At 62.1% G+C, this 57443-nt stretch carries 50 protein-coding genes (2 of these 50 cut by a window edge); 33 read left to right on the plus strand and 17 right to left on the minus strand.

The annotated features are described in order from the left end of the window. The 3 genes in view from BVH74_RS05950 to BVH74_RS05960 are tightly spaced (at most 32 nt apart) and all read left to right on the plus strand, a layout consistent with a single transcriptional unit that may run on beyond the window. Positions 1-4006, plus strand: partial view of an Hpt domain-containing protein gene (locus BVH74_RS05950; protein ID WP_080049175.1) — the 3' portion only. It extends 2009 nt beyond the left edge of the window; only the last 4006 of its 6015 coding nucleotides appear in the window; the start codon falls outside the window, past its left edge; its stop codon occupies positions 4004-4006. After that, positions 3999-4964, plus strand: coding sequence for a chemotaxis protein CheB (locus BVH74_RS05955; protein ID WP_231705574.1), 966 nt, complete (start codon positions 3999-4001; stop codon positions 4962-4964). The genes BVH74_RS05950 and BVH74_RS05955 overlap by 8 nt, the downstream gene beginning before the upstream one ends. Positions 4965-4996: 32 nt before the next feature. Further along, on the plus strand, positions 4997-5473 hold the full coding sequence (locus tag BVH74_RS05960) for a chemotaxis protein CheW (protein WP_165443798.1): 477 nt from the start codon (positions 4997-4999) through the stop codon (positions 5471-5473). A gap of 9 nt (positions 5474-5482) precedes the next feature. On the opposite strand, the gene BVH74_RS05965 is transcribed toward BVH74_RS05960, so the two are convergent. Both BVH74_RS05965 and ompR read right to left on the minus strand, forming a co-directional pair. After that, positions 5483-6787 carry an ATP-binding protein gene (locus tag BVH74_RS05965; RefSeq protein ID WP_231705575.1) on the minus strand — a complete coding sequence of 435 codons (1305 nt, stop codon included), beginning with the start codon at positions 6785-6787 and terminating at the stop codon, positions 5483-5485. Beyond that, positions 6784-7506, minus strand: a complete 723-nt coding sequence (gene ompR / locus BVH74_RS05970; protein WP_080049178.1) for an osmolarity response regulator transcription factor OmpR — start codon at positions 7504-7506, stop codon at positions 6784-6786. The genes BVH74_RS05965 and ompR overlap by 4 nt, the downstream gene beginning before the upstream one ends. A gap of 184 nt (positions 7507-7690) precedes the next feature. On the opposite strand from ompR, the gene BVH74_RS05975 reads away from it, so the two are divergent. From BVH74_RS05975 to gshA, 3 genes are all read left to right on the plus strand, one after another. After that, the gene (locus tag BVH74_RS05975) at positions 7691-10027 is read left to right on the plus strand and encodes a Tex family protein (protein ID WP_080049179.1); all 2337 of its coding nucleotides are present in this window, start codon (positions 7691-7693) and stop codon (positions 10025-10027) included. A 2-nt stretch (positions 10028-10029) separates the two neighbouring features. After that, entirely contained in the window at positions 10030-10431 is a 402-nt protein-coding gene (locus tag BVH74_RS05980) for a PaaI family thioesterase (protein ID WP_080049180.1), read from the plus strand. Between the two features lie 74 nt (positions 10432-10505). After that, entirely contained in the window at positions 10506-12104 is a 1599-nt protein-coding gene (gshA, locus tag BVH74_RS05985) for a glutamate--cysteine ligase (protein ID WP_080049181.1), read from the plus strand. Positions 12105-12127: 23 nt separating this feature from the next. Here the strand turns inward: gshA and BVH74_RS05990 are convergent, their stop codons facing one another. Beyond that, positions 12128-12511, minus strand: a complete 384-nt coding sequence (locus BVH74_RS05990) for a flagellar basal body-associated FliL family protein (protein ID WP_080049182.1) — start codon at positions 12509-12511, stop codon at positions 12128-12130. Between the two features lie 168 nt (positions 12512-12679). On the opposite strand from BVH74_RS05990, the gene BVH74_RS05995 reads away from it, so the two are divergent. Then, positions 12680-13657 (plus strand): NADPH:quinone oxidoreductase family protein, encoded by a 978-nt coding sequence (locus BVH74_RS05995; RefSeq protein WP_080049183.1) that lies wholly within the window; start codon positions 12680-12682, stop codon positions 13655-13657. Positions 13658-13718: 61 nt separating this feature from the next. Here the strand turns inward: BVH74_RS05995 and trmL are convergent, their stop codons facing one another. Beyond that, positions 13719-14183 (minus strand): tRNA (uridine(34)/cytosine(34)/5-carboxymethylaminomethyluridine(34)-2'-O)-methyltransferase TrmL, encoded by a 465-nt coding sequence (gene trmL, locus BVH74_RS06000; protein WP_080049184.1) that lies wholly within the window; start codon positions 14181-14183, stop codon positions 13719-13721. Between the two features lie 208 nt (positions 14184-14391). On the opposite strand from trmL, the gene gabD reads away from it, so the two are divergent. Next, positions 14392-15852, plus strand: coding sequence for an NADP-dependent succinate-semialdehyde dehydrogenase (gene gabD, locus BVH74_RS06005; protein ID WP_080049185.1), 1461 nt, complete (start codon positions 14392-14394; stop codon positions 15850-15852). A gap of 208 nt (positions 15853-16060) precedes the next feature. Beyond that, positions 16061-17332: a 4-aminobutyrate--2-oxoglutarate transaminase gene (gene gabT, locus BVH74_RS06010; protein ID WP_080049186.1), complete on the plus strand. Its 1272-nt coding sequence runs from the start codon at positions 16061-16063 to the stop codon at positions 17330-17332. A 2-nt stretch (positions 17333-17334) separates the two neighbouring features. Here gabT and BVH74_RS06015 read toward each other — a convergent pair whose 3' ends face one another. Then, on the minus strand, positions 17335-18777 hold the full coding sequence (locus tag BVH74_RS06015; protein ID WP_080049187.1) for a phospholipase D-like domain-containing protein: 1443 nt from the start codon (positions 18775-18777) through the stop codon (positions 17335-17337). Between the two features lie 69 nt (positions 18778-18846). Here BVH74_RS06015 and BVH74_RS06020 point away from each other — a divergent pair, with 69 nt between their 5' ends. From BVH74_RS06020 to BVH74_RS06030, 3 genes are read left to right on the plus strand one after another with little or no spacing between them, the layout of a single operon-like run. Beyond that, positions 18847-21429, plus strand: coding sequence for an intermembrane phospholipid transport YdbH family protein (locus BVH74_RS06020; protein WP_080049188.1), 2583 nt, complete (start codon positions 18847-18849; stop codon positions 21427-21429). A gap of 16 nt (positions 21430-21445) precedes the next feature. Then, entirely contained in the window at positions 21446-21637 is a 192-nt protein-coding gene (locus BVH74_RS06025; RefSeq protein ID WP_080049189.1) for a YnbE family lipoprotein, read from the plus strand. Positions 21638-21647: 10 nt separating this feature from the next. Next, on the plus strand, positions 21648-21992 hold the full coding sequence (locus BVH74_RS06030) for a YdbL family probable chaperone protein (RefSeq protein ID WP_080049190.1): 345 nt from the start codon (positions 21648-21650) through the stop codon (positions 21990-21992). Here the strand turns inward: BVH74_RS06030 and BVH74_RS06035 are convergent. From BVH74_RS06035 to BVH74_RS06045, 3 genes are all read right to left on the minus strand, one after another. After that, positions 21967-22608, minus strand: coding sequence for a DUF3047 domain-containing protein (locus BVH74_RS06035; protein ID WP_218189168.1), 642 nt, complete (start codon positions 22606-22608; stop codon positions 21967-21969). The genes BVH74_RS06030 and BVH74_RS06035 overlap by 26 nt on opposite strands. A gap of 79 nt (positions 22609-22687) precedes the next feature. Further along, complete coding sequence (locus BVH74_RS06040; protein WP_080049191.1) at positions 22688-23695, minus strand: lipase secretion chaperone; 1008 nt, start codon at positions 23693-23695, stop codon at positions 22688-22690. Positions 23696-23757: 62 nt separating this feature from the next. Next, positions 23758-24705: a triacylglycerol lipase gene (locus tag BVH74_RS06045; RefSeq protein WP_080049192.1), complete on the minus strand. Its 948-nt coding sequence runs from the start codon at positions 24703-24705 to the stop codon at positions 23758-23760. Positions 24706-25035: 330 nt separating this feature from the next. On the opposite strand from BVH74_RS06045, the gene BVH74_RS06050 reads away from it, so the two are divergent. The 3 genes from BVH74_RS06050 (at position 25036) to BVH74_RS06060 (ending at position 26844) form a co-directional block, all read left to right on the plus strand. Further along, positions 25036-25515 carry an NfeD family protein gene (locus BVH74_RS06050; RefSeq protein ID WP_080049193.1) on the plus strand — a complete coding sequence of 160 codons (480 nt, stop codon included), beginning with the start codon at positions 25036-25038 and terminating at the stop codon, positions 25513-25515. Positions 25516-25535: 20 nt separating this feature from the next. Continuing rightward, positions 25536-26459, plus strand: coding sequence for an SPFH domain-containing protein (locus BVH74_RS06055; protein WP_080049194.1), 924 nt, complete (start codon positions 25536-25538; stop codon positions 26457-26459). A 100-nt stretch (positions 26460-26559) separates the two neighbouring features. Continuing rightward, entirely contained in the window at positions 26560-26844 is a 285-nt protein-coding gene (locus BVH74_RS06060) for a metal-sensing transcriptional repressor (RefSeq protein WP_080049195.1), read from the plus strand. 25 nt (positions 26845-26869) lie between these two features. Here BVH74_RS06060 and BVH74_RS06065 read toward each other — a convergent pair whose 3' ends face one another. The 8 genes from BVH74_RS06065 to BVH74_RS06100 form a co-directional block, all read right to left on the minus strand. Beyond that, positions 26870-30019 carry an efflux RND transporter permease subunit gene (locus BVH74_RS06065; RefSeq protein ID WP_080049196.1) on the minus strand — a complete coding sequence of 1050 codons (3150 nt, stop codon included), beginning with the start codon at positions 30017-30019 and terminating at the stop codon, positions 26870-26872. Next, positions 30016-31260 carry an efflux RND transporter periplasmic adaptor subunit gene (locus BVH74_RS06070; protein WP_080049197.1) on the minus strand — a complete coding sequence of 415 codons (1245 nt, stop codon included), beginning with the start codon at positions 31258-31260 and terminating at the stop codon, positions 30016-30018. The genes BVH74_RS06065 and BVH74_RS06070 overlap by 4 nt, the downstream gene beginning before the upstream one ends. A 129-nt stretch (positions 31261-31389) precedes the next feature. Then, positions 31390-32955: a methyl-accepting chemotaxis protein gene (locus BVH74_RS06075; RefSeq protein WP_080049198.1), complete on the minus strand. Its 1566-nt coding sequence runs from the start codon at positions 32953-32955 to the stop codon at positions 31390-31392. A 147-nt stretch (positions 32956-33102) separates the two neighbouring features. Next, positions 33103-34419, minus strand: coding sequence for a DUF1329 domain-containing protein (locus BVH74_RS06080; RefSeq protein WP_080049199.1), 1317 nt, complete (start codon positions 34417-34419; stop codon positions 33103-33105). A 14-nt stretch (positions 34420-34433) separates the two neighbouring features. Further along, positions 34434-36323 carry a DUF1302 family protein gene (locus BVH74_RS06085; protein WP_080049200.1) on the minus strand — a complete coding sequence of 630 codons (1890 nt, stop codon included), beginning with the start codon at positions 36321-36323 and terminating at the stop codon, positions 34434-34436. 45 nt (positions 36324-36368) lie between these two features. Then, the gene (locus BVH74_RS06090) at positions 36369-38816 is read right to left on the minus strand and encodes an efflux RND transporter permease subunit (protein ID WP_080049201.1); all 2448 of its coding nucleotides are present in this window, start codon (positions 38814-38816) and stop codon (positions 36369-36371) included. Positions 38817-38826: 10 nt separating this feature from the next. Continuing rightward, positions 38827-39825 carry a WD40/YVTN/BNR-like repeat-containing protein gene (locus tag BVH74_RS06095; RefSeq protein WP_080049202.1) on the minus strand — a complete coding sequence of 333 codons (999 nt, stop codon included), beginning with the start codon at positions 39823-39825 and terminating at the stop codon, positions 38827-38829. A gap of 261 nt (positions 39826-40086) precedes the next feature. Continuing rightward, positions 40087-41796 (minus strand): sigma-54-dependent Fis family transcriptional regulator, encoded by a 1710-nt coding sequence (locus BVH74_RS06100; protein ID WP_080049203.1) that lies wholly within the window; start codon positions 41794-41796, stop codon positions 40087-40089. Between the two features lie 383 nt (positions 41797-42179). Between BVH74_RS06100 and BVH74_RS06105 the strand changes: the two genes are divergently transcribed. From BVH74_RS06105 to BVH74_RS06190, 18 genes are all read left to right on the plus strand, one after another. Then, positions 42180-42431 carry a phenol hydroxylase subunit gene (locus BVH74_RS06105; RefSeq protein ID WP_080049204.1) on the plus strand — a complete coding sequence of 84 codons (252 nt, stop codon included), beginning with the start codon at positions 42180-42182 and terminating at the stop codon, positions 42429-42431. 47 nt (positions 42432-42478) lie between these two features. Further along, complete coding sequence (locus BVH74_RS06110; protein WP_080049205.1) at positions 42479-43480, plus strand: aromatic/alkene monooxygenase hydroxylase subunit beta; 1002 nt, start codon at positions 42479-42481, stop codon at positions 43478-43480. After that, positions 43477-43749 (plus strand): MmoB/DmpM family protein, encoded by a 273-nt coding sequence (locus BVH74_RS06115; RefSeq protein ID WP_080049206.1) that lies wholly within the window; start codon positions 43477-43479, stop codon positions 43747-43749. The genes BVH74_RS06110 and BVH74_RS06115 overlap by 4 nt, the downstream gene beginning before the upstream one ends. Before the next feature lie 10 nt (positions 43750-43759). Further along, complete coding sequence (locus tag BVH74_RS06120) at positions 43760-45301, plus strand: aromatic/alkene/methane monooxygenase hydroxylase/oxygenase subunit alpha (RefSeq protein WP_080049207.1); 1542 nt, start codon at positions 43760-43762, stop codon at positions 45299-45301. Positions 45302-45366: 65 nt separating this feature from the next. Further along, on the plus strand, positions 45367-45726 hold the full coding sequence (locus BVH74_RS06125) for a phenol hydroxylase subunit P4 (RefSeq protein ID WP_080049208.1): 360 nt from the start codon (positions 45367-45369) through the stop codon (positions 45724-45726). 10 nt (positions 45727-45736) lie between these two features. After that, entirely contained in the window at positions 45737-46798 is a 1062-nt protein-coding gene (locus tag BVH74_RS06130) for an NADH:ubiquinone reductase (Na(+)-transporting) subunit F (RefSeq protein ID WP_080049209.1), read from the plus strand. A gap of 111 nt (positions 46799-46909) precedes the next feature. Beyond that, positions 46910-47230: a 2Fe-2S iron-sulfur cluster-binding protein gene (locus BVH74_RS06135; protein ID WP_080049210.1), complete on the plus strand. Its 321-nt coding sequence runs from the start codon at positions 46910-46912 to the stop codon at positions 47228-47230. 9 nt (positions 47231-47239) lie between these two features. After that, on the plus strand, positions 47240-48163 hold the full coding sequence (locus tag BVH74_RS06140; protein ID WP_080049211.1) for a catechol 2,3-dioxygenase: 924 nt from the start codon (positions 47240-47242) through the stop codon (positions 48161-48163). A gap of 31 nt (positions 48164-48194) precedes the next feature. Further along, positions 48195-49655 carry a 2-hydroxymuconic semialdehyde dehydrogenase gene (locus BVH74_RS06145; RefSeq protein ID WP_080049212.1) on the plus strand — a complete coding sequence of 487 codons (1461 nt, stop codon included), beginning with the start codon at positions 48195-48197 and terminating at the stop codon, positions 49653-49655. 7 nt (positions 49656-49662) lie between these two features. Next, positions 49663-50517 (plus strand): alpha/beta fold hydrolase, encoded by an 855-nt coding sequence (locus tag BVH74_RS06150; protein WP_080049213.1) that lies wholly within the window; start codon positions 49663-49665, stop codon positions 50515-50517. 2 nt (positions 50518-50519) lie between these two features. Beyond that, the gene (gene dmpE, locus BVH74_RS06155; protein ID WP_080049214.1) at positions 50520-51305 is read left to right on the plus strand and encodes a 2-oxopent-4-enoate hydratase; all 786 of its coding nucleotides are present in this window, start codon (positions 50520-50522) and stop codon (positions 51303-51305) included. 149 nt (positions 51306-51454) lie between these two features. Beyond that, the gene (locus BVH74_RS06160; protein ID WP_080049215.1) at positions 51455-52393 is read left to right on the plus strand and encodes an acetaldehyde dehydrogenase (acetylating); all 939 of its coding nucleotides are present in this window, start codon (positions 51455-51457) and stop codon (positions 52391-52393) included. Between the two features lie 10 nt (positions 52394-52403). Next, positions 52404-53438: a 4-hydroxy-2-oxovalerate aldolase gene (dmpG, locus tag BVH74_RS06165; protein ID WP_080049216.1), complete on the plus strand. Its 1035-nt coding sequence runs from the start codon at positions 52404-52406 to the stop codon at positions 53436-53438. After that, complete coding sequence (gene dmpH / locus BVH74_RS06170) at positions 53435-54238, plus strand: 2-oxo-3-hexenedioate decarboxylase (RefSeq protein ID WP_080049217.1); 804 nt, start codon at positions 53435-53437, stop codon at positions 54236-54238. Before dmpG ends, dmpH begins: the two co-directional genes overlap by 4 nt. A 10-nt stretch (positions 54239-54248) precedes the next feature. Further along, a complete protein-coding gene (thmT, locus tag BVH74_RS06175; RefSeq protein ID WP_080049218.1) occupies positions 54249-54440 on the plus strand; it encodes a 2-hydroxymuconate tautomerase in 192 nt (63 codons plus the stop codon). A gap of 20 nt (positions 54441-54460) precedes the next feature. Then, entirely contained in the window at positions 54461-55159 is a 699-nt protein-coding gene (locus BVH74_RS06180) for a hypothetical protein (protein ID WP_080049219.1), read from the plus strand. Between the two features lie 10 nt (positions 55160-55169). Continuing rightward, positions 55170-55601, plus strand: a complete 432-nt coding sequence (locus BVH74_RS06185) for a GlcG/HbpS family heme-binding protein (protein WP_080049220.1) — start codon at positions 55170-55172, stop codon at positions 55599-55601. A 106-nt stretch (positions 55602-55707) separates the two neighbouring features. Further along, a complete protein-coding gene (locus BVH74_RS06190; RefSeq protein ID WP_080049221.1) occupies positions 55708-56679 on the plus strand; it encodes an AraC family transcriptional regulator in 972 nt (323 codons plus the stop codon). A 228-nt stretch (positions 56680-56907) separates the two neighbouring features. On the opposite strand, the gene BVH74_RS06195 is transcribed toward BVH74_RS06190, so the two are convergent. Next, positions 56908-57443, minus strand: partial view of an arylsulfatase gene (locus tag BVH74_RS06195; protein WP_080049222.1) — the 3' portion only. The gene runs 1132 nt beyond the window's last position; the window shows 536 of its 1668 coding nt (coding positions 1133-1668); its start codon lies beyond the right edge, outside the window; its stop codon occupies positions 56908-56910.

The raw sequence follows: 57443 nt of genomic DNA on the forward strand, positions 1-57443 counted from the left end.
GCTCAACCGGGTGATCGACCGCAGTATCGAACTCGGCGATGAGGTCTTCCAGGTAGTTAACGCCGTGCGCGCATTGATGCCGCAACTGGTCGAGGACTTCGCTGGCGGCGTTCAGCAGGCGCTTCCTGAGGTAAGCCGCTTGAGCGCCTGGGCCGATGCCTTGTCGCAAGGCGAAACCGGGGTTGAACTGTACTCATCTGAGTCCATGGCGGCGGTTGAGTCTGAGCCGCAGGCTGAAATGCTCACAGAGTCGCTGCCTGATCCGTTGCCAGTGATTGAGAGCGAAGAGCTTGAGCTGACCGACAGGGTGGAGACAGCCGGTGATGGGGATGAGCTGCCGGTTATCGAGTTTGACAGCGAGCCCGAGCCCGAAGCTGAGTCCGCTGTGGCGCAACTGCCCGCGGATGAGTCGTCGGGCATGGACCCGATCCTGCTGGAAATCTTTCGCAACGAGGCGCTGGCCCACCTGGAGCAGGTCGAGAGCTTTGTCGCTCAGTGCGCCCAAGGCTTGCCGCGTCCGGCCAGTGATGCCCTGCAGCGCGCCCTGCACACCCTCAAGGGCAGCGCTCATATGGCGGGTATCCAGCCGATTGCCCAATTGGCGACTCCGCTGGAAAAACTGATCAAGGACTTCAAGGCCAATCTGGTTCCGGTTGAACAGCCGCTGGTGGAACTGTTGTGTGATGCGCTGGCGCTGATCCGGGTCGGTATTGCGCAACTGGATCACGCCCCGCAACAGCCGATTGCCGGCACCGAGGCGTTGCTGGTCCGGGTCAGGGAGCTACACGAACAGGGCATGAAAGCCCGCGACGCCAGCCGCGCCGACCTGGAAAGTGGCCGGGCCGATGCTGGTCTGCTGTCAATTTTCCTCACCGAAGGGGTTGAGTTGCTGCTGGATGCCGGTGACCAGTTGCAGGCCGATCCGCACAGCATCGACAGTCAGGCCCTGGTCGGCAGCCTCCGGGCGTTGGGTGAGGTGGCCGGAGAGGTCGATCTGGAAGCGATCGAGCAGCTATGTCAGGCGCTTGAGGATGTACATGGGGCGCTGTATAGCGGGCAACTGACGCAAGAGCAGGTTGACTGGCCGGTGCTGGCCGAGGCGCACGAGCGCTTGATCACCATGATGGATCAGGTCGCCGCGCATCAGCACGTGGCCTCGGCGCAGGCCGAGATCGAAGCCTTGCAGGGGCTGCTGCGTTCGGCGCGCCCGGAGCCGGCGATGCCCCTGGGGAATGCCTGGCACCCGGAGCAGGCCGGTACTGATCCGGAGCTGGTCGAGATCTTCCTTGAGGAAGCGCAGGAAATCATCGACAGCGCCGCTGCCAGCTTGCAGCAGTGGCTGGCCGACACTGACAACACCCTGGCGGTGGAAGCCCTGCAGCGTGATCTGCACACGCTCAAGGGTGGTGCGCGCATGGCCGAAATTCGCCCGGTGGGTGATCTGGCGCACGAACTGGAGTATCTCTACGAGGGGTTGGGTAACCAGCGTTACCAGCCTAGTGCCGGGCTGGCCGATCTGCTGCACGCCTGCCATGACAGTCTGGCGGAAATGGTTGAAGGCGTGGTTGCCAATCGGGCGATTGACGATGGTCAGGCGCTGATTGCCTGCATTCGTGCGTTCCGCGTTGACCCGGAGCAGCCGCCCAGACTGCCCGAACAATCGCGTGCAGCTGCGCCGTCGGCCAAACCCAGCGAGCCGGTGCCAGTTGCGCCAGCCCCGGCACCGAGCTTGCCGGGCATGTTGCAGATGTTCCTCGAGGAAGGCCGCGATCTGTTGCTGCCGTGCGATGAACTGTTGGCCCGGCGCGACGAATCGGCAGCCAGTCAGGAGCTGTCGCACCGACTGCAAACCTTCAAGGGCAGTGCCCGTCTGGCCGGCCAGCATACTCTGGCCGAGCAGGCTAAGGGCCTGGAGCAGGCTTTGAGTGGCGGCGCCAGTGACGAGTCGCTGTATCAGGCGCTGGCGCAATTGCAAAATGGCCTGGAACTGCTGGCCGGACAGGACGAAGAGCCGGCACCGGTGGTATGGACTCCGATGCCTGTCGAGCCTGCACCGGCTGCGGCGTTGCCGACGGTCGCTGAGCCCGAACAGCCAACCCTGGCCGAGGTCAAGGCACTGCTGCGCCAGGCCATGGAGGCCGGTGAGCCGGCTCAGAGTAACGGCAGTCGTGGCGGCGCCCAGGAAAGTGTCAAGGTCTCGGCCAGCCTGCTTGAGGAGTTGGTCAACCTGGCCGGTGAAACCTCGATCTTTCGTGGCCGGATCGAACAGCAGGTCAATGACCTGAGCCAGACCTTGGGCGATGTGGAAAGTACCATCGAGCGGGTACGTGACCAGCTCCGGCGTCTGGACATGGAAACCCAGGCGCAGATTCTATCCCGTCACCATGAGGAAACCGGCCAGGATTACGATGAATTCGACCCGCTGGAGATGGACCGTTACTCGCAGCTCCAGCAATTGTCGCGCTCGTTGTTCGAGTCGGCTTCCGACTTGCTCGACCTGAAGGAAACTCTGGCTAGCCGTGCGCGAGATGCCGAAACCCTGCTGATGCAGCAGGCCCGGGTCAATACCGAGCTGCAGGAAGGCCTCATGCGTACTCGCATGGTGCCATTCGACCGGCTGCTGCCGCGTTTGCGCAGGGTTGTGCGCCAGGTGTCCTCTGAGCTGGGCAAGCAGGTCGAGCTGCAGGTCGACAATGCCGAAGGCGAAATGGATCGCAGCGTTCTGGAACGGATGATTGGTCCGCTTGAGCACATGCTGCGCAACGCCATCGACCACGGCATTGAGTTGCCCGGCAAGCGTCTGGAGAGCGGCAAGCCCGAACAGGGGCAGATCGCCCTGGATTTGCGCCGCGAGGGTGGTGATATCGTCCTGACCCTGGCTGATGATGGTGCCGGTATCCGGCTTGAGGCGGTGCGCCAGAAAGCCATTGAGCGCGGTCTGATGGATGCCGATGCCGACCTCAGCGATCAGGAAGTGCTGCAGTTTATTCTGGAGGCGGGCTTTTCGACTGCCGAGCAGGTGACCCAGATTTCCGGCCGCGGGGTCGGCATGGATGTGGTCAATGCCGAGGTCAAGCAACTGGGTGGCAGCATGCTGCTGGCAACCGAGCCGGGCCAGGGCACGACCTTTACCATTCGTCTGCCGTTTACCGTATCGGTCAACCGTGCGCTGATGGTGTATTCGGGTGAAGACCTGTATGCCATTCCGCTTAACACTGTAGAGGGTATCGTGCGGGTCTCCGGCTATGAACTGGAGGCCTATTACGCTCCGGATGCGCCGCCGTTCGAATATGCCGGCAAGCGCTATGACCTGCGCTACCTGGGGGATCTGCTGGTAACCGGCCAGCAACCCAAATTGAGCGGCCACAGCCTGCCGTTGCCGGTGATCCTGGTACGCAGTGCCGAGCACAGTGTGGCGGTTCAGGTCGACGCGCTGGCTGGCTCGCGCGAGATCGTGGTAAAGGGGCTGGGCAAACAGTTCGCCGTGGTGCCAGGGATCTCCGGCGCCACCATTCTGGGTGACGGCCGGGTCGTGGTGATTCTTGACCTGTTGGCGGTGATCCGTGCCCAGCAGGCCCACTCTCAACTGCATCCGCTTGTTGCGCAGGACGCCGATGAACTGATTGAGGAGCGTCCAACGCTGGTCATGGTGGTAGATGACTCGATCACCGTGCGCAAAGTTACTTCGCGTCTGCTGGAGCGGCACGGAATGGAGGCGGTAACCGCCAAGGACGGGGTCGAGGCCATCGCCAAATTGCAGGAAATTCAACCGGATTTGGTGCTGTTGGATATCGAGATGCCGCGTATGGATGGCTTTGAGGTTGCTACTTTGATCCGCCACGACGAGCGCCTGCGGGACCTGCCGATCATTATGATCACCTCGCGTACCGGGGAGAAACACCGCGAGCGGGCACTGTCGATCGGGGTCAATGATTATCTCGGCAAACCCTATCAGGAAGCGCAATTGCTCGAACGGATCGAAGCGCTGGTCGCCGAACGTGGCTGATAGCGCCGGGCGCATTGCTCTGCTGGTCAGCCAGGAGCGACGGCGTCAGCATTTGTACCAGAGCCTGAGCAGTTTCGGCTATCAGGTGGTGTTTGCCGAACCGCCGGCCCAGCTCGCACGGCGGGCGTTGCAGCAGGTGGCGACCGATGCCTGGCTGGTCGAGCTGGCCGACGAGTCGCCCTTGGCAGACTGGTTGCTGGAGTACAGCCAGGTGCCGGTGCTGTTTGGCGCTGGCGAGATCCCCGAATCTGACAGTGACGATTATCGGCGCTGGCTACGCCGCCTGTATGGCAAGCTGTTGCCGCTGCTGGGGCCACCGCCAGGCGGAACGCCGGCCTGCCTCAGCATGTTGCCCACGGCTCCGGTTGGAGACAATGCCCGCTGCGTCTGGGTGTTGGGGGCTTCGCTCGGCGGGCCGGCGGCGGTCAAGAGCTTCCTTGATGCCTTGCCGGCTGACCTGCCGATCGCTTTCATCTATGCCCAGCATATTGACCCGGCGTTTGAGCAGCAGTTGCCGCAAATCCTTGGCCGGCATAATCGCTGGCGGATTATCAACTGTCGCCAGGGTGCCCGGTTGCATGATGGCGAGGTCTTGGTGGCACCGATTGGCCGGCGTCTGCGTTTTGGCCCGGGAGGGCATCTGCGTCTGCTCGATGAACCCTGGCCTGGCCCCTATCAGCCCTCGATTGAGGCCCTGCTGGATGAGGTGGCGGCCAGTTTTTCTCCCGCCTGTGGAGCGATCATCTTCAGTGGCATGGGTGAAGATGGCGTAGCCGCTTGCGGTCGTCTGCGTCAGCAAGGCGTCGAGGTTTGGACCCAAAGTGCCGAGACGGCAGCTTGCGCGACCATGCCCGGAGCGGTTCAGCAGGCGGGTTTCAGTCATTTTCACGGCTCCCCGGTGGAGCTGGCCAGTGCATTGCAGCGCTGGTTGCAACAGGAATGGCCGCTGGCCCTGTAGCCGGCGCTCACCAACCCAGGAGGACAGTCCGCATGGCGGATGCGCTGGAAAGTCTCAATGGTTTGATCGTGCCGCTGGCCGAACAACCTCTGCTGTTACCCAACGTTGCCGTGGCCGAACTGGTCGGCTATCGGCTTACCCAGCCTGCCGAACAGGGGCCTGACTGGTTTCTTGGCTGGACTCGCTGGCGTGAGCAGCAGGTACCGCTGATCGATCCGGAGCGGCTGCTGCAGCAGAAGCCGCTGACAACCGAGCGCCCAGCTCCCCGGGTGCTGGTGCTCAACGCCCTGGGTCGCCATGCCGGGCTGGGTTTCATCGGCCTGCGAGTGTACGGTATCCCCCGCTCGCGCAAGGTTCTGCGCGGCGAGATTGAAACTGCCGGGCCGGCCAGCACCTATGTCCAGCAGCCAGTCCATCTGGCCGAAGAAAGTCAGGCGTTGTTAATTCCTGACCTGCTGGCCATCGAGCAGTCGTTGGTCGAGGCCGGGCTGGTCAACGCGCGGGCCTGAGCCCGCGCCTTATAGCGGGAAGCTCAGGCGTGCCTCGGTGCCGCCGCCGCTGCGGTTGAGCAACTGTACAGTGGCGCCATGGTTGTCGGCGATGCGCTTGACGATGGCTAGCCCTAGGCCGGTGCCGGTGGTCGAGCGCGCCCGGTCGCCGCGAATGAAGGGCGTAAACAACGCCTCGCTCTCGCTCGGATCGATCCCCGGCCCGCGGTCGAGCACACTGACCACCAGATAGGGCTGGGCGGCGGCTCGGGTCACGTAGGTACAGATTTCCACGCCACTGCCGGCACCATGATTGAGCGCGTTTTCGATCAGGTTGGTCATGACCCGCTTGATCGACAGACGTCGGAAGTTGAACTCCGGCACTGGCTCCAGGCACAGGCGTACTCGTTCCTCGCCAGTGTTCAGCGGAGCTACCACCTCACGGATTACTTCATTGATGTCGCCGGGCTCGAGAGCTTCGTCACTGCCGTCGCGGATATAGGCCATGAACTGGTCAAGAATTGCGTCCATGTCCTCGATGTCGCGGATCATTCCGTCGGTCAGTTCCGGCTCGGCACTGGACAGCAATTCGGTAGACAGGCGCATGCGGGTCAGGGGCGTGCGCAGGTCATGGGAGACCCCGGCCAGCAGCAGGGCGCGGTCGCGGTTGGCCTGTTCGACGTCCTGGGCCATCTGGTTGAAGGCGCGGTAGACCTCGGCCATTTCTGCCGGTCCACCGGTATCGAGCAGTCGCACGCTGTGACCCTGGCCGATGCGCCGGGCGGCGAACTCCAGAGCTTTGAGCGGCTGGTTGAGCTGGCGGACGAAAATCCAGGCGGCAGCGGTCGACAGCATGCCGATCAGCAGCAACCAGGTGACCACCAGCCAGACGCGTTGTCCACGTAGCGGATGGGCATACAGCGGCAGGCGTAGCCATTGTTCTTCGTAGCCGGGCTGATGAACCCAGATCGCCGGATCATCCTGAATCCGCACCCGGACCTCGGTACGGTCGCCCAGCTCATCGCGCAGCTGGTTGGTGAAAATGCCGGAGTAGGGCCAGTGAACCTCGCCGCGTGGGACCTGGTCCTGGTGCACCAGACGAATGCCGGTCAGCTCCTGGATATCTGCCCGGGCCTGTGGGTCGCAGCTCCAGTAGGCGCGCACCAGCATGGCCGCGCCATGGCTGTACTGGCGGTCGACCAGCAGGTCTTCGTTGCTCAGCAGGTAGACCATGGTCAGCACCTTGGAAAACAGGGTGACCAGCAGAACCAGCAAAATAGTGCGGGCAAAGAAACTGCGCGGCAGCAGGGGGTGCCAGCCCGGGCCGCCTTTCACGAATGCTTGCCGTCCGGTACGAATACGTAGCCGACACCCCAGACCGTCTGGATATAGCGCGGCTTGGAAGGATCGGGTTCGAGCATGCGCCGCAGGCGCGAGATCTGCACGTCGATCGAGCGCTCCAGTGCATCCCATTCGCGGCCGCGGGCCAGTTGCATCAGCTTGTCGCGGGTCAACGGCTCACGCGGGTGCTGGACCAGCGCCTTGAGCACGGCGAACTCACCGGTGGTCAGCATGTGCACTTCATTGCCGCGTTTGAGTTCGCGGGTTGCCAGGCTGAGGATGAATTCGCCGAAGGTTACTTCGTCATCCTCGGTGCCCGGGGCACCTGGCACCTGTGGGGCCTGACGGCGCAGCACGGCCTTGATCCGGGCCACCAGTTCGCGCGGATTGAAAGGCTTGGGCAGGTAGTCGTCGGCACCCATTTCCAGGCCCTGAATACGGCTGGTCTCATCACCTTTGGCGGTCAGCATGATGATCGGGGTGGTGTTCTCCTGATCGCGCAGGCGCTTGCAGGCGCTCAGGCCGTCCTCGCCGGGCAGCATCAGGTCGAGCACAATCAGCGCATAGATCTCGCGGGCCAGCAGGCGGTCCATTTGCTCGGTGTTTTCCACTGCCCGGACTCGGTAGCCCTGCTCGGAAAGGTAACGTTCGAGCAGGCGCCGCAGGCGCACATCGTCATCGACAATCAGTATCTTTTCGCCTTCGCTGGTCATGATCTCTTGCCCTGGTTGAAATGCCCTTATTGTGGCTGAAGCCCAACAATGGCGGTGTTCAGCCATTGTTACAAGAGGTTTCTCCTGTGCTTTCAGCGGCTTGCCGATCCCGGCAGGCTGGCGTCGCAAGCGGCGCTGACTCGGTTATACTGCGCGGCTTGTAATACACCAAGTGGATTTGCCCATGGATAGTATCGCCTCGCGGATTGCCGCGGAATTGACGGTTCGCCCGGAACAGGTGGCGGCCACCGTCGCGCTGATCGACGAGGGCGCCAGTGTGCCCTTCATCGCCCGTTACCGGAAAGAGGTTACCGGTAGCCTGGATGACACCCAGTTGCGTTATCTGGAAGAGCGCCTGCGTTATCTGCGAGAGATGGAAGACCGGCGCCAGAGTATCCTTGCCAGCATCGCCGAACAGGGCAAGCTGAGCCCGGAGCTGGAGCGCGATATCCGCGAGGCCGATACCAAGACCCGGCTGGAAGATCTCTATCTGCCATACAAGCCCAAGCGCCGGACCAAGGGCCAGATCGCTCTGGAGGCGGGGCTCGGGCCGTTGGCCGAGCAGTTGTATGCCGATCCGACGCTGGAGCCGGAGACGTTGGCAGCCGGGTTTGTCGATGCTGACAAGGGCGTGGCTGACGTCAAGGCTGCTCTGGATGGGGCCAAGTACATCCTCATGGAGCGCTTCAGTGAAGACGCCAATCTGCTTGAACGGCTGCGCCGCACACTCAAGCAGGACGGTCGGGTGGTGTCGCGGCTGGTACCCGGCAAGGAAACCGAGGGCGCCAAGTTTCGCGACTATTTCGAATACGATGAGCCGCTGGCCAAGGTGCCCTCGCACCGAGCGCTGGCGATTCTGCGCGGGCGCAATGAAGGCATTCTCAGCATTAGTCTGGAGCTGGGTGAGGCGGATCCGACTCCAGGTGCCAGTCATCCCTGTGAAGGGTTGATCGCTGAGGCGGTCAATATCAGCAACCAGGGCCGCGCTGCAGACAAGTGGCTGGCCGAGGTGGTGCGCTGGACCTGGCGGGTGAAGCTGCTGGGTCATCTGGAAACCGAACTGCTCGGTGATCTGCGTGAGATGGCCGAGGATGAGGCGATCCGGGTGTTTGCCAGCAACCTCAAGGACTTGCTGCTGGCCGCGCCGGCCGGCCAACGGGTGACCCTGGCGCTGGACCCGGGGCTGCGTACCGGGGTCAAGGTGGTGGTGGTGGATGCCACCGGCAAGCTGGTTGATCACGTCACCATCTTCCCCCATGCGCCGCGCAATCAGTGGGATCAGTCGCTGGCGGTACTCGGGGCGCTGTGCCAGAAGCATCAGGTCGACCTGATCGCTATCGGCAACGGCACCGCCTCGCGCGAGACCGACAAGCTGGCTGGCGACCTGCTGCGCCAGCACCCGCAACTCAAGCTGACCAAGATCATGGTGTCTGAAGCGGGCGCTTCGGTGTATTCGGCCTCGGAACTGGCTGCGCGGGAATTCCCCGATCTGGATGTGACCTACCGTGGCGCGGTGTCGATCGGCCGACGTCTTCAGGACCCGTTGGCTGAACTGGTGAAAATCGAACCGAAGTCCATCGGTGTTGGCCAATACCAGCACGATGTCTCGCAGGTGAAACTGGCGCGTAGTCTGGATGCGGTGGTCGAGGACTGCGTGAACGCGGTTGGGGTCGATCTTAATACCGCCTCGGCGCCGCTGTTGACCCGGGTGTCCGGGCTCAACCCGACCATCGCCCAGAACATCGTCGAGTACCGTAACCAGCACGGTGCTTTCCGCAGTCGCCGTGAACTGCTCAAGGTCAGCCGCCTGGGCGACAAGACCTTCGAGCAGGCCGCCGGCTTCTTGCGGGTCATGAATGGCGACGACCCGCTCGATGCCTCGGCCGTGCACCCGGAGGCCTATCCGTTGGTCGAGCGCATCGCCGCCGACACCGGTCGGGATATCCGCAGCCTGATTGGTGACTCGACGTTCCTGCGCAAACTTGAACCGGCGCGCTTCACCGACGAGCGCTTCGGGGTGCCGACCATCACCGACATTCTCAAGGAGCTGGACAAGCCCGGCCGTGATCCGCGTCCGGAGTTCAAGGCGGCGGCGTTCCAGGACGGGGTAGAGACCCTGGCTGACCTGAAGCCGGGCATGACTCTGGAAGGTGTGGTGACCAATGTGGCCAACTTCGGCGCCTTCGTCGATATCGGTGTGCATCAGGATGGTCTGGTGCATATCTCGATGCTCTCGCATCAGTTCGTCAAGGACCCGCGTGAGGTGGTCAAGGCTGGCGATATCGTCAAGGTCAAGGTGCTGGAGGTGGATATCCCCCGTCAGCGCATCAGCCTGACCATGCGTATGGATGATCAGCCTGGCGCTGCCGTCAGTGCTGGCCGTGGCGGTGAGCGCCCGGCTGATCGTGCCAATTCCCGGTCTGGTGCACGTCAGCCGAACAAAGCCACTGGCCCGCGCGAACAGGGCGGTGCTACCTTTGCCAATCTGTTTGCCAATGCCAAGAACCTGAAGAAGCGCTGACCATGGTTGATCATCCCGCCCTCAAGAGCTTTGCCGAAAACCGCATGAGCGACTTTACTCGTCTGATTGGCCTGGAGTTCCGCCATATCAGCACGGGTGAGTGCCACTTGTATCTGGATATCGACCAGCGGCATTTCAACTCCACCGGGCGGGTACATGGCGGGGTGGTGTTCACTCTGCTTGATTCGGCCATGGGTGCGGCGGCCTTCAGCGTGCTGGAGCCCGATGAGGTCACGGCCACGGTTGAGTGCAAGATCAACTACACCCGGGCGGTGACCGGCGGCACGCTGGATGGGCGCGGCAAGGTGGTCCATGCCGGCACCCGCACGGTGGTGGTTGATGGTGAGGTCTGGCAGGACGGTGTACTGGTGGCCAAGGCCCTGGGCACCTTTGCGCGGATCTGAAATCGCTATACTGATGGAACGTCCGGGTGGCCTGTTATAGCCTCCGGATCTCTGCCGCTTAAGGAGTGACGACCTTGTCACCACAGTTCAATGCTCGACTCGACCTGTTGTCCCAGCCCGCACATCGTCAGCGTTTGCGCGATTGCCAGCATGGTATCGAAAAGGAAAGTCTGCGGATCAGTGTTGATGGGCGCCTGGCCCAGACCCCGCATCCTCTTGGCCTGGGCTCGGCACTGACCCATCCGAGCATTACCACCGACTATTCCGAAGCTCTTTTGGAGTTGATCACGCCGGTCCACAGCCGGATCGAAACACTGTTCGAGAGCCTGGATGCCGTGCACCGTTTCACCTACAGCCAGTTGGGTGACGAGTTGCTGTGGACTGAGTCCATGCCCTGTTGGTTGCCGGAAACCGACGCCGAGATTCCGATTGCCTGGTACGGCACCTCCAACATCGGCACGCTCAAACACGTCTATCGCCGTGGTCTGGCGATTCGTTACGGCAAGGCCATGCAGTGTATCGCTGGGATTCACTACAATTTTTCGCTGCCGCCGCAATTGTGGGCGCTGCTGCAGGAGCACGATGGCAGCCCGCTGTCGGCCCGCGACTACCAGTCCGAGCGTTATGTCGGGCTGATTCGTAATTTCCGCCGTTACGCCTGGTTGTTGATGTATCTGTTCGGCGCATCGCCGGCGTTATGCGCAAGCTTTCTCCAGGGTCGGGACCACAAGCTGGAGCAGCTTGGCGACAAGAGCCTGTATCTACCCTACGCTACCAGCCTGCGGATGAGTGACCTGGGCTACAACAACAATGCCCAGTCGGGGCTGAATGTCTGCTACAACAGCCTGGATAGCTACATCAACAGCATGCTACAGGCCATCAGCCTGCCCTATGCGCCTTATGCCGCGCTGGGCACCCACGACAGCCAGGGCCAGTGGCAGCAACTGAACACCAATCTGCTGCAGATCGAAAACGAGTTCTATAGCCCGATTCGGCCCAAGCGGGTGACCCACAGCGGCGAGAAGCCGGTACATGCTCTGGCCAGTCGCGGGGTGGAGTATGTCGAGGTCCGCTGCATGGATATCGATCCCTTCACGCCGCTGGGAATTGAGCCGGCCACCGCCCGCTTCCTCGACAGTTTCCTGCTCTATTGCGCATTGGAAGACAGCCCCTTTATGGACAGTCAGGCCTGCGACGAGGCTGCCAGCAACTTTGCCCTGTCGGTCAAGCGTGGCCGCGAGCCGGGGCTGATGCTGGGTCGGGGGGGAGCCGGGGCGGAGCTCAGGCACTGGGGGCTGGAACTGCTGGAGTCCATCGAGCGTTGCGCCCGGCTGCTCGACCAGACGCATCAGACCCAGGCCTACAGTGAAGCTCTGAGCGTGCAGCAGGCCAAGCTGCATGATCCGGCATTGACGCCTTCGGCCCGGGTGTTGGCAGCCATTGAGCAGCATGGCAACAGCTTCTTCCGCTTTGCCCTGGCCCAATCACAGGCGCATCAGGCCTATTTTCTTGAACATCCGCTGGAGCCTGAGCAGCAGCGCGCTTTCCAGGCCCAGGCCGACAGCTCGCAGGCCGAGCAGGCGGCGCTGGAAGCGGCCGATGATGTCGACTTCGATACCTTCGTTGCCCGCTATCTGGCCCAGCAGCCACAGGATCAGGCGCTGCGCGCCTGAGTCACGGGCCGCCCTCCGGAGGGTTACTGGGTAATCAGATTGGTAAACAGCAGGTCATCGACCAGCGCTTGGCCCTCTTCCTCTTCCAGGGTCTGGCGCACCACCGCCAGCGCCTCAAGCCGCAGTGCCTCGCGTGCTTCCAGTCCGCTCAGGCTGTCCTGGCTCTGGCGGCTGAACAGGCTGACCAATGCATTGCGGATCAGCGGATCGTGGTACTGGATCCGCGCGACCGCCGCCGGATCGTTGGTACGCAGTGCCACATCCACCTTCAGGTAGCGGATACGCGGGCCGCTGTCGGTCAGTGTGCCGATGAACGAAGGGCTGAGTTCGACGTACTGCGGATCGGACGCCTGCGCTGCCAGAGGTAGTGACAGGATCAGAGCCAGGGTCAGAAAAACGGATCGCATAAGCTGAAGCACTCCTTGGGTTTGGTAAAGGATAGCCGAGCCGCGGTTCCAGGCCAAACCGCAAGCGGGTACGGCGTTATGGCTGGCAATCACTCCGGGGCATGGTGATTGACCAGAGGCTGGCAGTTGCGACTAGACTGGCGAAAACTGAACAACAGGGAGCTCCCCATGAAAGCGGTATTGTGCAAAGCCTATGGACCGGCCAGCAGCCTGGTGCTGGAAGAAACCACCGATCCGGTGGCCAAACCCAACGATGTGGTGATTGACATCCATGCTGCCGGGGTCAACTTCCCTGACACCCTGATCATTGAAGGCAAGTATCAGGTCAAGCCGCCATTCCCGTTCTCGCCGGGTGGCGAAGCTGCGGGTGTGGTATCCAGCGTTGGCGAGAAGGTCAAGCACCTCAAGCCGGGCGATCGGGTCATGGCCCTGACCGGCTTTGGCAGCTTCGCCGAGAAGATCGCGGTCGACGCCATGCGCGTGCTGCCGATGCCCGACGATATGGACTATATCACCGCCGCCGGCTTCAGCATGACCTACGGCACCTCGATGCATGCGCTCAAGCAGCGTGGCGAGCTCAAGCCAGGTGAAACCCTGCTGGTGCTGGGCGCTTCCGGTGGTGTTGGCCTGGCTGCCGTCGAGATCGGCAAGGCCATGGGTGCACGGGTGATCGCGGCGGCCTCCAGCGACGAGAAACTGGAAGTGGCCAAGGCTGCCGGTGCCGATGAACTGATCAACTACGCTGACGGCGAGCTGAAGGAAAAGGTCAAGGCGCTGACCAAGGGTCAGGGTGCCGATGTGATCTATGATCCGGTCGGTGGCGATCTGTTCGACCAGTCGCTGCGCTGCATCAACTGGAATGGCCGTCTGCTGGTGATCGGGTTTGCCAGTGGCCGGATTCCGGAAATGCCGGCCAACCTGCCTCTGCTCAAGGGTGCAGCGGTGGTCGGGGTGTTCTGGGGGGCATTTGCTGCGCGCCAGCCGCAGGACAACCTGGCCAACTTCCAGCAACTGTTTGCCTGGTACAGCGAAGGCAAGCTCAAGCCGCTGGTGTCCCAGACCTATGAGCTGAATCAGTATGAAGATGCTCTGGCTATGCTGAGTTCGCGCAAGGCGGTCGGCAAGGTCGTGATCAAGACCCGCTAAAGCGGGCCGGCTGCAGGCTGAAAGCACCTGACTTTCAGCCTGCAGCCTGTCTCTGCGGCTTTCAACTGGCGCCCGGGTAGCCCTGTTGGCGCCAGGCCTCGTAAACCAGTACCGCGGCACTGTTGGACAGGTTGAGGCTGCGGCTGTTCTCGCGCATCGGAATCCGCAATACCTGATCGGCCGGCAGGCTTTCACGTATCTCGACCGGCAGGCCACGGCTTTCCGGGCCGAACAGGAACATGTCCCCCGGCTGATAGCTGACCTCGCTGAACCAGCGGCTACCCTTGGTGCTCAGAGCAAACACTCGGCCCGGGCGCACGGCGGCCAGGCAACTGTCCAGATCGGGGTGCACCTGCAACGCGGCAAACTCGTGATAGTCCAGGCCGGCGCGGCGCAGGCGCTTGTCATCCAGCTCAAACCCCAGCGGCTCGATCAGGTGCAACTGGCAGCCGGTGTTGGCGCACAGCCGGATGATGTTGCCGGTGTTCGGTGGAATCTCGGGTTCAAGCAGGGCGATATGGAACATGGTGGGCGTGGTTCGTTGCAAAGTCGTGCGCCAGTTTAGGGTCTGTTGCCATTTCCTCACAACCGCGCCCGCAGGTACCAGCCACAGATTTTTTCATCCCGGGTATTGCTTGTCGGCGTACGGCGACTTAGCATGTTTGAAATATCAAACAATCATGTTGTAAATGCATTACGCCTTAGCCGGCGTCCAATCGCGAGGATCTCCCGTCATGGAACTGCACTGTCCCGAGCTGTTTCGTCAGCAAGCCTACCTTGATGGTCATTGGTGCGAGGCCGACACCGGTGCCCGTACCGAGATCCATAACCCGGCTACCGGCGAGCGCCTGGGCAGTGTGCCGAATATGGGCGCCGAAGAAACCCGTCGGGCGATTGCGGCCGCCCAGGCGGCGCAGCCGGCCTGGCGGGCCAAGACCGCCAAGGAGCGGGCGGCAGTGCTGCGCAAGTGGCACGATCTGATGATGCAGCATCAGGAAGACCTGGCCCGGATCATGACCGCTGAGCAGGGCAAGCCGCTGACCGAGGCGCGTGGTGAAATTGCCTACGCGGCGTCGTTTCTCGAGTGGTTCGCCGAGGAAGGCAAGCGAATTTATGGTGACGTGATTCCCGGCCATCAGCCGGACAAGCGCATCCTGGTGCAGAAAGAGCCGATTGGAGTAACGGCGGCCATCACGCCGTGGAACTTCCCTGCTGCGATGATTACTCGCAAGGCTGGCCCGGCGCTGGCTGCCGGCTGCGCCATGGTCCTCAAGCCGGCTCCGCAAACCCCGTTTTCGGCCCTGGCCATGGCCTATCTGGGCGAGCAGGCCGGGCTGCCCGCCGGACTGCTGAGCGTGATCAGCGCCGACGTTGAGCGTTCACGCGAGGTGGGCGCCGAGCTGTGCGCCAACCCAATCGTGCGCAAGCTGTCATTTACCGGCTCGACCGCTGTCGGTATCAAGTTGATGGAGCAGTGTGCGCCGACCCTGAAGAAGCTGTCGCTGGAACTGGGCGGCAATGCGCCTTTCATTGTGTTCGATGACGCCGATCTGGATGCGGCGGTCGAGGGCGCGATGATTTCCAAGTACCGCAACGCCGGCCAGACCTGCGTATGCGCCAACCGTATCTATGTACAGGACAGCGTGTACGAGGCGTTTGCCGCCAAGCTGAGCGAGGCGGTGGCCAAGCTCAAGGTTGGCAATGGTGCCGAACCGGGAGTGACTACCGGGCCGTTGATCGATGCCAATGCGGTGGCCAAGGTCCAGCGTCACCTCAAGGATGCGACCGACAAGGGCGCTCAGGTGCTGACCGGCGGCAAGCCGCACGCGCTCGGTGGGTTCTTCTTCGAACCGACCGTGCTGGCCGGGGTCGATGCTTCGATGCTGGTGGCCCGTGAGGAAACCTTCGGCCCGCTGGCGCCGCTGTTCCGCTTCAGTGACGAGGCGGACGTGATCCGTCAGGCCAACGATACCGAGTTTGGCCTGGCGTCCTACTTCTATGCCCGTGATCTGGGCCGGGTGTTCCGCGTTGCCGAGGCGCTGGAATACGGCATGGTCGGGATCAATACCGGGCTGATTTCCACCGAGGTGGCGCCGTTCGGCGGCATGAAGGCCTCGGGTCTGGGCCGCGAAGGTTCCAAGTACGGTATCGAGGACTACCTCGAAATCAAGTATCTGTGCCTGGGCGGTATTTGAAGCCGCTCATCAAACCCGAGTAACAGCCAAGGCTGCACGGACTCGATAGCGGTGTTGCCGGACAGCGGTTGCAGACCGTCGATGCCCTGGACGGGCATCGTCGAGCGCCCAGGGATGGGTTCACAGCGTGTCTGCAACCGCTGTCCGGCAATGCCGCCCGCGCAGATGCCGCCTTTGACTGCCCCCGTCTCCATTCATGAGGTCCGATATGAGCAAGACCAACGACTCCCTGATGCAGCGCCGGCATAACGCCGTCGCCCGTGGTGTGAGCCAGATTCATCCGATTTTCGTCCAGCGTGCGGAAAACGCCACGGTCTGGGATGTCGAAGGACGCCAGTACATCGATTTTGCCGGCGGGATCGCGGTGCTCAATACCGGGCATCGGCATCCCAAGGTGATCGATGCGGTCAAGCGTCAGCTTGAGCAGTTCACCCATACCTGTTTTCAGGTGCTGGCCTATGAGCCCTATGTTGAGCTGTGCGAGAAAATCAATGCCCGGGTCCCCGGCAATTTCGACAAGAAGACCCTGCTGGTGACTACCGGCTCCGAGGCGGTCGAGAATGCGGTGAAGATCGCCCGGGCCGCCACTGGCCGGGCCGGGGTGATCGCTTTCACCGGCGGTTACCATGGCCGCACCATGATGACCCTGTCGATGACTGGCAAGGTGGTGCCGTATTCGGCGGGTATGGGCTTGATGCCGGGTGGTGTGTACCGGGCGCAGTTCCCTTGTCCGCTCCATGGCGTCAGCGAGGACGACGCCATGGCCAGCGTCGAGCGGATTTTCAAGAACGATGCCGAGCCGCGTGACATCGCTGCGATTGTCATCGAGCCGGTGCAGGGCGAGGGTGGTTTCTACGTCGCCAGTCCGGCCTTCATGCAGCGTCTGCGGGCGCTCTGTGATCAGCACGGCATCCTGCTGGTGGCCGATGAGGTGCAGACTGGTGCCGGGCGTACCGGTACCTTCTTCGCCATGGAGCAGATGGGCGTGGCGGCGGATCTGACCACTTTTGCCAAATCGATTGCCGGTGGCTTCCCGGTAGCGGGTGTGTGTGGGCGTGCCGAGGCGATGGATGCGATCGCCCCTGGCGGGCTGGGCGGCACCTATGCCGGTAGCCCGCTGGCCTGCGCGGCGGCGCTGGCGGTTATGGAGGTGTTCGAGGAGGAGAATTTGCTGGCCCGCAGTCAATGTTTGGGCGAGTTGATGCGTGAACGTTTGAGTGCGATTGCCGCCGCCGACAAGCGTATTGGCGATGTCCGCGGACTGGGGGCGATGGTCGCCTGCGAGCTGTTTGGCGCCGATGGCAAGCCAGATGCCGAACTGACCGGCAAGGTGGTGGCCAAGGCCCGGGACAAGGGCCTGATCCTGTTGTCCTGCGGCCAGTATGGCAACGTGATCCGGATTCTGGTGCCGCTGACCGCCACCGATGTGGAGGTGCAGGAAGGGCTGGATATCGTCGCTGCCTGCTTCGCCGAGCTGTAGGCTCAGAAAGTCGACAGGCCGCTGGCTTCCATCAGCCGATAAAGCCAGTAGCGCCAGCGTGAGTGATCGGCAAACTCGACATAGGGCAGACTATAGGTCTGCCCTTGTTGGTTGTGCCAGTGGCGTTCGAATAAGCGGGCGGCGCGGCTGAGTGCCGGGTGTTCGGCCGGACCGTCGAGCAGCACGCTGGTTTCCGGGTTGAAGTTGTCGAGGTTGCGCCGGGTGAAGTTGGCCGAGCCGCTGAGCAGGGCGGCGCTGCCGTCAGCGCGTCTGAGCAGCAGCCATTTGCGGTGGCACTGCTCGCCATGGGTGGCGCACCAGCGCAGTTCGATGCCGGCTCGATGCAGGTCCCAGGCGGCCTGGCGGTTGGGGATGCCGTTCTTCTCGCGGCCAAAGGCGTCGCGGTTGGGGTCGAGCATGACCCGCACCTGTACTCCGCGCTGGAGGGCGGCGATCAACGCCTGGATCATGGGTCGGTGGGACAGGTAGAACACTTCCAGATCAAGCTGCTCGCCGGGCTGAGCGCTGTCGATCAGTTGTAGCAACTGATCACGGATAGCTCCTTCGGTCAGTATCTGGACGGTGGCGTCGCCGTTGATTGGCGTGGCCGCAGGGGGCAGCGGCCAGTCACGGGCCAGTTGCGGTGCGCTGAGGTTGATGATCGCTCGCTCGGTTTCCAGCAGATCGAGCGCTGCCGGGCCGCGAAACACCAGGGCCTGATTGCTGTGGCGGCTGCTGCCGTCATGCGGGTTGGCCGAGGTTACCAGGCCGGTCCAGTGCAGGCCTTCGTCGACGACCAGGGTCTTGCGATGGTTGGCGCGAAAGTTCAGCAGGTGCAGGTAGCTGCGCAGGGTGACCTTGCCAGCACCGACGGGGTTGGGTAACCAGCCACCGGTCTGGCTGTTGCCCAGATAGCGGCAGCACAGTTGCCAGAGTCCGGTCCACACCGGGTTGGAGGCTGGCAGCGCCGCCAGATTGCTGACCAGTACCTGGACCCCAGCCTCTTCCAGCTGCTGCAGATGTGCAGCAGCCACGCCCCCGTACAGAGTATTGAACGGATCGGTGATCAGAATCACTGGCATGTCCGGTTGGCGCCTGCGCGCCTCAAGCAGCGCCTGGGTCAGTTCGCGGGTCAGTGCTCGGTAGCTGTCTGCGCCGGCAAACTCGTTGAACAAGAACATATCGAGCACGACCAGGCGGCGGGCCTGGCCGATCAAGCGCAGCACTTCATCGAATATTTCCTGCTCGCTGTGGCTTTGGCCAGCACTGTCCTGCCAGGTTTGGTCGATCAAAAGTTCGACCTGTTCGGCAGCCCGCACCGGCATGCTGGCGGCCAGCCCCGGTGGCAGTGTTCGCCAGGCTGTCAGCAGGGCGCTGATCAGCCAGACAAGGGCCAGTGCCAATAGCCAGAACCAGAGCGAACGTAGCTGCGCGAATCCCGTCATGATCCTGTGTTCCAAATCAGAAACAGCAGCCATGCTAACCTGATGTCGGTGAATTGAGGAGAGCGATGGATGCGCAGAGGATGGCGGATTCTGGCCCTGATCGGTGTTCTGTTGCTGGTGGTGGTGATCGCCACCGGGTGGGCTGCCCAGCGGGCGTTACAGGCGGCCGGGGTGGAGCAGTGGGATGCCCAGGGACTTGGCTGGCAGGATGGTGGGCCGTACCTGCAGTCACTGAGCCTGGTACAGCGCAGTGATCAGGGGCTGGTTGAGCTGCAGTTGCAGGGCCTGTCGCTGACGCCGGGCTGGCAGCTCGGAGCCTGGCTGAAGCGGCTGACGCTTGAGCGAGTCGAACTGGCCTGGTGGCCCGCTGACACAGCGCCGGAGCAGCCGGTACTCGCGTTTGAAGATCAGCCGATACCTGACCCGCTGGCCTGGGTGCCGTTGCTCGCCTGGGCTCCGGAACAATTGGCGGTGGCCGAGTTACTGCTTGATCTGCCCTGTGCCAGCGGTCGTTGTGAGCTGGATGGTCAGCTCGATATGCAATTGATGCGGGGCGAGCCGAGCAGCCTGGCCAGTCAGATTGTGTTGAACTCGTCCGGGGTGATGCTGCATGGGGACGTGCAACTCAGTGCCGAAGCCGAGGTGCTGCGTCTGGAAACCGAATGGCAACTGGAACAGCACCCGGCACTGGCGCTGCACAGCCAATGGCGTCAGGCGGCGCAGGGGTATCACTGGCAGGGCTGGCTGAGTATTCCCGAGTGGCCCGGCAGCGAGGCGCTGTTTCCAGCCCTGCAGGCCTGGCTGGCACCGGGGCTGTTGCCGCTGGATGATTTACCTCGGGGGTTGCAGGCCACTCTGGGCTGGGACTGGCAGGGTGAACAACTGGCTGAACGGCTGGGTGCCCTGCTCGATGGTTCCGCCCGGCTGGGGGGGATTCTGCGTCTGGAACAGCCCTGGTTGCTGGACGGCGTAGGGCTGATCAGCGGCGAGCAGCAATGGGCTCTGGAGGTCGAGCAGCGGCGCTGGCGCCTGCATCAGGGCCAGGCCCAGTGGCGTTTGCAGCAGCCGGCTGCGGCATTGTTTGGCGAGGCTCTGCCGGGCGATTGGCTACCCAAGAGCCTGAACCTGACACTGAGCCCCAGTGAGGTGCTGGAACTGGACTGGGCCAGTCGCCTGCCGTTTGCGGCCCGGCTGGAGATCGACGGCCCGTTGGCCGGACAGTTGCAGGGCCAGCTGGGGCTGACCGCCCAGCCGCAACTGCGCTTGGAACTGACGGGCGGGCAGTTGGAGCTGCGGGCCGCGGCCTTGGCCTGGGATGACCTGCGGATGCGTGAAGCGCGATTGCAGGCCGCGATCGAAGCAGCATTCGACGGTCAGCGTTTGAGCGTGCAGTTGGGCGAGAGCAGCCAGGCCCGGTTGACCGAGCTGGCGTTGCCTGAGCTTGAGCTGCAACTGGCAGGCGTCGAGCTGCGCCTGCCCGGCTTGCGCTTGGAAATGGGCTTGGCCGAGGGTAGCGACTGGGCGCTGGAAACACCTTTGCGCCTGGGCATGACCCAGGTGCGCCACCCGCAGCTCAAGCCTCAGGGCTGGAGTTTCAATGGTCGTTTAAGTCAATCTCCTGCGCGGCTTAGCCTGTCGGGAACTCTTGCTGCTGCTTCCGGGCTGGCGGCAGAGCTGCGCTTCAACTGGCCGGAGCAGGCCGACTGGCAGGCCGAACTGGTGTTGCAGGAGCTGTTTCTGCGCGCTGCCAACCCGCTGGCCGAGACGCTGAGCGCCTGGCCTGAGCTGCTGAGTTTTTCCACTGGTCGATTGCAGGCACGCTTTGAACTGGGCGGGGCTGATGCCCTGGCCCGGGCCGACGGTCAGGTACGCCTCAGCGGTGGGGCCGGTATTTATGACCGCAGCAGTTTCGAGGGGCTGGAGTTGCCCCTGTCGGTCCGGCTGCGTGGTGAACAATTGCAACTGGGTTTTACCGAGCTGAAGGTGCGCAGCCTCGATCCGGGCCTGCCGCTGGGCCCGCTGGTACTGCAGGGCGAGTATCAGGCGAGCCTGGAGCGCCTGGAACAGGGCCGGTTGCGCCTGGACAGTGCGCGGCTGGGAATACTTGGCGGGCAACTGTGGCTGGAACCGGCGCAACTGGATCTGGCGGCCAGCCGCCAGGACCTGGTGCTCGGGCTTGAGGGGGTTGAACTGGCCCGATTGTTCGAGGTCTATCCAGCAGAGGGCCTGAGTGGTCGCGGTACGCTGGATGGCCGCTTGCCGGTCAGCCTGGAGAACGGCAAACTGCTGGTTGAGGGGGGGCGGGTCCAGGCCCGTGAGCCGGGTGGCATCCTCCAGTATCAGTCCGCACAGTTGCAGGCGATGGGCCGCAGCAATCCCGGTATGCGCGAGTTGGCCGTGGCCCTGGAGGATTTTCGCTATTCGGTGCTCAGCAGTGATCTGAACTATGGCAGCGATGGGGTGTTGGTACTGGCGTTGCGGCTGGAAGGTTATAACCCTGACCTGCAACGCGGGCGCCCGGTGCATTTGAACGTTCGGCTGGAAGAGGATATTCCGGCCCTGCTGGCCAGTCTGCAATTGAGCGGGCAGGTCAGCGACATCATTCAGAAACGGGTTCAGGAACGGCTATTGCAACGCCGTCTGAATCCCTAGATGCGGAGGAGCGCTGATGCGGTGGCGTACGCTTGCGGTGATAGCCGGAGCGGTCTGGTGGCTGGCGGCCTGTACGCCAACCGTACAACTGGCCGCGCCGAGCGAACCGATCAACATCAACCTGAACGTCAAGATCCAGCACGAGATCTACGTCAAGGTCGACAAGGAGCTGGATGAGCTGTTCAGTGAATCCAGTGGCCTGTTCTAGGGGAATCAATATGCGTATGACGTTCCGTAATCTGGGTCTGCTGCTGGCATTGCTGCTGAGTTCGCCGGTATGGGCCATGAGTCTGAATGATGCCATGGGTGCCTTGCCGGCGGCCAAGGCGGCTGGTCAGTTGGGCGAGCAGCCTGACGGCTATCTGGGAGTGGTGACGCCCGGCGGCAACGCAGCGGAAATCGCCCGACAGATCAACCAGGCACGTCGGGCCGAGTACCAGAAACTGGCCAACGACAATGGCATCCAACTGCGCGATGTAGAGTCGATGGCCGGCAAGAAGGCGATTGAGCGCACGCCGGCCGGGCAATACATCATGCTCAACGGGGTGTGGATGAAGAAGTAGCCCGCCAGCGGATGGTGCCGTACCAGCCTTGGGTTGGCTGACCGCTGTTGTCACAATCGGTCATGATCGCCAGCCCGTCGATATGGCGCGGCGCCTGGCCGTGCAGGGCGAGAAAATCCTCACGCACGTTGCGCTGCTCGCTCACCAGTTCGCCCGGCTGGGAGGCCGGACCACTGCGTAGCGCCAGCATCATGGCTTGCCGGGTAAAGGCGTTGGGCCAGTGACTGCCAATTGGCTGGTGGCTGGACCAGACGTAGTTGACCGCCCGGGTGCGCCAGGGGCGCAAGCCGCCATCAATGACCACGTACAGCCGGACCGGGTAATCATCGCCGGCTTTGCTACGCTCGTTGGTCCCTGCAAATACCTGATCCACGCCCCAAGACCACTCCAGAATCGGTGTTTGCTCCAGGTCGATGCGCTGGCGCAGATACAGGGCCGAGGCACTGTTGTCGCAGTGTGCATGCAGCCGGGGTGGCAACTGGTCGGCAACCAGTCGATAGTCGGTCAGCCCGGCAAAACTGCGTTGTTGCCAGGTCAGTATTTCGTGCGGCGGATAGCTGCGCTCGGCCCAGACCGGGCCGGCCAGCAGTGCGCCGAGCAGCAGCAGAATTGGCATGACGGCCTCCGAAATCATCAGGTTGATGATGACCGGTAGGCCGCCATATTGCCAACGCAGGTAGTTTCTCAGAGGCTCCCTAGCGTTCGGCGCGGCTATCGAGTTCGAGCAGACTGCTGACCCTGAGCCGCTCATGCTCGCTGAACTGCTCGTGCAGCAGGGCCTCAATCGCGGCCTGCTTGTCGCTGTCGGCCAGCCCCGGCTGGCTGATGATCGCCTGACGCTCGCGATTGAACCCGCTCAGGCGCTGATCCCATTCGCTGCGCTGGCGGTCCAGCGCTTCCAGTCGCTCGGTTGCCTGGGGACCGACCAGGTTCAGGCGCAGCTGGCGTAGCTGCTCCGGCTCGGCACCTTGCTCCAGCAACTGCTGGGTCTGCTGGCGCAGGGTCAGATGCAATTGCGGTACCAGCAACTGTTGCAACTCGTCGGGCAGCCCTTCGCGCAGCCGCTCGATCCGTTCGGCCTTGTCCTGCGGATCCAGCGACGGATCGTGCAGTATCGCCAGACGCTCAAGAGTGAACTGGTTATAGACCTCTTCGCTGGCGAAGAAGGCGGCATGCTCCTGCACGTTGAACAGGCTGGCGCGCAGGCGCTGTACGGCATCTTCGCGGGCGCGCAGGCCGTCCAGCTCGGTCACCATCGGGAAGCGTCGCTCCAGTTCCACCAGCTCAGTCTTGTAGTCGATATAGCGATCCAGCAGATCCAGGGCCTGACCCAGAGCCGGTTCATGCAGCTGGCTGGCCAGATAGTCGCGGATACCGCTGCTGGCCTGCTCGAATGACTGTTCGCCGACGGTGCTGAAGAAATAGTCGAACAGGTGACGCAGCTGGTCGGTAATCACCAGATTGCCTTGGGCATCGACTTCCAGTTGACCATCGATTTCGGTATCGCGCAGTGAGGCGGGCAGGTTCTGGTCGGTGCTGCGAGTGACCGGACGGGGCTGGTTCAAAGGCGTTGTGGCGGGTTGTTCACTGCTGGCTTGTGGCGGCTTTGATGAAAGGCTGGATGGGCTGGGTGTCGGTGTGCTCAGGTGCCAGCCGAGCAGGCCCAGGCCGAGTAGCAAAGGCAGATAAATCAGTGGCTTCATGTCGATATCGGTACCTTTGACTGGCCCCTGAGGGCCAGTCCTGTCTGGTTGTAGAGCCTATTTCAGAGCCCGACGTTCTTCAGGCGATTGGCTTGTTGGCGATAGACCGATACCGGGCTGGTCTCGAATATGCTGGTCAGCCCGAAGGTCTGGTTCACCTCATCCAGGTGGTTCATCCGGTAGTTGTCGCGGATCACCATACCCAGCCGGGAGCTGCAGCGTCCGACCAGACCATCGTTGGCCTCGAAGCCGAAGGTCAGGGAGGTGGCGCCGAGCAACAGATCGGAAGGGTCGAGTATGTTGGTCAGCGGGCTGGTGCCGCTCCAGGAGTAATAGCGCACGCCATTGACCACGTAATCACCCTCGCCGCAGGCACTGGTCGGCACCCCTTGGGGGAAGCGGGCGTTGAAGCGCGCGGCGCCTTCGGAGTTCAGCGACTCCAGCGTGCCCAGCGAGTTCTGTGGGGTGTCCGAACTGCTACCGGAGAGGAAGTTGATCAGCGCCCCCAGACCGTTGACGATCCCGGCCAGGATCGCTTCGCTGGCCGAGTCTTCCGGCACCTGGCGGATGAAGTCGGCGGCGGCCGAACCTTTGTGCGGCGCGCCGATGCTGGTGACCGAGGCGACCAGATCCGGGCGCACGGCGGCGACGTAGCGGATGGTGGGTCCACCATGACTGTGGCCGAACAGGTTGACCTTGGGTTTGCCGCTGATGGCGACGATTTCCTCGACTTGGGTCAGCAGTTGTTCGCCCCGGGCTTCGGAAGTGTCGAGCTGACTGACTTCGGTGACGTAGACAGTGGCACCGTCTTTACGCAGGGCAGAGGGAATGCCGTACCAGTAGTCGACCCCGAGCAGGCTGTCGAAGCCGAGCATGCCGTGGGTCAGGACGATCGGGTACTGGGTCTTGGTGTAGTTCGAGGAGCTGAACAGGAAGGCCTGGGCCTGGGTGCTGATACCCAGCGTGGTGGCCAGCCCGAGGGCGAGCGAGAGCCGAGTCTTGTTGCGCATAATGCGAGTCCTTGTGCGGTTTTATTGTTGTTGTGTCTCTGACTGCATCACAGAGGCTGTCCGGGAGCATAGTCAGGCCGGGTACTGAATTGAAGGCGCGGCGCAGGGTTGAGTAGGGTTGACCTTGGCGGCTGAAAAGTGACCAATTGGTCGCGGGCTCTGGCATCCGGATATTGTCCGGATGAATCCGATGAACGGTAATTCAGATCTTGGGCATGTCAGCAGTGAAACTGTGAACGGGTTCCGCAAACCCGATTGAGCGCCCCCGAGCCGGGGCAATCTGGTAGACTCTCAGGCTTTGCCTGCCACCGTTAATGCAAGGATGTCATCATGCTGCTGAGCAGTTATGTCAACGGGTATGCCTTCTGGCTGCTACTGGGGTTCGCCCTGCTGATTTCCGAATTCTTCGTCCCGGGGCTGATCGCGGCTTTCTTTGGCCTGGGCGCGCTGATTGTCGGAGTTCTGACCCTGCTGGGGATCATTGAAGGGCTGTCGGCCCAGATCACCCTGTTCTCGCTGATCAGTCTGGCCATGCTGTTTGGTCTGCGTCGGCGCTTTCAACGCTGGCTGATCGGTGCCAGCTCCGACAAGGCCAAGACCGATCTGGACAACTCCGGCTATGTTGGCGCGCGTGTCACCGTGCTGGCCGATTTTGTCCAGGGCGTGGGCCAGGTCTCGCTCAACGGGGCCAAATGGGATGCCGAGTCCAGTGAACCGCTCAAGGCCGGAGATGCCGCCTGGGTCATCAGTCACCACGGCATTGTCCTCAAGGTCAGCACCCAGCAAACCGATACCAACACCCCCAAGTAGTCTCAATACGGAGTTAAAGCATGGATATTGCAACCATTATTTCCCTTGCGTTTTTGGCGCTGGTCATCATCACGGTCGTCAAGACCGCGCAGATCGTGCCGCAGCGTTCGGCCTATGTGGTCGAGCGTCTGGGCAAGTACGTCAAGACCCTGGATGCCGGCTTTCACCTGCTGATCCCTTTCGTTGACCGGATCGCCTACAAGCACACCCTCAAGGAAGAGGCCATCGACGTACCGCGTCAGGCCTGTGTGACCAAGGACAACATCCAGGTGGTGGTCAACGGGGTGATCTACCTGCAAGTGATCGATCCCAAGGATGCCAGCTACGGTATCAACGACTACCGCTATGCGGCCATGCAACTGGCCCAGACTACCCTGCGTTCGGTGGTCGGCAAGATCGATCTGGACAAGACCTTCGAAGAGCGTGACGCGATCAACGTGCAGGTGGTGCATGCGCTGGATGAAGCAGCCAAGCAATGGGGCGTGAAGGTGATGCGTTATGAGATCGCCGATATCGAACTGCCGGCGACCATTCTCGATGCGCTGGAGAAGCAGATGCGCGCCGAGCGGGAGCGTCGTGCGGTGGTGGCCCAGTCCGAAGGTGAACGTCAGGCCAAGATCAACGTGTCTGAAGGTATCAAGCAGGAAACCATCAACCTGTCCGAGGCGGACAAACTGCGCCAGATCAACGAAGCCGAAGGTAAGGCTCGCGAGATTGAGTTGATCGCTGAAGCAACGGCCCTGGGCCTGCGCCGGGTAGCCGAAGCGATTACCTCCGAGGGTGGCAAGGATGCGGTAGCGTTGCGCGTGGCCGAACAGTATGTACGTGAATTCGGCAACCTGGCCAAGACCAACAACACCATGATCCTGCCGGCAGAGCTGAGCAACATTGGTTCGGCGGTGGCCGCAATCACCAAGACCCTGGAAGCTGCCAAGGCCTCGTAATTGGTGGAAATGAAAAGCTTTCCCATCTGGGCGTGACGCAGAACCGTCTTTCGCCTTACACTGCCTCACGATATGGACGTTTTAATGAGGATAGAGACCGATGCAAGCAACTTTAGTGGCGGATGAAGCCGCTGAGGCTCGGCAAAAGGCTATGCTGATGCGTCTGGCCAGGGTCGAAGGCCAGATTCGCGGCATTCAGGCGATGATTCGGCGCGGAGAGTCCTGCGAAGCGATTGCCCAGCAGTTCTCCGCCTCACGCAGCGCCCTGGACAAGGCCTATCGCATGCTGCTGACCTGTCTGATCGAGGAAACCTTGCAGGAGCCCGGTCAGGACACCGCTGAGGCGGTGGAGCGGGTGCGCAAGTTGTTTATTAAATACACCTAAGCCCTCTGCATAACGGGTCCGGCCATCAGGCCGGACCCGTTTCTTTTGCCCCATCCATTTCACTGCGGCGCTGCCAGTGGCTCTCCAGTACCGACAGCAAGGCCGGAATCACCAGTAGTACCAGCAGAGTTGAGAAGCCCAGACCGAAGGCGATTGAAGTGGCCATCGGGATCAGGAACTGGGCCTGCAGCGATTTCTCGAACAGCAGCGGGGTCAGCCCGCCGATGGTGGTCAGTGAGGTTAGCAGCACCGCGCGCAACCGTTGGACTACCGCTTCATTGAGCGCTTCGTTGACCGCCAGCCCGCGTTTGCGCTGGAGCTGGTAGAAGCTGGTGAGAATGATCGAGTTGTTGACCACGATGCCGGACAGGCCGAACAGACCGAACAGCGACAGAATGGTCAGGTTCAGGCCCATCACCCAGTGCCCGAACAGGGCCCCGACCAGCGCCAGCGGGATCACCGCCATGACGATCAGTGGGGTGCTCCAGGACGAGAACACCCAGACCAGTACCGCGTACATCAGCAGCAGCCCGACCAGCAGGCCAGTGCGCATGTCGGCGAAGGTCTCGCGCTGGTCGGCGGAGCGACCTTCGAAGCTGTAGCGTACGTTGTGGCGCCCTGCCAGCTCCGGTAGGACCGGTGTCAGGGCTTCCAGTACCTGGCCAGCAGTGGTCTGGGTCGGGTCGAGATCGGCGCTGACTTCGACAGCCAGCCGGCCTTCGGCGTGGCGCAGGGCTTCAAACCCCTGGCGGGTGGAGAACTGGGCTACCTGACTCAAGGGCACGAAACGGCCGTCGTCCAGGCGGATGCTCAGGTCGCTGAGGCTGGCCAGTTGTTCGCGTTCGGCGCGGGGCAACTGAACCCTGACTTCGATCTCGTCGGACTGCTGCTGGTAGATCTGGGCCAGACGACCGTCGTAGGCGGCGCGCAGTTGCCGGCCCAGGCTCTGGGTGCTCAACCCCAGAGCCTGGCCGTAGGGTGTCAGCCGATAGACCAGTTGTTCGCGGCCCCAGGCCATGTCGTCCTCAGTGCTGACTACGCCTTCGATCGAAGCAAGCATCACCCCCAGGGCGTCGGCGGCTTCCTTAAGTTGTTCCGGTGTTTCGCCGGTCAGGCGTACATTGATGTCCTTGCCCGGTGGCCCGGCAATGCGCTCGTTGATGCTGAGGCGGTCGATACCGGCCGGCAGACGGATACGTTCGCGCCAGGCGCGGATGAACTGCTGGTTGCGTACGGTGCGGTGGTCTGGGGAGACCAGCTCGACCAGGATCGAACCAAGCTGATCGCCCTGACGCCCGGTGCCGGCCGCGCCGATCACCTCACCCTGGCGGACCACCGCCGTGGCGATCAGGTTGCCGCCCAGCGCCTGTTCGGTGGCGTTGAGACTGTCCTGCAGATGTTCGAGAAAACGCTCGACTTCGGCCCGTGGGGTGCCGGCGACGAAGCTGGCGTTGGCGTACAGGACCTGGGGCTCGGGGGTCGGGAAGAAACTGAAGCCGATCCGTCCGCTGCTGAGCAGGCCGAAGGCCAGCAGCACGCAGGCAAACGCGCTGGCCAGCGTTGCGCCACGGTGGCGCAGCGACAGCGCCGAGAGTCGGCGGAACGGGCCATCACGAAAACGTCCGAAACGCTGATCGAAGCTCAGTCGCACACTGTCGACCCGGTTCATCAGCCGGGCCCAGCGGCTGTTGCCGGGCAGGGTCGGGGCTGGTTTGAAGGCATTGCGCAAATGGTGCGGCAGGACCACGAAGCATTCCAATAGCGAGGCGATCAGGATGCAGATCATCACCGTCGGGATGTCACCGAGGATGTTGCCGAAGATCCCGCCGACCATCAGTAGCGGCATGAACGCGGCGATGGTGGTCAGTGACGAGGCCAGTACCGGCCAGAACATCCGCTTGGCTGCACCCTCGGAAGCGTAGTCGGGGTCTTCGCCGCTGCGAAAGTGCGCATCGGCATCCTCACCGACCACAATGGCGTCATCGACAATCACCCCGAGCGCCATGATCAGGGCGAACAGCGAGATCATGTTGATCGAGCCGCCGATCAGCCAGAACACCCCGAGCGCAGCGAGAAAGGCGGTGGGAATGCCGACCGCGACCCACAGCGCGACCCGCGCCGGCAGAAACAGGTAGAGCAGCAGCAACACCAGCACCAGACCGCCGAGCCCGTTGTTGATCAGCAGGCTGACCCGGTCATTGATCAGTTGCCAGGCTTCGTCGTAGGTCTTGAGTTCAAGGCCTGGCGGCAGGCTCGGGCGGACTTCGTCGAGCCAGTCATTGAGAAGCTTTGCCGAGGTCAGCGAATTGCCGTTTTCGGCCCGCTGCAAGGCCAGTTCCACAGCCGGATAGCCTTGGTAGCGCAGCTTGACCTGATTGCGCATGGCTTCCTGACGGATCTCGGCGATATCGCCCAGGCGCAGGTGATTGATGGTGCCCGGTTGCAGCGGCAGGTCGGCGAACTGTTCGGGGCTGCGGCGCTGTTCGATCGCCCGAAGCTCGCGGGCCGAGTCCTGATCGCCGGCCTGCCCGGCCGGCAGGTCACGGGACTCGGCGGCGATCCGGTCGGCGATCTGGTCAAGCGACAGGCCCAGTTGCTGCAGGCGGGCGTTGGGCACTTCGATGCTGATCTGCTGCTCGGGCAGGCCGCGAATATCGATCCGGTCGATGCCACGGGCCAGTAGCTCACGCTCGAAGCGGTAGGCCAGACTGCGCAGTTCATGGTCGGCGTAGGGGCCGTAGATCAGCAAATTGGCCACCGGGTCATAACGTGCAACCCGGACCACTTCGGGCTTTTCCGCATCACCGGGCAGGTTGCGGAACTCATCGACCAGTTGCCGGGCATCGTCCAGGGCGACGATGGCATCGGTGCCCTCATGGAACTCCAGGGTAATGCTGGAAATGCCCTGGGCTGAGGTCGAGGTCATCGACTTGAGGTTCTGCAGGCTGCGCAGGCGCTGCTCCAGCGGCAGGGTGATGGCCTGCTCGATATCCTCGGCTGCGGCCCCGCTCCAGACCACCCGCACGGTAACGAAGTCGAGGGCGAAGGTGGGAAAGAACTGGATATTCATCCGCGACAGGCCCAGCAGGCCGCCGCCGAGCATTACCAGCATCAGCAGGTTGGCCGCGACCTTGTGGCGGACGAAAAAGCCGATCGGGCTGCGTGAGCGGCTCATGCCTCGGGCTCCACGGCGCTTTCACCGGTATCGACCTTCAGCCCCGGCATGGCGTTGGGCAGATGGGTGACGACGATGCGCATGCCGGCCTGCAACTGGGGCGAACGCAGCAGTACCCGGCGTTCGCCGTCCGGGCCATGGGTTTCACCCAGACGCTCGACCTGGATCCGTTGCAGTCGTTGTTCACTGACCGCGTAGATGGTGTCGTTGCCGTAGAGTGCACTGTAGGGCAAGGCCACACTGTCCGGCTGGTTGGGGCGCGAGACGCTGATTGCCAGCAGGTTGCCGACCCGCAGGGCCGCGGTGGGCTGGTCAAGAGTAAAGATTGCGTCGACCCCGCGTGGATCGGCCTGGCCGGCGATCCGCTCCAGGGTCAGGGTTAATGGAGGCTGGGTTTCCAGGCTGCGGGCTTGCAGCCGCTCGCCTCGGGCCAGGGCGTCGATGTAGGCTTGGCTGTGGGTCTGCGGCAGAGTGGCGCGCAGCTCCAGGCCGTCCAGCGGATACAGGGCCAGCAGTGCGGCATTGGCATTGACCTGATCGCCGACTGCGATCTGCACCTGGCTGACCACGCCGTCGAAGGGCGCACTGAACCGGCTGCGCCGGGCATCGCGTTCCATGCTTTCCAAAGTGGCTTTGGCCCGCTCCAGCCGGGCTTGGAGTGCGGCACGCCGAGATGGGTAGCTGTCGATATTGCGCTGGCGGTTGGCAACGGTCAGGGCGGCGCGCTCAAGCACATCCTCGGCATTGTCGAGTTCGGCGTGTGGCGCCAGTTGCCGTTCAACCAGTTGACGCATGCGTTCCAGTGCCTTCTGGGCGTTGCCCTGGATACGTTTTTCCAGCTCCAGTGCCTGACGATCATTGCTATGGATGCTCGCTTCACTGGCCAGCTGGGCCTCGGCGTCGGCCAGGTCCGCCCGGGCCTGCTGCAGGCGCGGCAGAATATCGGCCTCATCCAGCGCCACCAGCAATTCCCCGGCGCTAACCTGCTGGCCATCGCGCACCGGCAGCTCGGCGATCCGCCCGGCCAAGGGCGCGACCACGGTAAAGCGCAGCGGTGATTCGATCTGGCCGTAGAGGGTCAGGCTTGGCTGGAACGTATCGGGGCGAATCTCGACCACATCGACGCGCCAGCTGCGCTCTTGCGGGGCGACCGGATCTGGTACATCACGAGTCAGGCGTAACAGCAGAAACACCGCCAGGCCAAAAATGATTATTAGTATGGGTATGAGGCGCTTGCGCATGGTCAATCCTGACAGGACAGAAGTGCGCTCTGTATAGCCTGCCGGTCCGGGTTGGGGCAATACCCTGATGTGCCCAGGGTATTACCGAATGTGCCTCTATCACTTTAGCCGATGACAGTCGTGCTGAGTTCAGGTCTGCTGCAGGTGGGCAATCAGCCCCTGCTGGCGCTCGACCTGCTGGCCAACTGCTGCACCGGCCTGCAGGGTGTCGATCAGGTGCTGGTGGGTAGTGCTGGCGAGCTGATGGATATGTTGCAGGCGCTGGCTGATCTCGCTGGCGGTTTGGCTCTGCTGGTCACTGGCGGCGGCGATCTGCTGGTTGCGGTCATCGCCCTGTTCGATGCCTGCGCAGATGCTGCCCAGGGCCTCGTGGCAGGCGTTCACATGCTCGACGCTTTGCTGCGAATGGCTCTGCCCCCGGTGCATGGTGGTGACCACTGCTTCTGCACCCTGTTGCAGGGTGCTGATCATCTGCTGGATTTCGTCGGTCGAAGCCTGGGTGCGCTGGGCCAGGGTTCTGACTTCATCGGCGACCACCGCGAAGCCGCGACCATTCTCGCCAGCGCGGGCGGCTTCAATCGCAGCGTTGAGTGCCAGCAGGTTGGTCTGCTCGGCAATCGCCCGGATCACTTCGAGAATGCGCCCGATCGACTGGCTGTGCTGGTTCAGGCTGTCGACTGCGACGGTGGCCTGCTCCAGTTCACTGGCCAGGGCCTGAATGCTGGTCCGGGCATCTTCGGCGCGCTGGCGGCCAAGTTGCCCGGCCGTGCGGTTGGCGCTGCCCAGCCGGGCCGCGTCGCGGGTATTGGCCGCAACCTCGCGGATGGTGGCGCTGAACTGTTCGACGGCGGCGGCAATCGCCGCCAGGCTGTCCTGTTGTTGCTGGCTGCCATGGTGGCTGCTGGAGAGCAAATGGTTGGCGGTCTGGACGTGCCCGGTGATTTGCTGATTGCTGTCGCCAAAGCGGGTGACCATGACCGCCAGCCGGGTTTCGAGCAGGCGCAGCGACAATTGTATCTGTCCAATGGCATCGGCCCGACCAGTGTAGATTAACTGTTTGATCGGATGGGCAAGCAGTTTTCGGCAATGGCTGGTCAACTGTTCCAGGGCCCGGTTATGCCAGCTCAACAGCAGACCGGTGGCTGCCAGGCTGGTGAGAATACAGAGCCAGCCGATCAGGTCGCCTCGTTGCAGCGCCAGCAGCACCAGCGGCATGAAGCCCAGGCTTGCCAGCAGCAGTTGCCAGTGCGCCGGTCGCAGCCAGGCCCAGCGTAGCTCCGGTGGCTGGCGGCCTTGGCCGCGAATACGATAGATCCGCTGGGTACGGGCGATGGTGACGGGGTCAGGCAGATGGTAGATGGCCTGATACTCAAGAATCTGGCCGTTGCTATCGGTGATCGGGCTGATATAGGCATCAACCCAGAATTCACTGCCGTCAGCGCGGCGGTTCTTGAGCATGCCCATCCAGGACTGGCCCTTGCCCAGAGTCTCCCACAGGTCCTTGATCGGGCCCTTGGGCATGTCAGGATGACGCAGTCGGGCAATCGGTTGACCGACCAGCTCGGCCGGCGTCAGTCCGGCAGCAGCATAAAACGGATCGCTGGCCTGCAATACCCGGCCGGCAGTATCGGTAACGACCAGCAGCTGGGCCGGTGGGTGGTCGACGGTTTTTGGCAGCGATTGATGGCGGCTCATCCTTACCCTCTCGTGTTGTTGTTATTCAGTCAGTGTGCTGTCGTGCCCGATGTACCAGGTAGCGTGCTGGCGCAATGACTGATTCAGGAGCGCAGTTTTGGAAAAACAGGGCCCGCATTGCGCGGGCCCAAGGAGCAGCAAAGGGGGTTAGTTGCCGGTGGCGCGCATGTGCTGCACGCTGAACATCTCCGGCGTGCTCAGGCTGGGGTCGACCTGGCCCTTGAACTGACCGGTGGTGCAGTGCATGGCCTGGACATCGATCATGCTGAAACTGTCATCGATCGATACCCCGCTGCCCTTGTTCTTGGGCAGGTGATGGTCGGGGTGGGCCTGACCGATGGTGAAGGTCTTCCACAGGCTGCCACGCCGGTCATAGGCCACGGTACGCGGGATGGTGAAGGTCTGCGCATCCATGTAGTGGGTGCGCTTGGCCAGCGGGTGGCTGCCGTCGACCGGCTCGGCCTCAACCTCGTAGACCTTGCGCAACTGCCAGGTGATGTTGGGGAAACAGCCACCCTGGCCACCGAAGGCCACCACTTGATAGCCGTCGCTGTCACTGTGGGTTTCGCTGTCCAGTTGCAGGTCGTTGTGGTTATAGAACGGCATCAGCATGTACCGGGTGCCCTTGTAGCTCCAGTTCATGTCCGAGATGCGCCCGTTGTAGCCTTCGAAGTCTTCGATCATCAGGTCCGAACCGAGGAACGCGTCGGTCACCTGACCGGTGGCCAGGCGCCGCACCCGGCGCTGAAAGCCCAGGTACAGCCAGGAGTTGTCACGCTTGAGATCATCCATGGCGCGGTGAATCAGCAACTGGGTGTTGCGCACATCATGGGGTTCGAGCACCTGTACGTAGATGCCACGGAACAGCTCCGAGGGGTTGGGGGTAATCGCCGGCTTGGGCTCCTGATTGACCCGCCCGGTGAAGTTGAGGAAGTGGAAGTTGAACTTGATGGTCCGCTCGACACGGCCATTGTTCATGTCCCGGTACTTCCAGTAGAAGGGCATGATCGCGGCGCTGTCGCCCCAGTTGTAGCCGTACTTGTAGTTCCAGGCCAGCTTTTCACCCGCGCGTGGATCGTTGGCGTCCGGTTCTTCTGGAAACGGCCGTCCGGCCTGCCAGCCGTTGATTTCGCCGGGCTTGGCGCCAAGACTGACCTGACCGAGGCCGGCACGGGTGGCTTCGACGTAGTTAGGATGCAGGTCGAAGGAACTGGTCTGGCCGACGGTCAGCTCGACCCAGCCCTGCTCGATGAAGCTCAAAAAGGCCGGGTCGATGATGTCTTTGAACTGCGCGACATTGCCCTGGTTGATGGTCATGCCGGCCGACAGGCCCGGATGGCTGGGCTGGCTGTCGCGATAGGGATAAAAGCTGTTGTCGACCACGTCGGCCAGTGCTTGACTGCTACCGAGGGTAGCAGCCAGGCCCAGAGCCAGGGTGCAGCGAGTGAGTGTCTTGTTGTTCATGTCCAGTCCTCGTTTTAGAAGCTGTAGCGCAGTGTCAGTTGCAGTTCGTCCTGGCCCTTGGCCATGCCCAGCGGGCCGGCGCGGAAGCGACCCAGCGGCTCATAACCGCCCAGACCCAGGCTGTGGCCCTCCGGATGGCCGGGGAAGGCGGCGGTGAAGGGGTCCCAGGGGTTGCAGGTGCGGCAATCGTCGAACTTGTTGGCGCCGCTGCCGACCTTGAGGTTGGCACCGCCGATCAGGCGCAGGTTGTCGCTGACCAGCCACTCGATGCTGGGCGCTACGGTGGTGGCACCGGCACGGAAGTCGTGGGCGGCCAGCAACTGCGGGCTCAGGCGATCACGCATCCACCAGCCCTTGACCAGCAGGGTGCCGATCCAGTTGGCCTTCCAGTCGGGGATGCCGACCCGGCCCAGCTCACGCTTCTCGCTTTCGTACTGATGGATGTGCTGGCCAAAGATCTGCCCGGAGAACAGGAACGCCCGGCGGCTGTTCAGGGCCGGGATGAAGATGTTCTTGTCGGCGCCGATCACATAGCGGGTCACACTGTTTTCCGAGTACAGCCGGCTCTGCATAGTGTTGGCGAACTCCTCACCCTCGGTGTGTGCGACTTCAACCCGGAACACGGTATCCAGCCCTTGCGAGTAGTAGTCGAGTGAGCCGCCGAGCAGGTTGACCCGCGGGAAGTGGATATCGAAGGCGATCAGGTAAGGCCAGATCCCGGTTTCCCCGGTAAAGCCGTTCTGCGCCGGGATACCGCCACGCAGGGATGGCAACTGGCTGCGGTAGGTCAGGGCATTGAGCGAGAAGCCGATATCCCCGTAGACCCCTTCGAGCTTGAGGCCGAACTGGGTGTTGGACAGGCTCCAGGCCGGCATGTGGGCCTTGCGGATACCGATCTGGCCGGGGCCAAAGTCAGTGGCAATATCGCCGTTGGCGAAGTTGGCGACGGTGCCGCCGTACTCCCACAGGGTGTTCATGCCGCGGAAGAAACAGCCGGCGTCGAGGATCACGTTGGGCGAGCCGCACTGGCCGATGTCATGCGGGCGGAAACGGTCGAAGTTCCACACGAACGACAGGTTGAGGTCGTCGAAGACGTTGCCGGCGCCCATGCGGTAGTCGGACTTGAGAATCCACATCGGGATGCGGATGTCTTCCAGCTCGTCGTAGATGTTGTTGCGTGAGAAGTCCACCGGGTTGATCACATCAAGCACCCGGAACAGGTCGGTCCGGCCCCAGATCACCTGTTGTTTGCCCAGCCGGGTACTGAGGATGTGGCCGTTATCGAAGCCATAGTCGAAGTCGACATACAGCTCACGGATGAAGTCCAGCCGGTCGTTGAACTCGGAAAAGCGCAGGTCGTTGCTGTCCTTATCCAGATAACCGTTGATACAGCCGCGCTTGTCCTTGTCGCAGGGGCGCACCGGAACCCCGAAGGCGACTCCGCCGGAGGTTTTGTGCAGGTTCTCGCCGAGCACGATCATGCCGCGATTGGGGTGGTTGGCGACGTCGAAACTGTTGGGCAGTTTCAGGCCGCTACCGTGGGGCACGCTGGTGCTGCCGCCAAAGCCGCTGGTGTTCTCCAGGCTGACGGCGCCCCCGGCCTTGCGTCCGTATTCGCTACTGTTGAGGTCGTAGACCCCGTCGTAGCTACCGCGCAATACCCCGTTCCAGGACACGTTGCTGAACGGGCCGCGCTCGCCGAGCTTACGCTCAGCATTGAGCTGCAGGGTGTTGCGGAATTTCGACAGGCCGACATGGTCGCGGACATAGGTGGCGTTCTCGTAGAAACCGGTGATCTTGGTTTCCTCGCTGGCGATAGCACCGGCCAGCGGAGTCAGCGCCAGCCCGGCGCCGCCGAGCAGGGCGAGACTCCAGTGTCTGAGGCCTTTTCTTGTTGTTTGCATTGGCAGTTCCTCTTGAGGGCTGAAAAAGGAGTGGCGGACGAGATGTCAGCCAGCTCCCGGGATTGGGTCGCCCTGGGTATGGGCGGGCAGGGCAGGGTTGGGCGCGGTATCGCGGTCGGCATGCAGGATGCCGTCCTCGTCGGCGTAGACATTGGTGATGAAGCGCGGACGCAACACCAGAATCCAGGACGGCACCAGCAGCATGGCGGCCAGGCCGTTGATGACGATCATCACGCACAGCAGCATCGCCGCGTCGGACTGGAAGCGCAGGTCGGAGAGGATCACCCACATGATGATCCCGGCCATCAGGGTCACGGCGGTGAAGCTGATGGCCATGCCGGTGGTGGCGATGGCGTGGCGTACCGCTTCGGGCAGGTGGCCGCGCTTGGCCATTTCTTCGCGAATGCGGTCCATCATGTAGATCGAATAATCGATACCCACACCAATGCCGACCGCGATCACCGGTACCGTATTGATGTCGATATTGAGTCCGGCCAGACCCATGTAGGCATAGGTCAGAGTGGTGGCGAACAGCATTGCCAGCAGCAGCATCAGTCCGGCATGCCAGGAGGTGTAGAACAGCATGACGAAGGCGAAGATCAGCAGGAACACCAGCGGCAATACGATCAGGTTGGTCTCGAACGCCGACTCGTTCATGGCTGCAGCCACGCCCAGGGTGCCGCCGGCCAGGCGAATGCTCAGACCCTCGACCTTGCCCTCGTTCTCGGCGATCCACTCGCGGGCCATGTGGATGGCGCGGCGGATGGTCTCGCCCTGGCGGTCCTTGTAGTAGAACACCAGGTTGGCGATGCGGTCGTCGGTGTCGTTGAACTCGTTGAGCGCACCGGGGATCGGGCTGGAGGCCATGTAGGTGAACATCAGCCCGCCGACGTAATCCGCTTCGTGGGGAATCTGGAACCAGCGCGGATCATCGTTGTGCATCAACCGGTTGACCTGTTTGATCAGATCCGGCAAACCCTTGCTGCCGCCCACTCCGGGGTCGGCCAGCATGTGTGCCTGCAGATCCTGCAGGGCTCGCAGCACCTCGGGCTTTTTCAGCCCGCCGATCTCGGCGTGTTCGGCGATGATGTACAGCTCTTCGGAACCGGGGAACCGCTCGTTGACCTCTTTGGACGACAGATTGTAGTCATGCTCGGGATAGAGAATCGGTGAACCCGGCTCGGAATCGCCGATGCGCACCTGCGAGGCCGAGAACAGGCCAACCAGGATCGCCAGGGCGGCGATGCTCAGGGCGATACGCGCGGCGCCCGGGCGACTTACGGTATTGGCGCAGACGACCCCAATGTGGCGCAGGAAGGTTTCCTTGAGTTGCGGGTTTTTCGGGGTTGGCAGGATCGACAGCAGCAGTGGTACGCCGATCAGCACGGTGAGAATCACCGTGGTGGCCCACAGCGAGGCATAAATACCCAGTTTGGTGTTCAGCGCAATCGAGCCGATCGCAATCAGCGACAGGCCGACAGCGTCGGAGATCACACCGAGCGAGCCGGGACGGAACAGACTTTCAAAAGTGGCTCGCGCTGCCCGTGGGCCATCACCGCACTCGCGTACCTCGGCATAGTAGCGCTCGACCAGTTGCACCCCGTGGCTCATGGCCCGTGCGGCGATCAGGAACGGAATCACCAGACCCAGCGGGTCGAGATTGAAGCCCAGCAGGCTGATGATGCCCAAACCCCAGATGGTCGAGATCAGTACCCCGCCGAGCGGAATCAGTACGCCGTAGGCCTTGCGGAAGTGGAAGACCAGCAGAGCGAGCATGGTCAGCACGGTGAAGATGAAGATCTGCAGGATCTGATCCATGTAGGTATAGGCCCAGCCGACCAGCACCGGTTGGCCGGTGGCATACAGGGTGATGCCATCGCGGGTTTCCGCCTCACGCAGGGCCTGCAGTTGGGCGAAGGTCTGCTCGTAATCGAGCTGGCCTTCGATCAACTGGGCCTTGACCAGTGCCATCCGAAAGTCCGAGGAAACCAGCGGCCCATAGATTTGCGGGTTGGCGGCTACGTCGGCGCGCATCTGCTCCAGTTGCTCGGCACTGTAGGGCGCGCGCTCGGCTTCAAAGTAGGGCTCGGAGTTGATCGAGCCGACTTCGGTCAGCCAGATCTTGCGCGAATTGCGGTGGGTAACGCTGGAAACCAGGTTGTGGTTGACCCCTGGCAGGCTGTCGACCGCATGGGTGATGCGGTCGATGGTCGCCAGGTTGGCGTTGCTGAAGATATCGCCCTCGTCGAAAGCGATACCGACCACCAGGACGTTGGCCCCGCCGAAACTGTCCTTGATGCTGTTGTGCAGCTCAATGTAGGGATGCTGCTGGGGCAGCAGATCGGCGAAGTCGGTATAGATCTTCAGCCCCGGAATGCGCAGCGCGAACATCAGAGTCAGTAGGGCGATGGCGGCCAGGACCTTGCGTGGATTGTTGAAGATCCACACTTCGAGGCTATGCATGGCATGGGTGAAACGGTGCAATCCAGGCATGTCGATACCCTCAGTCAGTACTGGCCGCCAGGGCCTTTGGGAGTTCAAGGTTCAGCAGCAGGCCACGACCACCGGCGACCAGCAGTTGCTGATTCGGCAGTAGTTGGCCAGCGCGCAGATACAGCGGCTGTTCGGGGGTTGGCAGCGACTGCCAGCGGCTACCGTTGAGACTCAGCACCGTGGCGTTGTCACCGACCGCATACAGGCCATGCTCGCCACTGATAAAGCCGAAGATCGGGACCTCGGTGCCGGTCGGCTGGCGCCGCCAGCTGTCGCCGCCATCGCGGGTATGCCAGATGAAACCGTTGAGGCCACCGACCCAGCCCTCATCAAGACTGCGGAAGTGGCTGGTGTGCGGGTAGAACTCATCGGGCAGGCTACCGGCCGGGTCCCAGCTCTGGCCGCCGTCGCGGCTGGTGAACACCAGCCCGTACTCCCCGGCGACTACTGCCTGGTCGGCGTCGATAAATTGCAGGGTGGTGAGAATGGCGTCTTCATCCAGGCTGGTCTCGTCCCAGCTCTGGCCCTGATCATGGCTGCTTTGCAGGGTGCTGTAGCTGCCGGCGGCCCACCAACTTCCGTCCGGGGCGCAGGTAGCGGTCATCATCTGCTCGCTGCTGGGCAATGGGTGGGCGTTCCAGTCACTGGCATCGGGGCTGATGTGCCAGAGCTGGTTGTCGAAGGCCAGGGCGATGAAGCTCTGGTCAGGGCAGACATCCAGATCGATCAGGCCCATGTCGGTGGGTAGTTGCTGGCGCTGCCAGTGCTGGCCGAGATTGGAGCTGATCAGCACCACACCATGGTTACCGGCCAGCAGAGTGAGCTGGTCGTTGCTGGCCATGGCCTGGTAGAAGTCGGTGCGCTGGATCGGTTGCAGGCTCTGCTGCTGGACCGCCTCAAGGTCGAGCGGAGCTTCGCAGCCACCCAACCAGAGCAGCATGAGTCCCAGAGGTGCCAACCGCAGGGGCTGGCGAACAGGGCGCGCAAGGCGCAGGGGTACATCTAACATGGTGAGTCACCGTCACGGTCTTGTTGTTGTGTGCAAAGCGGCTGGAGAGGCATAAAGCAACGCCTGTGCCAGAGACCGTTAAGTGTTTTCAGGTGATTGATTAGTAAAGATTTTCTACTGTGCCAGGGTGGCGATGGAGGAGGTTTTGGCCGATTGCGTGGATTTGATATTGATCAAATGATCAAGCAGTGCGGGGCGCTTGCTGATTTCATCAAAAGGGAGTGCCCGCCAGGAAGGGCTCCAAGCGGGCAGCTGTGGGTATCAGGCATCGCTGTCTTCAAGGATGCCGGTTTTCTTCAGCCGGTAGGCCAGGGCCGGGCGGGTCAGGCCGAGCAGGCGTGCGGCCTGTGAGACATTCTGGTTGGCCAGTTCCATGGCCCTGCGCATCAGTTGTTCCTCGACCTGATCCAGGCTGATCTGTTGTTCGATGATATGGCTTACCCAGTCCCCGCTGACCTGACTATGGGCATGGACCAACTGGCCGCTGGCATTCAGGCGCTCTTCCGGGCAGTCACCCGAGTGTTCGGGAAACACGGCAAACAGTGCATCCTGGCTGATGGTTTCGTTGCTATCGGTCAGAATCACCCCGCGCTCAATGACGTTTTCCAGCTCGCGGATATTGCCGGGCCAGCGATAATGCAGGCACAGTTCCAGCGCCTTGTCGGACAGGCCCAGGGTGCGTTTGTTGTATTCGCGGTGGAACTTGCGCAGAAAGTGCTCGGCCAGCAGCGGCAGATCTTCGATACGTTCGCGCAGTGGCGGAATCTTCACCGGGAATACGTTGAGTCGATAGAACAGGTCGGCGCGGAATTTTCCCGCTTCCACTGCGTCAGCCAGGCTTTCGTTGGTGGCGGCAATCACCCGCACATCAATCTTGCGGGTGCGAGAATCACCAACGCGTTCCAGTTCGCCTTCCTGCAGCACGCGTAGCAGGGTGGCCTGGGCCCGGGGCGTCAATTCAACCACTTCATCCAGGAAAATGGTGCCGCCATGGGCGCGCTCGAAGCGTCCGGCGCGAGTCTGGCTGGCGCCGGTGTAAGCGCCTTTCTCGACCCCGAACAGCTCGGCCTCGATCAGGTCCGGGGGGATCGCTGCGCAATTGATCGCGATAAATGGCTGCTCGGCGCGCTCACTGCGCAGGTGTACGCTGCGCGCGATCACTTCCTTGCCGACCCCGGTTTCGCCCAGCAGCAGCACCGAGACCTTGCCGTGGGCGGCCTTGTCGATCATCTTGCAGACCTTCTTATAGGCCAGCGACTGGCCGATACCGTAGTACTGGCCTTCCTGCTGCTCCAGACTGGTACGCAACGAGCTGAGTTGTGATTGCAGGTCATAGAGCTCTTCGATGATCGGGTCGGCACGGAAATACTGCTTGAATTCGGCGGCATCCTCCCATTCCTCGGCCGGCTTGCCGACGATCAGGCATTTTTCATTGCCACAGCCTTTGCAGCTCACTTCGCGGAAGATGATTTCCCGGCCCATGAACGAGGAAGTATAGGCGCAGGCATAGCCCAGCAGCGACCAGCACACCGGCTCGTCCATCATGCCCAGCTCGGTCTGACAGATTTCCACCTCGAACGAGTCGATCCACTCCAGCTCGCCATAGAAGTGGCCGGACTGCTGATCGAGGTCGATCTGGATCGGCCGGACCTTGACCATGCCCTTGAGCGAGTGCAATTGCGGGCCGGCGAGGAAAATGTCGAGCTCGCTGCAGTCCGGGCGCAGCTTGCGCGCCAGCTCGGCGTCCTTGAGTCCGGACTGGTAGCCCAGGCGCAGAAAGAAACCCTTGGCCCGTTCGATGCCCAGGCTGTTGACCAGCTCACGGCGGAAGTTGGCCATGGCCGAGACCTGCATCAACAGCATGCGCTGTTCGCCGAACCAGATCTTGCCATCCGTGCTCTGGAAACGGATCTGTTCACTCAGATCCTGGAAATCCGAATACTGCAGCTGTGGCTTATAGCTGATCGCCATGGCGTCGGGCCCCGGTTGTTGTTGTGTGGGGTGGTGGTCAGTCTGTCTTGGCTTGAGACAGTGATCGCAAGGGTGCACTTTTCATCATCGCCTTGATCGTGCTCAAAAATCAATCAAATGATCAATCGCGCAGAGGCTCATTAACCATATTAGGCCGCGTCTGAGCATTTGCTCAGATGCTTTGGTGGATTTGATCAAATCATCAAAGTTCACCTGCCGGCAATCATCCTCAATGGCTGGGAAAACGTCGCCGGCAGCATGAATGAAAAGAATTTTTCCTTTTTATATCAATATCTTGACTTGTGGTCTGGGTGCGTGAAGGCAACTCTGGCACAGCCGTTGCTCTATCACCCGTAGACAACAACGAGCACAGGTTAACGACCATGAGCCAACCCCAGCAGAGCTTTGACGAGATGACCCGCTATATCCGGGTTCGCAGTGAACCGGGTGCCCGCTTTGTCGAATTCGACTTTGCCATCGGTCATCCCGATCTGTTTGTCGAGCTGGTACTGCCACAGGCGGCTTTCGAGCAGTTCTGCAAGCACAACCATGTGGTGCACATGGACGAGGAAATGGCCCGTCAGGTCGATGAAGAGATGGTCAAGTGGCGCTTCGGCGAGAAGGGCCATCGCTGAACCCGGTACTGCACACCCCTCTACAAAAACAAGATGGTACGGTTGCTATGAGTATTGAAATCAAAACCCATGCGGTGGAGCCGATCCGCCACACCTACAGCAATATCCAGCGCCGCTTCGGCGACAAGCCGGCTTCACGTTATCAGGAAGCCAGCTACGACATCGAAGCGACCACCAATTTCCATTACCGGCCGCTGTGGGACCCCCAGCATGGTCTGAATGACCCCAGCCGCAGCGCGGTACGCATGGCCGATTGGCACGCGGTGACCGATCCGCGCCAGTTCTACTACGGCGCCTACGTGCAGAACCGGGCCAAGATGCAGGAAGCCACCGAGTACAACTTCAGCTTCTGCGACAAACGCGGACTGCTGACCCGCTTGCCTGATGCCGTGCAGGAAAACCTGCTGCGTCTGCTGGTGCCGCTGCGCCATGTCGAGTTGGGCGCCAACATGAATAACAGCAGCGTGGCCGGTGACTGCGTGGCCGGGACCATGACCCAACTGCATATCTATCAGGCCATGGACCGTCTGGGTATGGGCCAGTACCTGTCGCGTATCGCCCTGCTGATCGATGGGGGTACCGGTGAGGCACTGGATCGCTCCAAAACCTACTGGCTGGATGACGCCTTGTGGCAGCCGCTGCGCCAACTGGTCGAGGACAGTCTGGTGATCAAGGACTGGTTCGAACTGACCCTGGTGCAGAACCTGATTATCGACGGTCACCTGTATCCGCTGATGTATCAGCACTTCGATCAGTGGCTGGCCGAACAGGGTGCCGAGGATGTGTCGATGCTCACCGAGTTCATGCGCGACTGGTTCAGCGAGTCCAGTCGCTGGGTCGATGCCATGGTCAAAACCGTGCGCGCCGAGAGCGAGGCCAACGCCGAGCAGTTGCAGGCCTGGATCGAGGTCTGGCAGCCGCGGGTGATCGCTGCGCTGGCGCCGCTGGCTGAGGCCAGTGTTGGTGCCCCGGCGCTGACCGAGGTAGCAGCCCAGTTTGCTGCGCGCCTGAAGAAACAGGGTTTCGCTGCACAGGAGATCGTCGCATGAGCCAGCTCGCTTTCATCGTGTTTCAGGACAACGACAACGCCCGCTATCTGGTCGAGGCGATTGCCGAGGACAACCCCCACGCCGAAGTGCAGCACCACCCGGCCATGATCCGCATTCAGGCCGAGCAGCGCCTGGTGATCAACCGCCACACGGTTGAAGAAAAGATCGGCCGCGAGTGGGACGTGCAGGAAATGCTCCTGGACGTGATCAGTATCGGCGGCAACGTGGATGAGGATGACGATCACTTCATCCTCGAGTGGAAAAACTAGGAGATTCGTCATGGCGACCAAGAACAAGAAACTCAGTCTCAAAGACAAGTACCAGTACCTGACCCGCGACATGGCCTGGGAGCCTAGCTATCAGAAGAAGGAAGACATCTTCCCCTATGAGCGCTTCGAGGGCATCAAAATCACCGACTGGGACAAGTGGGAAGACCCGTTCCGCCTGACCATGGACGCCTACTGGAAGTATCAGGCCGAGAAGGAGAAGAAGCTGTATGCGATCTTCGACGCCTTTGCCCAGAACAACGGCCACCAGAACATTTCCGATGCCCGTTACGTCAACGCTCTGAAGCTGTTCCTGACCGGAGTGTCGCCGTTGGAGTACGGGGCTTTCCAGGGCTACGCCAAGGTTGGCCGGCACTTCAGTGGCGCCGGCGCGCGAGTGGCCTGCCAGATGCAGTCGATCGACGAACTGCGTCACGTGCAGACCCAGATCCACGCCATGAGCCACTACAACAAGCACTTCAACGGCCTGCATGACTTCGCCCACATGCATGACCGGGTGTGGTTCCTGTCGGTGCCCAAGTCGTTCTTCGACGATGCCCGCTCGGCCGGGCCGTTCGAGTTCCTTACCGCGATCTCGTTCTCCTTCGAGTACGTACTGACTAACCTGCTGTTTGTGCCCTTCATGTCCGGTGCCGCCTACAACGGCGACATGGCCACCGTTACTTTCGGTTTCTCGGCCCAGTCCGACGAGGCCCGGCACATGACCCTGGGTCTGGAAGTGATCAAGTTCATGCTGGAACAACATGAAGACAACGTGCCGATCGTCCAGCACTGGATCGACAAGTGGTTCTGGCGCGGTTACCGGCTGCTGAGCCTGGTCAGCATGATGATGGACTACATGCTGCCGAACAAGGTGATGTCCTGGAAGGACGCCTGGGAAGTTTATTACGAGCAGAACGGTGGTGCGCTGTTCAAGGATCTGGAGCGCTACGGCATCCGTCCGCCCAAGTACCAGGACGAGGCCAACAAGGGCAAGCACCATATCAGCCATCAGCTGTGGTCAACCTTCTACCAGTACAGCCAGGCCACCAACTTCCACACCTGGATCCCCAGCGAGGCGGAAATGAACTGGCTGTCCGAGCAGTATCCGGACACCTTCGACAAGTACTACCGGCCGCGTTTCGAGCACTGGCAGAAACAGCAGGAGCAGGGTGAGCGGTTCTATAACAACACCTTGCCGCAACTGTGCCAGGTCTGTCAGGTGCCGACCCTGTTTACCGAGCCGGATGACCCGACCCAGCTCAGTCATCGCAGCCTGGTGCACGACGGTGAGCGTTATCACTTCTGCTCCGATGGCTGCTGCGACATCTTCAAACACGAGCCGGAGAAGTACATCCAGGCCTGGTTGCCGGTGCATCAGATCTATCAGGGCAACTGCGAGGGTGCGGATGTCGCGACCGTGGTCGCCAAGTACTACCACATCAATATCGGCCAGGACAATTTCGAGTACCTCGGCTCGCCCGATCACCGGCGCTGGCAGGCGATCAAGGGTAACAAGCCGCTGGGTGCCGGTGACTCCAAGGATGCCGCCTGAAACCAGAACCTGAACCGCCGCCCCGGTCACCGGCCGGGGCCACTACAAGAACAAGGTGACACCCCATGAGCGTAAAAGCCCTTTATCCCTACAGTGCCGAACCCAAGGACCTGCAGGCCAACTTCAACGGCATGCAACTGGTCTACGTCTACTGGCGCAAACACCTTATGTTCTGCTCGCCGTTCGCCTTTCTGGCGGCGCCGGACATGCCTTTGGGTGACTTCTTCGAGCAGGTCCTGGGCCCGGCCATCGCCGCGCATCCGGACAGTGCCGGACTGGATTTCAGCCGCGTCGAGTGGCAACTGGATGACCAGCCGTTTACCCCGGATCTGGCGGCCAGCCTCAAGGACAGCGGCATCGGCCACAAGAGCATGCTGACTTTGACTACCCCGGGCCTGGAAGGCATCGGCGGCAGCGCAACCTGAGGGTATTGCCATGAGCTACACAGTCACCATCGAGCCCACCGGCGAGCAGATCGAGGTCGATGACGGCCAGACTATTCTTCAGGCTGCCCTGCGTCAGGGCGTCTGGCTACCGTTTGCCTGTGGCCACGGTACCTGCGCAACCTGCAAGGTCCAGGTGCTGGACGGCGATGTGGATATCGGCGAGGCCTCACCGTTCGCGCTGATGGATGTCGAGCGTGACGAAGGCAAGGTGCTGGCCTGCTGCGCCACGGTGCAGAGCGATGTGACCATCGAGGCCGACATCGACGTTGATGAAGACTTCGAGGGCTATCCGGTCGAGGACTATCAGGCCACGGTCAGCGAACTGGTCGAGCTGTCGCCGACCATCCTCGGTGTTCGCCTGACGCTGGACCGGCCCATGACCTTCCAGGCCGGGCAGTACATCAACCTGGAGCTGCCGGGCATCGAGGGTAGCCGGGCGTTCTCGCTGGCCAACCCGCCGAGCCGGCCCGACGAGGTCGAGCTGCATGTGCGCCTGGTCGAAGGCGGTGCCGCTACCACGCATATCCATCAGCAGCTCAAGGTTGGTGACAGCCTCAAGCTGTCCGGCCCCTACGGCATGTTCTTCGTGCGTAGCTCGCAGCCCGGCGATCTGATTTTTATCGCTGGCGGTTCCGGGCTGTCCAGTCCGCAATCGATGATCCTCGATCTGCTGGCGCAGGGCGATACGCGCCAGATCACCCTGTTTCAGGGCGCGCGCAATCGGGCCGAGCTGTACAACCGCGAGCTGTTCGAGCGCCTGGCCGCCGAGCATGCCAACTTCACCTATGTCCCGGCACTCAGCCAGGCCGCCGAAGACAGCGACTGGCATGGTTTCCGCGGCTATGTACATGACGCTGCCAAGGCCCATTTCGACGGCCGTTTTGCTGGCCACAAGGCTTACCTGTGCGGGCCGCCGCCGATGATCGATGCTGCCATCACTGCCCTGATGCAGGGCCGGTTGTTTGAGCGTGACATCTTCATGGAACGCTTCTACACCGCCGCCGATGGCGCCGGGGAGACTCAGCGCTCGGCCCTGTTCAAGCGCATCTAAAACAAAGCTGCGCGGGTGCGCAAGTGTCTGCGCAGCCGCGATAACCGCCGGCACGCCAGCTTTCGCAGACTGGTGTGCCAACCATACGAACGGCAGTCGAGAACAACAACCATGACTGACACATTCGAAATGATCGAGCTGGTCAAGGGCCTGCACTTCAGTTGCTCACGTGAGCAGTCCCTGCTCAAAGCCATGGAGCTGGCCGGCAAGCGCTGCATCCCGGTCGGCTGCCGCGGCGGTGGCTGCGGCCTGTGCAAGGTGCAGGTGGTCAGCGGCGAATTCAGTTGCGGCCCGATGAGCAAAAAGCATGTCGATGAGCAGTCCCGCCGCTGTGGTCAGGTGCTGGCCTGCCGGGTCTACCCGTTGACCGATTTGACCTTTGAATACCGGCCGGCCGCCGAGCTGGCCAGCACCCAACAACAAGTCCAATGAGGTGATGTCATGAAAAAAGGTGTGATGCGTCCCGGCCACGTACAGCTCCGGGTGTTGGATATCGATGCAGCGGTCCGCCATTACGCGGACCTGATGGGGCTGATCGAGATGGACCGCGACGACCAGGGCAGGGTCTACCTCAAGGCCTGGACCGAAGTCGACAAATTCTCCGTGGTACTCAGGCCCGATGACGAGCCGGGCATGGATTTCATGGGCTTCAAGGTGATCGACGATGCCACCCTGACGCAGCTCGGCAAGGACCTGCAAGCCTGGGGCTGTGCAGTGGAAGAAATCCCCGCCGAAGAACTCAAGGGCTGCGGCCGTCGTCTGCGCTTCCAGGCCCCCAGCGGTCATTTCTTCGAGCTCTACGCGGAGAAGGAATATACCGGCAAGTGGGGCGTCTCCAACGTCAACCCGGAAGCCTGGCCGCGTGACCTGACCGGTATGAAAGCAGTGCGTTTTGATCACTGCCTGCTGTATGGCGATGAACTGGCAGCCACCTATGACCTGTTTGTCAACGTGCTGGGTTTCTATCTGGCCGAGCAGGTGCTGGACGACAACGGTGACCGTATTGCCCAGTTCCTCACCGTATCCATGAAAGAACACGATGTGGCTTTCATCATGCACCCGGAAAAGGGCAAGTTCCACCACGCCTCTTTCTACCTGGACACCTGGGAGCAGGTCCTGCGCGCCGCCGACCTGATCTCGATGACCGATACCTCGATCGATATCGGCCCGACCCGCCACGGCCTGACCCACGGACAGACCATCTATTTCTTTGATCCCTCCGGCAACCGCAACGAAGTGTTCTGTGGCGGCGACTACCACTACCCCGACCACAAGCCGGTGACCTGGATGGCCAAGGATCTGGGCAAGGCGATTTTCTACCACGACCGTCAGCTCAACGAGCGTTTCCTCAGCGTGCTGACCTGATACACCCCTGTTCGACGAGACTTGCGCAGCCATGAAAGAGATCAAGCATTACATCAACGGTGAATACGTCGGCTCGGCCAATGGCCGGCTGTTCGACAACGTCAACCCGGCCAACGGCAAGGTCATCAGCCGGGTGCACGAGGCCGGCCGCGAAGAAGTCGACGCTGCCGTCAAGGCTGCGCGTGCAGCGCTCAACGGCCCGTGGGGGCGGATGACGGTGGAGCAGCGCACGGCGATCCTGCACAAGGTTGCCGACGGCATCAACGCCCGCTTCGACGAGTTCCTCGAGGCCGAATGCCAGGACACCGGCAAGCCCAAATCGCTGGCCAGCCACATCGACATTCCGCGTGGTGCGGCCAACTTCAAGGTGTTTGCCGACCTGATCAAGAACGTCGCCGCCGAGGCCTTCGAAATGGCTACCCCCGATGGCACCGGCGCCCTCAACTATGCGGTACGCCGGCCCAAGGGCGTGATCGGGGTGATCAGCCCGTGGAACCTGCCGTTGCTGCTGATGACCTGGAAGGTCGGCCCGGCGCTGGCCTGCGGCAACACCGTGGTGGTCAAACCGTCGGAGGAAACCCCGACCACCACCGCGCTGCTGGGCGAGGTGATGAAGCAGGCCGGCGTGCCTGATGGAGTCTACAACGTGGTGCATGGCTTCGGCGGCAACTCGGCCGGCGCTTTCCTGACTGAACACCCGGATGTTGATGCCTATACCTTCACCGGCGAGACCGGCACTGGCGAAACCATCATGAAGGCCGCCGCCAACGGCGTGCGTCAGGTATCGCTGGAGCTGGGTGGCAAGAACGCCGGCATCGTGTTCGCTGACTGCGACATGGACAAGGCCATCGAGGGCACCCTGCGTTCGGCGTTCGCCAACTGCGGTCAGGTGTGCCTGGGCACCGAGCGGGTGTATGTGCAGAGACCGATCTTCGACGAGTTCGTCGCCCGCCTCAAGGCCGGCGCTGAAGAGCTGGTGATCGGCCCGCCGGACGATGAACGTAGCAACTTCGGCCCGCTGATCAGTCTCAAGCACCGCGAGAAAGTACTGTCCTACTACCAGAAGGCGGTCGACGATGGCGCTAGCGTGATCACTGGCGGCGGCGTGCCGGACATGCCGGCCGAACTGGCGCATGGCGCCTGGGTGCAGCCGACCATCTGGACCGGACTGAAGGACGACTCAGCGGTGGTCACCGAAGAGATCTTCGGCCCCTGCTGCCATATCCGCCCGTTCGATACCGAAGCCGAAGCCATCGAGCTGGCCAACAGCCTGCCCTATGGCCTGGCCTCGGCGCTCTGGACCGAGAACGTGACCCGCGCCCACCGGGTGGCCGGGCAGCTCGAAGCCGGCATCGTCTGGGTCAACAGCTGGTTCCTGCGTGACCTGCGCACCGCTTTTGGTGGCAGCAAGCAGTCGGGTATCGGCCGTGAGGGGGGTGTGCACTCGCTGGAGTTCTACACCGAACTGAAAAACATCTGCGTGAAGCTGTGAGGCGCCCATGACTGTACCTGTCAACAGCCCGGAAGTTGGTCGCAGCATCACTGCTGCCGGTTTCCAGACCAACCTGCACGACAGCGGCACAGGTTTTCCGCTGATGCTGATTCACGGCTCGGGGCCCGGCGTGACTGCCTGGGCCAACTGGCGCCTGATCATGCCGACACTGGCAGAGTCGCGCCGTGTCATTGCCCCGGACATGCTCGGCTTCGGCTACAGCGAACGCCCGGAGCAGCCTGACTACCGCCGCGATGTCTGGGTCGAGCACGCCATCGGTGTACTCGATACCCTGGGTATCGAACAGGCCGATCTGGTCGGCAACTCCTTCGGCGGCGGCATCGCCCTGGCGTTGGCGATCAAGTACCCCGAGCGTGTGCGTCGGCTGGTACTGATGGGCAGCGCTGGGGTCAGCTTCCCGATTACTCCCGGCCTGGATGAGGTCTGGGGCTATGAACCGTCGTTCGAGACCATGCGCCGACTGATGGACACTTTCGCCTACGATCGCAGTCTGGTCACTGACGAGTTGGCCGAGTTGCGCTATCAGGCCAGCATCCGTCCGGGTTTCCAGGAGTCCTTCGCGCAGATGTTCCCGGCTCCGCGCCAGCGTTGGGTCGATGGGCTGGCCAGTGCCGAGGCCGACATCCGCAACCTGCCGCACGAAACCCTGGTGATCCACGGCCGCGAGGATCAGGTGATCCCGCTACAGGCGTCACTGCAACTGGCTGAGCTGATCCCCAACGCCCAGTTGCATGTGTTCGGCCATTGCGGCCACTGGACCCAGATCGAACATGCCGGTCGCTTCGCGCGGCTGGTGGAAGATTTTCTCAGCGAAGCCGACAGCGCTTCAGGAGCACAGTGACCATGGATCAGACTCAGATCAATCAACTCGGCGACGAGCTTTACCAGGCCATGCTCAAGCGTGAAGCGGTCAGCCCACTGACCAGCCGTGGCTTCGATATCAGCGTCGAAGACGCCTACCACATTTCCCTGCGCATGCTGCAAAACCGGCTGAATGCCGGTGAGCGGGTGATCGGCAAGAAGATCGGCGTCACCAGCAAGGCGGTGCAGAACATGCTCAACGTGCACCAGCCCGACTTCGGCTACCTGACCGATGCCATGGTCTACAACAGCGGCGAAGCCATGCCGATCAGTGAAAAGCTGATGCAACCCCGCGCCGAGGGTGAAATCGCCTTCATCCTGAAAAAGGACCTGACCGGCCCGGGCGTCACCAACGCCGACGTGCTGGCCGCCACCGAGTGCGTGATGCCCTGCTTCGAGATTGTCGATTCGCGCATCCAGGACTGGAAGATCGCCATTCAGGACACCGTCGCGGACAACGCCTCCTGCGGCCTGTTCGTACTCGGTGACCAAGCCGTCTCACCGCGCCAGGTCGACCTGGTGACCTGCGGCATGGTGGTGGAAAAGAACGGCCAGATCATCAGCACCGGCGCCGGCGCTGCCGCGCTGGGATCACCGGTCAACTGCGTCGCCTGGCTGGCTAACACCCTGGGCCAGTTCGGTATTTCGCTGAAGGCCGGCGAAGTCATCCTGTCCGGTTCGCTGGTGCCGCTGGAGCCGGTCAAGGCTGGTGACTTCATGCAGGTCAGCATTGGCGGCATGGGTACAGCCAGCGTGCGCTTTACCTGACTGGATTGCCACGGGCCTGCGGCCCTCGCAATGACGAGCTAGTGCTACCGGCCTCTCCGCCGTCATTGCGATCGCAGCGAAGCAATCCATGTTGCAGGCAATGCCAGCCACCACAACAGAACAAGTATTACCCCAACGAGGGCATAAAGATGAGCAAGAAACTGAAAGCCGCGATCATCGGCTCGGGCAATATCGGCACCGACCTGATGATCAAGGTATTGCGCAACAGCGAGCATATCGCCATGGGCGCCATGGTCGGCATCGACCCCGAATCCGATGGCCTGGCGCGCGCTGCGCGCATGGGCGTGGCTACCACCCACGAAGGGGTGGATGGCCTGGTCAAGATGGCGGAATTTGCCGACATCGACTTTATCTTCGATGCCACCTCCGCCGGTGCCCACCGGCACAACGAGGTGTTTCTGCGCGGCCACAAGCCGGACCTGCGGATCATCGATCTGACCCCGGCGGCCATCGGGCCCTACTGCGTGCCGGTAGTGAACCTTGAGCAGCATATCAACGAAACCAACGTCAACATGGTCACCTGTGGTGGCCAGGCCACCATCCCCATGGTTGCCGCGGTCTCACGCGTGGCCAAGGTGCACTACGGCGAAATCGTCGCCTCGATTTCCTCCAAGTCAGCCGGCCCGGGTACCCGCGCCAACATCGACGAGTTCACCGAAACCACCGCCAAGGCGATTGAAGTGATCGGCGGTGCCAAGCGTGGCAAGGCAATCATCATCATGAACCCGGCCGAGCCGCCACTGATCATGCGCGATACCGTCTATGTGCTGAGCGAACTGGCCGACCAGGCCGCGGTGGAAGCCTCGGTGGAAGAAATGGTCCAGGCGGTCAACAGCTACGTACCGGGCTACCGCCTGAAGCAGAAGGTGCAGTTTGACGTCATCCCCGAAGACCAGCCGCTGAACGTCCCTGGCCTCGGCCACCTGAGCGGACTGAAAACCTCGATCTTCCTCGAAGTCGAAGGCGCTGCCCATTACCTGCCGGCCTACGCTGGCAACCTCGACATCATGACCTCCGCTGCGCTGGCTACCGCCGAGCGCATGGCGCAGTCGATGACCCAGGCCTGAGGAGACCATCATGACCTTCAATCCCGGCAAGAAACTCTACATCTCTGACGTCACCCTGCGTGACGGCAGCCATGCCATCCGCCACCAGTATTCGATCAAGAACGTGCAGGACATCGCTCGCGCGCTGGACAAGGCCAGGGTCGACTCGATCGAAGTCGCCCACGGTGATGGCCTGCAGGGCTCCAGCTTCAACTACGGCTTCGGCGCGCATACCGATCTGGAATGGATCGAAGCGGTAGCTGAAGTAGTGACCCACGCCCAGATCGCCACCCTGTTGCTGCCCGGCATCGGCACCATCCACGACCTGGATAACGCCTATAACGCTGGTGCGCGCATCGTCCGCGTCGCCACTCACTGCACCGAAGCCGATGTGTCCAAGCAGCACATCGAGCACGCGCGCAAGCTGGGCATGGACACCGTCGGCTTTCTGATGATGAGCCACATGCAGACCCCGCAGGGTCTGGCCCAGCAGGCCAAGATGATGGAAGACTACGGCGCCACCTGCCTGTATGTGGTCGACTCTGGCGGCGCCATGGGCATGCAGGATATCCGTGACCGCTTCCGCGCCCTGAAAGATGTACTCAAACCGGAAACCCAGACCGGCATGCACGCCCACCACAACCTCAGCCTCGGGGTGGCCAACTCCATCGCCGCAGTGGAAGAGGGCTGTGACCGCATCGACGCCAGCCTGGCCGGCATGGGTGCCGGGGCCGGCAACGCACCGCTGGAAGTCTTTATTGCCGCCGCCGAACGCCTCGGCTGGGAGCACGGCACCGATCTGTACACCCTGATGGACGCCGCCGATGACATCGTCCGGCCGCTGCAGGACCGCCCGGTGCGGGTTGACCGCGAAACCCTGGCCCTCGGTTATGCCGGGGTCTACTCCAGCTTCCTGCGTCACTCGGAAGTGGCGGCACAGAAGTATGGGCTGAAGACCGTCGACATTCTGGTCGAGCTGGGCAAGCGCCGGATGGTCGGCGGCCAGGAAGACATGATCGTTGATGTGGCACTGGATCTGTTGAAAAAACAGGAGCAATCGGCATGAAAGAGCAAAAAAGAACCCTGACCCGTGAGCAGGTGCTGGCGCTGGCTGAGCATATCGAGAATGCCGAACTGCAGGCCCACGACATTCACAAGATCACCAATGACTACCCGGACATGACCTTTGCCGACGCCTACGATATCCAGTGGGAAATCCGTCGGCGCAAGGAGGCCCGCGGCAACAAGATCGTCGGCCTGAAGATGGGTCTGACCTCCTGGGCCAAGATGGCGCAGATGGGCGTGGAAACCCCGATCTACGGGTTCCTCGCTGATTACTTCAGTGTGCCGGATGGTGGCGTGGTGGATACCAAAGAACTGATCCACCCGAAGATCGAGGCAGAAATTTCCTTCGTTACCAAGGCTCCGCTCAAGGGCCCGGGCTGTCATATCGGTGATGTGCTGGCAGCCACTGATTATGTGGTGCCGACTGTCGAGGTGATCGATTCACGCTACGAGAACTTCAAGTTCGATTTGATCAGCGTGGTGGCCGATAACGCTTCTTCGACCCGTTTCATTACCGGCGGGCAGATGGCCAATGTCGAAGACGTCGACCTGAAGAACTTCGGTGTGGTGGTGGAAAAGAACGGTGAGGTAGTCGATGTCGGTGCCGGTGCCGCAGTACTCGGGCACCCGGCCTCCAGCGTCGCCATGCTGGCCAACCTGCTGGCCGAGCGCGGCGAACACATCCCGGCTGGCAGCTTCATCATGACCGGCGGCATCACCGCGGCGATCACGGTCGAGGCCGGGGACAATATCAGTGTGCGTTACCAGGGGCTGGGCAGTGTGACCTGCCGGTTTGTCTGAGGAGAGAACTATGCCGATTGCACAATTGCACATTCTTGAAGGCCGCAGCGACGAGCAGAAGGAAACGCTGATCCGCGAGGTCAGCGAAGCCATCGCCCGGGCGCTGGATGCGCCGCTGCCGAGTGTCCGGGTAATCATCAGTGAGATGCCGAAAGCACATTTCGGGATTGGTGGCGAGCCGGCGAGCAAGGTCAGACGCTAAGACGGCTCCGGGAGGCAGCTATGGCATCCACGCGCACGTTACCGGCGCTGTTTCTGTCCTGCCGCGATGGCCGGCCTGCAGTATCTCGTCCGGCACCGTTGATCAGTCGGCTGGTCGAGCCGGGCACGGCGGTCGAGGCTGTGGTGTTCATCACCATTGAGCACACCGGGTGTGGTGCGCGGCTGTCCGCCGGCCCTGCCGGCAGTGAGCGGCTAGAGAGCCTGGCCAATCTGCTGGCTGAGCAGGGGCTTGCGGTCCAGGTCGAACGCTTGCCGCATCCGGCGCTGGCGGATGTCGCGGCGGAGTTGTGTGAACCGGCCCCGGGTGAATGCATCGAGCTGTGTTTGAGCCGGGACCTGGGCGCATGGCGGTGTCGCCAGGTCGGTCAGGCCCTGAGTACCTGGCGTGATGACCGTGTTTTGCTGGTGTGTCTGGATCGGGTGTGCGAAGACGCCCGGGCCGAAGCCCAACGACCGCTGCATGACCCGTACTGGCGTGGCTTGATGAGTCACTGGGTCGAGCAGCAGCAATGGCAGCAGGCTATGAGCGGCAATGTCGAGCTGGCCTATGAGTCGGGGTTCGACGATGACGGTACCGATACCTTGTGCCTGTTGCAGGCGGCATTCGGTCTGGGTGGTCAGCATATGCCCGAGCGCCTGTTTGGCTTCGACCTGGATGATCATCAACGCGCTCTGGCCGGTTACGGCTGGATGAACTGAGGAGGTCTGTATGGCTGAACTGAGTCAGCAGTCCAGCTTGCACTGGGAGGTGGCGCTGGCGGCGGCCCAGGCGGCAATGGCGCATGCCCGACAGCTGAACATCAAGGTGCATGTTGCCGTGGTGGACCGGGCCGGGCTGGAACTGGCCTATCTGCGCCACAACGACGCATTCCTGCATTCGGCCGATATCGCCCGTGACAAGGCCTATACCGCCGCCGGTTTCGGTTTCCCGACCAGCGCCTGGCTCGGCATTCTCGAGGCCAACCCGGCCATGCGTCTGGGTTTTCCCCAGCGCCCCCGGCTGGTGGTGTTTGGCGGAGGGCTGCCGGTTCTGGTCCAGGGGCAGTGCGTTGGCGGTATCGGTGTCTCCGGTGGTTCGGAAGCCGAGGACGAGGCCTGCGCCCGGGCCGGGCTGCGGGCTATCGGTCTGGAGAGCGACTGACCGTCGGTCAGCGCAGTATATCGACTCAGGTCCATGGGCGTACCATGGGCCTATTGCCGTTTTGGCTGGACCACACAGCCCATAACAACAATGACAAGGAGGGAGCATGGCTACCCATCCGCTACCCCAACTGCCTTTCGCCAGCCGCAGCATTCTGGCTTCGACCGATTATGCCGAGGCCGAAGCGCTGATCAACAGCAATCTCAATGAGCAGCGCAGCGTGCTGCCCAGCCGGGCGCGGGCCCAGGCCGACATTCAGATCACCTTGCAAGCCCTGTCTGAAATCAAGCTGTTCGGTGCCCATTGGGGCGATGCCGTGACCGTGCGTTCCTCGCCATTGGCCTGTTGGCACGGCATTTTGCCGTTGACCGGCGGCGTCAGTTGTCGTCAGGGTGGCCAGAGCGCTGGCGCCGGCGAACTGCTGCTGTTTGCCCCCGAACATGAGATCGACATTACCTGGCATGACGACACCCGTGCGGTGGTCATGGCGCTGAACACCGGTTTGTTGCGCGAGCATTTGGCAAGCCAATATCAGCTAGAGTTGCCGCAGGTGCGCCAGCGGGTGCTGAGCATTGGCCGCGAGCATCCGGCCCTGGCTAGTCTTGGTCATCTGTTGCAATTGACCGATGCCGAATTGCGTCAGGGCGGCGGCCTGCTGAACTCGGCGTTGGCGCAGCGCCAGTTCCAGTCGCTGTTCTGCGAGACGCTGCTGCAACTGGTGCCGGAGTTGCAGGCTCTGCCCGAGCGCCAGGTCTTGCCCGGGTTGGTCAAGCGTGCAGTGGATTTCATTCATGCCCATCTGGATCAACCGCTGGGTATCGATGATCTGGTGCGGATCAGTGGTGCCAGCCGTCGCAGCCTGGAACAGGCTTTCCGCTTCAGCCTGCAGACCAGCCCGATGCGCTATGTTCTGCACTGCCGGCTTCAGGCGGCCCACCAATGCCTGCGTCAGGCCCATCCCGGTGAGCTGCAACTGGCCGACGTGGCTTTTCGCTTTGGCTTCTCCCAGCCTAGTCATTTCACCACCGCCTACAAGCAGGCCTTTGGCGAACTACCGTCGCAGACATTGGCGCGTTAGGAAAACACTGATTAAATCAGTTCCGGTGCTGGCCCAATTGTCGCAGACCTGTTCTGGACACGCCGTGAACCCATCCATGGGGGCTTGACGATGCCCGTCCGGGGCATCGACAGTCCAGAACAGGTCTGCGCCAACAGGGCTGCAAGGCTTGCGTGCAATTAATCAGTGTTTCCTTAGACGACAACACCCGGCCAGGCCGGGTGTTGTCGTTAGTGCCGGTCGAATTGTTTACTTGAAGCAGTACTCGAACAGGCAGGTCTCGAAGCCGTAGCGGATGTTGAATTCGCCTTCCAGCACGTTGTTGCGCTCGACGTAGGCGTCCCAGTCCTTGAGCAGTTCGGCCAGCTTCTCGGGCTTGGCCTCGGCCAGGTCGTTGCGCTCAGTCGGGTCGTCGGCCAGGTTGAACATCTGCCAGGCGCCCTTGCCGTAGGGTGAGGTCATCCAACTCAGTTTCCAGTCACCCTTGCGCAGCGCCTTGCGTCCGAACAGTTCCCAGCCGATCGCGCGTTCCGGCAGGCTCTGGCCCTGCAGCGCCGGCACAATCGAGATGCCCTGCATTGGCTCGACCGGGCGCCCCTTGAACTCGGGAGCTGGATGCTCGACCCCGGCCAGTTCGAGGAAGGTCGGCATCAGGTCCATCACGTGCATGATCTCGCGGTTGATGCCGCCGGGCTGGCCAACGCTGGCATGACGGATGATCGCCGGCACCTGCACGCCGCCCTGGGTGGTCAGACCCTTGAAGTACGGCAGCGGGGTCGAACCGA

The organism is Halopseudomonas phragmitis, from assembly GCF_002056295.1.
GTDB classification, from domain to species: Bacteria; Pseudomonadota; Gammaproteobacteria; order Pseudomonadales; family Pseudomonadaceae; genus Halopseudomonas; species Halopseudomonas phragmitis.

Bases quoted from the DNA above. Each gene is read 5' to 3' on its own strand.
- BVH74_RS05960 (WP_165443798.1), top strand. From the start codon at position 4,997: ATGGCGGATGCGCTGGAAAGTCTCAATGGTTTGATCGTGCCGCTGGCC.
- ompR (WP_080049178.1), bottom strand. From the start codon at position 7,506: ATGACCAGCGAAGGCGAAAAGATACTGATTGTCGATGACGATGTGCGC.
- BVH74_RS05975 (WP_080049179.1), top strand. From the start codon at position 7,691: ATGGATAGTATCGCCTCGCGGATTGCCGCGGAATTGACGGTTCGCCCG.
- BVH74_RS05980 (WP_080049180.1), top strand. From the start codon at position 10,030: ATGGTTGATCATCCCGCCCTCAAGAGCTTTGCCGAAAACCGCATGAGC.
- BVH74_RS05990 (WP_080049182.1), bottom strand. From the start codon at position 12,511: ATGCGATCCGTTTTTCTGACCCTGGCTCTGATCCTGTCACTACCTCTG.
- BVH74_RS05995 (WP_080049183.1), top strand. From the start codon at position 12,680: ATGAAAGCGGTATTGTGCAAAGCCTATGGACCGGCCAGCAGCCTGGTG.
- trmL (WP_080049184.1), bottom strand. From the start codon at position 14,183: ATGTTCCATATCGCCCTGCTTGAACCCGAGATTCCACCGAACACCGGC.
- gabD (WP_080049185.1), top strand. From the start codon at position 14,392: ATGGAACTGCACTGTCCCGAGCTGTTTCGTCAGCAAGCCTACCTTGAT.
- gabT (WP_080049186.1), top strand. From the start codon at position 16,061: ATGAGCAAGACCAACGACTCCCTGATGCAGCGCCGGCATAACGCCGTC.
- BVH74_RS06015 (WP_080049187.1), bottom strand. From the start codon at position 18,777: ATGACGGGATTCGCGCAGCTACGTTCGCTCTGGTTCTGGCTATTGGCA.
- BVH74_RS06020 (WP_080049188.1), top strand. From the start codon at position 18,847: ATGCGCAGAGGATGGCGGATTCTGGCCCTGATCGGTGTTCTGTTGCTG.
- BVH74_RS06025 (WP_080049189.1), top strand. From the start codon at position 21,446: ATGCGGTGGCGTACGCTTGCGGTGATAGCCGGAGCGGTCTGGTGGCTG.
- BVH74_RS06030 (WP_080049190.1), top strand. From the start codon at position 21,648: ATGCGTATGACGTTCCGTAATCTGGGTCTGCTGCTGGCATTGCTGCTG.
- BVH74_RS06035 (WP_218189168.1), bottom strand. From the start codon at position 22,608: ATGCCAATTCTGCTGCTGCTCGGCGCACTGCTGGCCGGCCCGGTCTGG.
- BVH74_RS06040 (WP_080049191.1), bottom strand. From the start codon at position 23,695: ATGAAGCCACTGATTTATCTGCCTTTGCTACTCGGCCTGGGCCTGCTC.
- BVH74_RS06045 (WP_080049192.1), bottom strand. From the start codon at position 24,705: ATGCGCAACAAGACTCGGCTCTCGCTCGCCCTCGGGCTGGCCACCACG.
- BVH74_RS06050 (WP_080049193.1), top strand. From the start codon at position 25,036: ATGCTGCTGAGCAGTTATGTCAACGGGTATGCCTTCTGGCTGCTACTG.
- BVH74_RS06055 (WP_080049194.1), top strand. From the start codon at position 25,536: ATGGATATTGCAACCATTATTTCCCTTGCGTTTTTGGCGCTGGTCATC.
- BVH74_RS06060 (WP_080049195.1), top strand. From the start codon at position 26,560: ATGCAAGCAACTTTAGTGGCGGATGAAGCCGCTGAGGCTCGGCAAAAG.
- BVH74_RS06065 (WP_080049196.1), bottom strand. From the start codon at position 30,019: ATGAGCCGCTCACGCAGCCCGATCGGCTTTTTCGTCCGCCACAAGGTC.
- BVH74_RS06070 (WP_080049197.1), bottom strand. From the start codon at position 31,260: ATGCGCAAGCGCCTCATACCCATACTAATAATCATTTTTGGCCTGGCG.
- BVH74_RS06075 (WP_080049198.1), bottom strand. From the start codon at position 32,955: ATGAGCCGCCATCAATCGCTGCCAAAAACCGTCGACCACCCACCGGCC.
- BVH74_RS06080 (WP_080049199.1), bottom strand. From the start codon at position 34,419: ATGAACAACAAGACACTCACTCGCTGCACCCTGGCTCTGGGCCTGGCT.
- BVH74_RS06085 (WP_080049200.1), bottom strand. From the start codon at position 36,323: ATGCAAACAACAAGAAAAGGCCTCAGACACTGGAGTCTCGCCCTGCTC.
- BVH74_RS06090 (WP_080049201.1), bottom strand. From the start codon at position 38,816: ATGCCTGGATTGCACCGTTTCACCCATGCCATGCATAGCCTCGAAGTG.
- BVH74_RS06095 (WP_080049202.1), bottom strand. From the start codon at position 39,825: ATGTTAGATGTACCCCTGCGCCTTGCGCGCCCTGTTCGCCAGCCCCTG.
- BVH74_RS06100 (WP_080049203.1), bottom strand. From the start codon at position 41,796: ATGGCGATCAGCTATAAGCCACAGCTGCAGTATTCGGATTTCCAGGAT.
- BVH74_RS06105 (WP_080049204.1), top strand. From the start codon at position 42,180: ATGAGCCAACCCCAGCAGAGCTTTGACGAGATGACCCGCTATATCCGG.
- BVH74_RS06110 (WP_080049205.1), top strand. From the start codon at position 42,479: ATGAGTATTGAAATCAAAACCCATGCGGTGGAGCCGATCCGCCACACC.
- BVH74_RS06115 (WP_080049206.1), top strand. From the start codon at position 43,477: ATGAGCCAGCTCGCTTTCATCGTGTTTCAGGACAACGACAACGCCCGC.
- BVH74_RS06120 (WP_080049207.1), top strand. From the start codon at position 43,760: ATGGCGACCAAGAACAAGAAACTCAGTCTCAAAGACAAGTACCAGTAC.
- BVH74_RS06125 (WP_080049208.1), top strand. From the start codon at position 45,367: ATGAGCGTAAAAGCCCTTTATCCCTACAGTGCCGAACCCAAGGACCTG.
- BVH74_RS06130 (WP_080049209.1), top strand. From the start codon at position 45,737: ATGAGCTACACAGTCACCATCGAGCCCACCGGCGAGCAGATCGAGGTC.
- BVH74_RS06135 (WP_080049210.1), top strand. From the start codon at position 46,910: ATGACTGACACATTCGAAATGATCGAGCTGGTCAAGGGCCTGCACTTC.
- BVH74_RS06140 (WP_080049211.1), top strand. From the start codon at position 47,240: ATGAAAAAAGGTGTGATGCGTCCCGGCCACGTACAGCTCCGGGTGTTG.
- BVH74_RS06145 (WP_080049212.1), top strand. From the start codon at position 48,195: ATGAAAGAGATCAAGCATTACATCAACGGTGAATACGTCGGCTCGGCC.
- BVH74_RS06150 (WP_080049213.1), top strand. From the start codon at position 49,663: ATGACTGTACCTGTCAACAGCCCGGAAGTTGGTCGCAGCATCACTGCT.
- dmpE (WP_080049214.1), top strand. From the start codon at position 50,520: ATGGATCAGACTCAGATCAATCAACTCGGCGACGAGCTTTACCAGGCC.
- BVH74_RS06160 (WP_080049215.1), top strand. From the start codon at position 51,455: ATGAGCAAGAAACTGAAAGCCGCGATCATCGGCTCGGGCAATATCGGC.
- dmpG (WP_080049216.1), top strand. From the start codon at position 52,404: ATGACCTTCAATCCCGGCAAGAAACTCTACATCTCTGACGTCACCCTG.
- dmpH (WP_080049217.1), top strand. From the start codon at position 53,435: ATGAAAGAGCAAAAAAGAACCCTGACCCGTGAGCAGGTGCTGGCGCTG.
- thmT (WP_080049218.1), top strand. From the start codon at position 54,249: ATGCCGATTGCACAATTGCACATTCTTGAAGGCCGCAGCGACGAGCAG.
- BVH74_RS06180 (WP_080049219.1), top strand. From the start codon at position 54,461: ATGGCATCCACGCGCACGTTACCGGCGCTGTTTCTGTCCTGCCGCGAT.
- BVH74_RS06185 (WP_080049220.1), top strand. From the start codon at position 55,170: ATGGCTGAACTGAGTCAGCAGTCCAGCTTGCACTGGGAGGTGGCGCTG.
- BVH74_RS06190 (WP_080049221.1), top strand. From the start codon at position 55,708: ATGGCTACCCATCCGCTACCCCAACTGCCTTTCGCCAGCCGCAGCATT.